The organism is Pseudomonas sp. BNK-7 (assembly GCF_048072025.1).
Lineage (GTDB): Bacteria > Pseudomonadota > Gammaproteobacteria > Pseudomonadales > Pseudomonadaceae > Aquipseudomonas > Aquipseudomonas danubii.
Genome location: NZ_CP182252.1, coordinates 5687381 through 5745051, shown reverse-complemented (window position 1 = coordinate 5745051; position 57671 = coordinate 5687381). Strand labels below are relative to the sequence as shown.

General features: G+C 64.3%; 40 protein-coding genes (2 of these 40 running past the window's edge). 18 read left to right on the top strand and 22 right to left on the bottom strand.

All coding sequences use genetic code 11. The features are described 5' to 3' along the window. The 5 genes from ACMGF8_RS25880 to pvdM form a co-directional block, all read right to left on the bottom strand. Nucleotides 1-495, bottom strand: partial view of a cyclic peptide export ABC transporter gene (locus ACMGF8_RS25880; RefSeq protein ID WP_060840283.1) — the 5' end (the start) only. The gene continues 1161 nt to the left of window position 1, outside the view; 495 of the gene's 1656 nt are visible here — the first part of the coding sequence; it begins with the start codon at nucleotides 493-495; its stop codon lies off the left edge, out of view. A gap of 324 nt (nucleotides 496-819) precedes the next feature. Then, on the bottom strand, nucleotides 820-1839 hold the full coding sequence (locus ACMGF8_RS25875; protein ID WP_060840282.1) for a GNAT family N-acetyltransferase: 1020 nt from the start codon (nucleotides 1837-1839) through the stop codon (nucleotides 820-822). A gap of 32 nt (nucleotides 1840-1871) precedes the next feature. Then, the gene (locus ACMGF8_RS25870; RefSeq protein WP_060840281.1) at nucleotides 1872-2762 is read right to left on the bottom strand and encodes a formylglycine-generating enzyme family protein; all 891 of its coding nucleotides are present in this window, start codon (nucleotides 2760-2762) and stop codon (nucleotides 1872-1874) included. Between the two features lie 47 nt (nucleotides 2763-2809). Then, on the bottom strand, nucleotides 2810-4096 hold the full coding sequence (locus ACMGF8_RS25865) for an aminotransferase class V-fold PLP-dependent enzyme (protein WP_416757701.1): 1287 nt from the start codon (nucleotides 4094-4096) through the stop codon (nucleotides 2810-2812). Between the two features lie 32 nt (nucleotides 4097-4128). Continuing rightward, the gene (gene pvdM, locus ACMGF8_RS25860; RefSeq protein ID WP_416757699.1) at nucleotides 4129-5478 is read right to left on the bottom strand and encodes a pyoverdine-tailoring dipeptidase-like protein PvdM; all 1350 of its coding nucleotides are present in this window, start codon (nucleotides 5476-5478) and stop codon (nucleotides 4129-4131) included. Between the two features lie 173 nt (nucleotides 5479-5651). On the opposite strand from pvdM, the gene ACMGF8_RS25855 reads away from it, so the two are divergent. Beyond that, nucleotides 5652-7280, top strand: coding sequence for a PvdJ/PvdD/PvdP-like protein (locus ACMGF8_RS25855; RefSeq protein ID WP_102861756.1), 1629 nt, complete (start codon nucleotides 5652-5654; stop codon nucleotides 7278-7280). Nucleotides 7281-7332: 52 nt separating this feature from the next. On the opposite strand, the gene ACMGF8_RS25850 is transcribed toward ACMGF8_RS25855, so the two are convergent. The 5 genes from ACMGF8_RS25850 to ACMGF8_RS25830 all read right to left on the bottom strand — a co-directional run bounded on the left by ACMGF8_RS25850 (nucleotide 7333) and on the right by ACMGF8_RS25830 (nucleotide 12760). Beyond that, the gene (locus ACMGF8_RS25850; protein ID WP_115580559.1) at nucleotides 7333-7770 is read right to left on the bottom strand and encodes an SMI1/KNR4 family protein; all 438 of its coding nucleotides are present in this window, start codon (nucleotides 7768-7770) and stop codon (nucleotides 7333-7335) included. 28 nt (nucleotides 7771-7798) lie between these two features. Next, on the bottom strand, nucleotides 7799-8098 hold the full coding sequence (locus ACMGF8_RS25845; RefSeq protein WP_102861754.1) for a DUF3349 domain-containing protein: 300 nt from the start codon (nucleotides 8096-8098) through the stop codon (nucleotides 7799-7801). Nucleotides 8099-8214: 116 nt separating this feature from the next. Then, on the bottom strand, nucleotides 8215-9606 hold the full coding sequence (locus ACMGF8_RS25840; protein WP_102861753.1) for an efflux transporter outer membrane subunit: 1392 nt from the start codon (nucleotides 9604-9606) through the stop codon (nucleotides 8215-8217). Between the two features lie 7 nt (nucleotides 9607-9613). Next, on the bottom strand, nucleotides 9614-11587 hold the full coding sequence (locus tag ACMGF8_RS25835) for a MacB family efflux pump subunit (RefSeq protein ID WP_416757696.1): 1974 nt from the start codon (nucleotides 11585-11587) through the stop codon (nucleotides 9614-9616). Further along, a complete protein-coding gene (locus ACMGF8_RS25830) occupies nucleotides 11588-12760 on the bottom strand; it encodes an efflux RND transporter periplasmic adaptor subunit (protein ID WP_102861751.1) in 1173 nt (390 codons plus the stop codon). 322 nt (nucleotides 12761-13082) lie between these two features. On the opposite strand from ACMGF8_RS25830, the gene ACMGF8_RS25825 reads away from it, so the two are divergent. From ACMGF8_RS25825 to ACMGF8_RS25810, 4 genes are all read left to right on the top strand, one after another. After that, nucleotides 13083-13565, top strand: a complete 483-nt coding sequence (locus ACMGF8_RS25825) for a sigma-70 family RNA polymerase sigma factor (RefSeq protein ID WP_277989225.1) — start codon at nucleotides 13083-13085, stop codon at nucleotides 13563-13565. Nucleotides 13566-13762: 197 nt separating this feature from the next. Next, nucleotides 13763-15100 carry a lysine N(6)-hydroxylase/L-ornithine N(5)-oxygenase family protein gene (locus ACMGF8_RS25820; protein WP_416757692.1) on the top strand — a complete coding sequence of 446 codons (1338 nt, stop codon included), beginning with the start codon at nucleotides 13763-13765 and terminating at the stop codon, nucleotides 15098-15100. Nucleotides 15101-15378: 278 nt separating this feature from the next. Next, on the top strand, nucleotides 15379-16095 hold the full coding sequence (locus ACMGF8_RS25815; RefSeq protein ID WP_102880155.1) for an MgtC/SapB family protein: 717 nt from the start codon (nucleotides 15379-15381) through the stop codon (nucleotides 16093-16095). Nucleotides 16096-16430: 335 nt separating this feature from the next. Next, nucleotides 16431-16886 carry a response regulator gene (locus ACMGF8_RS25810; protein ID WP_102861747.1) on the top strand — a complete coding sequence of 152 codons (456 nt, stop codon included), beginning with the start codon at nucleotides 16431-16433 and terminating at the stop codon, nucleotides 16884-16886. Nucleotides 16887-16978: 92 nt separating this feature from the next. Here the strand turns inward: ACMGF8_RS25810 and ACMGF8_RS25805 are convergent, their stop codons facing one another. Next, a complete protein-coding gene (locus ACMGF8_RS25805) occupies nucleotides 16979-17887 on the bottom strand; it encodes a LysR family transcriptional regulator (protein ID WP_102861746.1) in 909 nt (302 codons plus the stop codon). Between the two features lie 97 nt (nucleotides 17888-17984). Between ACMGF8_RS25805 and ACMGF8_RS25800 the strand changes: the two genes are divergently transcribed. The 3 genes from ACMGF8_RS25800 to ACMGF8_RS25790 all read left to right on the top strand — a co-directional run bounded on the left by ACMGF8_RS25800 (nucleotide 17985) and on the right by ACMGF8_RS25790 (nucleotide 21208). Next, on the top strand, nucleotides 17985-18860 hold the full coding sequence (locus tag ACMGF8_RS25800) for a pirin family protein (RefSeq protein WP_416757690.1): 876 nt from the start codon (nucleotides 17985-17987) through the stop codon (nucleotides 18858-18860). Nucleotides 18861-19004: 144 nt separating this feature from the next. Then, nucleotides 19005-19631 (top strand): isochorismate family cysteine hydrolase YcaC, encoded by a 627-nt coding sequence (gene ycaC / locus ACMGF8_RS25795; RefSeq protein ID WP_102861744.1) that lies wholly within the window; start codon nucleotides 19005-19007, stop codon nucleotides 19629-19631. A gap of 134 nt (nucleotides 19632-19765) precedes the next feature. Next, nucleotides 19766-21208 carry a mechanosensitive ion channel domain-containing protein gene (locus ACMGF8_RS25790; RefSeq protein WP_416757687.1) on the top strand — a complete coding sequence of 481 codons (1443 nt, stop codon included), beginning with the start codon at nucleotides 19766-19768 and terminating at the stop codon, nucleotides 21206-21208. 19 nt (nucleotides 21209-21227) lie between these two features. On the opposite strand, the gene ACMGF8_RS25785 is transcribed toward ACMGF8_RS25790, so the two are convergent. Next, on the bottom strand, nucleotides 21228-21992 hold the full coding sequence (locus tag ACMGF8_RS25785; RefSeq protein WP_102861742.1) for an AraC family transcriptional regulator: 765 nt from the start codon (nucleotides 21990-21992) through the stop codon (nucleotides 21228-21230). Between the two features lie 100 nt (nucleotides 21993-22092). Between ACMGF8_RS25785 and ACMGF8_RS25780 the strand changes: the two genes are divergently transcribed. From ACMGF8_RS25780 to ACMGF8_RS25770, 3 genes are all read left to right on the top strand, one after another. Then, nucleotides 22093-23223 (top strand): MFS transporter, encoded by a 1131-nt coding sequence (locus ACMGF8_RS25780; protein WP_102861741.1) that lies wholly within the window; start codon nucleotides 22093-22095, stop codon nucleotides 23221-23223. 148 nt (nucleotides 23224-23371) lie between these two features. Beyond that, entirely contained in the window at nucleotides 23372-24445 is a 1074-nt protein-coding gene (locus ACMGF8_RS25775; protein WP_102861803.1) for an NAD(P)-dependent alcohol dehydrogenase, read from the top strand. A gap of 90 nt (nucleotides 24446-24535) precedes the next feature. After that, complete coding sequence (locus tag ACMGF8_RS25770) at nucleotides 24536-25447, top strand: universal stress protein (protein WP_115580555.1); 912 nt, start codon at nucleotides 24536-24538, stop codon at nucleotides 25445-25447. A 32-nt stretch (nucleotides 25448-25479) separates the two neighbouring features. Here ACMGF8_RS25770 and ACMGF8_RS25765 read toward each other — a convergent pair whose 3' ends face one another. Together ACMGF8_RS25765 and ACMGF8_RS25760 are read right to left on the bottom strand one after the other, a co-directional pair. Next, the gene (locus tag ACMGF8_RS25765; RefSeq protein WP_102861739.1) at nucleotides 25480-26217 is read right to left on the bottom strand and encodes a Crp/Fnr family transcriptional regulator; all 738 of its coding nucleotides are present in this window, start codon (nucleotides 26215-26217) and stop codon (nucleotides 25480-25482) included. A gap of 68 nt (nucleotides 26218-26285) precedes the next feature. Further along, nucleotides 26286-34976, bottom strand: coding sequence for a GH36-type glycosyl hydrolase domain-containing protein (locus ACMGF8_RS25760; RefSeq protein WP_416757683.1), 8691 nt, complete (start codon nucleotides 34974-34976; stop codon nucleotides 26286-26288). Between the two features lie 1124 nt (nucleotides 34977-36100). On the opposite strand from ACMGF8_RS25760, the gene ACMGF8_RS25755 reads away from it, so the two are divergent. Beyond that, nucleotides 36101-36487, top strand: a complete 387-nt coding sequence (locus ACMGF8_RS25755) for a DUF6124 family protein (protein WP_102861736.1) — start codon at nucleotides 36101-36103, stop codon at nucleotides 36485-36487. A 195-nt stretch (nucleotides 36488-36682) separates the two neighbouring features. On the opposite strand, the gene ACMGF8_RS25750 is transcribed toward ACMGF8_RS25755, so the two are convergent. The 5 genes from ACMGF8_RS25750 to ACMGF8_RS25730 form a co-directional block, all read right to left on the bottom strand. Next, entirely contained in the window at nucleotides 36683-37690 is a 1008-nt protein-coding gene (locus tag ACMGF8_RS25750; RefSeq protein WP_416757681.1) for a T6SS immunity protein Tli4 family protein, read from the bottom strand. 169 nt (nucleotides 37691-37859) lie between these two features. Further along, nucleotides 37860-39011: a T6SS immunity protein Tli4 family protein gene (locus tag ACMGF8_RS25745; protein WP_416757679.1), complete on the bottom strand. Its 1152-nt coding sequence runs from the start codon at nucleotides 39009-39011 to the stop codon at nucleotides 37860-37862. Beyond that, nucleotides 39008-40723 carry an esterase/lipase family protein gene (locus tag ACMGF8_RS25740; RefSeq protein ID WP_305950115.1) on the bottom strand — a complete coding sequence of 572 codons (1716 nt, stop codon included), beginning with the start codon at nucleotides 40721-40723 and terminating at the stop codon, nucleotides 39008-39010. The genes ACMGF8_RS25745 and ACMGF8_RS25740 overlap by 4 nt, the downstream gene beginning before the upstream one ends. Then, on the bottom strand, nucleotides 40720-43251 hold the full coding sequence (locus ACMGF8_RS25735) for a type VI secretion system Vgr family protein (RefSeq protein ID WP_416757677.1): 2532 nt from the start codon (nucleotides 43249-43251) through the stop codon (nucleotides 40720-40722). Before ACMGF8_RS25735 ends, ACMGF8_RS25740 begins: the two co-directional genes overlap by 4 nt. Nucleotides 43252-43447: 196 nt before the next feature. Beyond that, entirely contained in the window at nucleotides 43448-43966 is a 519-nt protein-coding gene (locus tag ACMGF8_RS25730) for an Hcp family type VI secretion system effector (protein WP_025129830.1), read from the bottom strand. 499 nt (nucleotides 43967-44465) lie between these two features. Here ACMGF8_RS25730 and ACMGF8_RS25725 point away from each other — a divergent pair, with 499 nt between their 5' ends. The 4 genes from ACMGF8_RS25725 (at nucleotide 44466) to ACMGF8_RS25710 (ending at nucleotide 49352) form a co-directional block, all read left to right on the top strand. After that, a complete protein-coding gene (locus ACMGF8_RS25725) occupies nucleotides 44466-44852 on the top strand; it encodes a DUF2946 domain-containing protein (protein WP_416757674.1) in 387 nt (128 codons plus the stop codon). 115 nt (nucleotides 44853-44967) lie between these two features. Beyond that, nucleotides 44968-47136 (top strand): TonB-dependent receptor, encoded by a 2169-nt coding sequence (locus ACMGF8_RS25720; RefSeq protein ID WP_102864961.1) that lies wholly within the window; start codon nucleotides 44968-44970, stop codon nucleotides 47134-47136. A 53-nt stretch (nucleotides 47137-47189) separates the two neighbouring features. Further along, a complete protein-coding gene (locus ACMGF8_RS25715) occupies nucleotides 47190-48674 on the top strand; it encodes a PepSY-associated TM helix domain-containing protein (protein ID WP_115580552.1) in 1485 nt (494 codons plus the stop codon). A gap of 147 nt (nucleotides 48675-48821) precedes the next feature. Then, a complete protein-coding gene (locus tag ACMGF8_RS25710) occupies nucleotides 48822-49352 on the top strand; it encodes a DUF3087 domain-containing protein (RefSeq protein WP_102881875.1) in 531 nt (176 codons plus the stop codon). Nucleotides 49353-49379: 27 nt separating this feature from the next. Here the strand turns inward: ACMGF8_RS25710 and ACMGF8_RS25705 are convergent, their stop codons facing one another. Beyond that, nucleotides 49380-52010 (bottom strand): hypothetical protein, encoded by a 2631-nt coding sequence (locus tag ACMGF8_RS25705; RefSeq protein WP_416757671.1) that lies wholly within the window; start codon nucleotides 52008-52010, stop codon nucleotides 49380-49382. 298 nt (nucleotides 52011-52308) lie between these two features. Between ACMGF8_RS25705 and ACMGF8_RS25700 the strand changes: the two genes are divergently transcribed. Beyond that, entirely contained in the window at nucleotides 52309-53091 is a 783-nt protein-coding gene (locus tag ACMGF8_RS25700) for a sulfite exporter TauE/SafE family protein (RefSeq protein WP_102864605.1), read from the top strand. Between the two features lie 121 nt (nucleotides 53092-53212). Next, complete coding sequence (locus ACMGF8_RS25695; RefSeq protein ID WP_115582423.1) at nucleotides 53213-55660, top strand: hybrid sensor histidine kinase/response regulator; 2448 nt, start codon at nucleotides 53213-53215, stop codon at nucleotides 55658-55660. A gap of 16 nt (nucleotides 55661-55676) precedes the next feature. Here the strand turns inward: ACMGF8_RS25695 and pcsA are convergent, their stop codons facing one another. Beyond that, entirely contained in the window at nucleotides 55677-56399 is a 723-nt protein-coding gene (pcsA, locus tag ACMGF8_RS25690; RefSeq protein ID WP_250330023.1) for a phosphatidylcholine synthase, read from the bottom strand. Between the two features lie 309 nt (nucleotides 56400-56708). Next, nucleotides 56709-57671 carry the 3' portion of a class C beta-lactamase gene (ampC, locus tag ACMGF8_RS25685; protein WP_416760377.1) on the bottom strand. 186 nt of this gene lie beyond the right edge of the window, so 963 of the gene's 1149 nt are visible here — the last part of the coding sequence; the start codon falls outside the window, past its right edge; its stop codon occupies nucleotides 56709-56711.

Genomic DNA, 57671 nt, shown 5'->3' with positions numbered 1-57671 from the left:
CACCAGCATCAGCAGGAACATCGGCCATGAGAGCAGGGCCAGGTAACCCAGGCAGCCCAGGGTCACGGTCAGGGAAATGGCCAGTGGCGCAAAGGCGAAGGCGAAGTCGCTGATGGTGTCGATGTCGTGGGTCAGTACCGGGATCAGGCGATGGCTGCGATAGCGTTCGATCTGCTCGATGGGCGCGCTGAGGACTTTTTCCCCCAGGTCTTTGCGCAGCTTGCTGATGATGTGCTGGCCGACGTAGTTGCTGCCGATGTCCGACAGAATCGAACACAGCAGCGCCAGCAGGCACAGCCCGGCGAAGGTCAGGACCACGCCGCGACTGAGGCCGTCGGCGCCGTTCAGGGCCTGGTTGATGGTCGCCAGCAGGACGGTGATGCTCAGGCCGCCGATGATGCCCAGCACGATCGAGACGGCCACGGTGGGCCAGAAAGGTTTGAGCAGGCCCAGCAGGTCACGGATGGCGCTGCGGCTACGCGGAGGGCTGTTCATGATGACTCCTGGTTCAAGCACGGATAAGGGCGGGTGAGAGGCGGTTTGCGTTGGGGCATGGGGGCCGGGGTGCAGCCGTCGGGTTCATCTGGTGCGCTTCCTCTGAAATGGATCGACATACGGGCAAGGGTCCGGGGTGCACAGCGCGACGCGGCGTGCAGTGCGCTGCAATGCCGGGCTTGAGGAGGCTGTCGCGTTCGGGACGGGGCTTGACTCAAGACCGTTGCAGAGAAGACGAAGTGGCACTGGGGGGATTTAGCGCAGGCCCGGCGTCGCGCCGTGCGCCGGTCGCTGCCGGGAGGCTGCAGCGACCGCTGGATCAGCTCAAAGTGGCCGATCGAAGAAGAACTCGCGTTCCAGGCGCAGCAGAGCGGCTTTCTTGTGGGCCAGTTGGATGTCCTTCAAGTGACCGAAGCCCTGGGACTTGAGGAAGTCGATCTGCCGGTCATGGTCGATGCGCGGTTCGCCAAGGATGCGCTGGGTACGTGGATCATCCAGGAACATGTAGTGCATCAGCGAATTGAACCAGCCCTTGAGCTTGCCGATGCCCTGGTGCTTGTTCTCGCCCACCACCACGTGCCAGCCGCGGTCGTGGTCCTGCACGTCGTAGTAGGGGGCGATGCGGTCTTCCTTGCACCAGTAGACTTCGAAGTAGGCGAAGGGCTCGTCGTCGTAGCAGCCGATCAGCGGATGGACCCGCGGGTCGGCGAGCATGTCTTGCAGATAGGCGGCGTGCTCGTCGAGGCTGCCGGCCTGCTCCCAGAAGAACGCCACCTGTTCCAGGTTCATCCAGCGATTGAAGGCTTGCAGGTCACGGTCCGGATCGATGGTGCGCAGGCTGAACTCGGTGTTGAGCCCCGGCAGACGACGGCGGTACACCTCGCCCTGGGGCAGTGGCGGGCGTTGCGGGTGACGTTTCTCGCCGCTGAACTGGTAGAAGGGCGCGGTGTGGGCGCTGGCCGGAGCGCTGAGCCAGGGCAGCGGGTGCTGCCAGAAGGTACTGCGTCGGCACTGTAGCTCCACCTGGTGGGCATCGACGGCGAGCAAGGTGTCAAAGACCCCCTGGCGGATGGCTGACACGGCAAAGTCGCGGCTGGCACGCAGGCGAACCCGCACCTGGGCGGACTTTTTCTTGTAGCAGAAATGTCCGCCCAACAAGGCCAGCAGCGCGCTGGCCGGGTAGTTGGGGGCAATCTCGCCGGCGATCTCGATCAGTTCGCCATCGCTGCGAAAGGTCAGTGCCGCGAAGCCCTCGGTGTGCAGGCTGCCCTGGTTCTCTTCGGCGTCATGCACGCTGGCGGTGGAACCGTCGCTCAGCGACAGGGTGAACAAAGCTGCTTTCATGGTGTGTCTCCGTCAGTCGATGAGGGGAAGGGTCAAAGGTCGCGGGCAACCCGGAACCCCAGCCAGTCACCACGATCGGTGGGATAGATGTTGTTGCGGTTGCCTGAGCGGGAAAAAATCGGCGCTTCGGTCCAGTCGTTGCCGCGCATCTGCAGGACGCTGCAGTTGGGCTCGGTCCAGGCGCTGCCGTCGGTGGGGGCGCCGACATAGCTGTCATGCCAGCAGTCGGGGGTGAACTCGTAGACATTGCCGTGCATGTCGTAGACGCCAAAGGCGTTAGGGGGGAAGGAGCCGGCGGGCGAAGTGAAGCTGAAGCCGTCTTCCGGGCCGTAGGTGTTGGCGTGCTTGGCAATGCTGTATTCCTTGCCCTCGTCGAAAGGGAAGGGGAAGGGGCCGGTGCTGCCGGCGCGGGCCGCGTATTCGCGCATGGCTTCGCTGACGATGTAGTAGTGCTGGCCGGTGCGCTTGGACAGCCAGGCGGTGTAGGCCTGGGCTTCGTTGAAGTCCATGCACACCGCCGGTTGGCGCGGGCCGACTGGGTAGCGGGGTTTGCCGGCCTTGCATTCGCGACCGGGGCGCGTGTCGCCGTCGGGCATCTGGTAGCCGGTTTCCTTCAGGTAGGTGGCCCATTCGCCGGCCAGGACCTGGAAGCGTCCGATGGCGAATGGCTTGGCGAAGGTCACTTCATGCATCGGACCTTCGTCCTCCTGGCGGCCGACCTCGTCAGCGGGGGTACCCATGGTGAAGGTGCCGGCGGGCAGCACCACCATTTCCGGACAGTCCTTGCAGTCCTTGAACACCTTGCCCGGCTGGGGCGAGGCGGCGGCCTGGGCGGCGGTCGGCAGCAACAGGCTCAGCAGCAAGGCCAGGGAGAGGCTGGCCAGGGGCGGGCGGAGGGCGGTGCTCAGTGAATGCTGTTTCATCATGACTCTCTTTTTAAAAGTGACGCAGGGCGCAAGGAGGAGCGGTTTCAGACCTTTTTGCGCAGCAGGTCCACGAAGCGATCGATCTGTTGTTCGTCGTTGAGCAGGCCAGGCGCGGTACGGATCACCGGACCGACGTCCCGGTCCACGGCATCGACCACCACCCGATTGGCCATCAGGTAGGCGGCGAACTGGTCGCAGTCCTGATTCTTGATCCGGAAGAAGGTGAAGCCCGCTGACAGCTCGGGGCTCAGGGGGGTGACCAGCTCCACTTGGGGCAGCTCCTGCAGACGTTGCTTGAGGTAGCTGTTGAGGGCGTGGATGCGCGCCTGGACCTTGGCCTTGCCCAGCTGCAAGTGCAGCTTGAAGGCTTCATCCAGGGCCCAGCGGTGTTCAAAGGCGTGGTAGCCGCCGGGGGTCATGCTGGTAGCGAAATTGTTGTCCTCGGAAAAGGTCGGCACGCTGGGGGTAACGTCCTTGAGCTCTTCGGAACGGGCGCAGATGATCCCGGTGCCGCGAGGGCCGAACATCCACTTGTGAGTGCCGGAAATGAAGTAGTCGCAGTGCATGTCGGGGAAGTCCAGGTTGTCCACGCCAAACCCGTGGACCCCATCCACCACATAGATGATTCGGTCTTTGTCGTCGCGGTTGCGGTTGAACTCATCCACCAACTGGCCGATCTCGCCGATCGGCAGCTTCACGCCACTGCCCGACTGCACCCAGGTCATGCCCAGGACTCGGGTATTGGGGCGGATGCTGCGCTTGATCGAGCCCAGGATTTCATCCTTGGACACCCGGTGCGGGTCCTTGAACAGGCTGATCTTGCGCACCTGGGTGCCTTGTTTGGCCACGCGGAAATTCAGGCTGTATTCGGTGGCGTAGTGTTCGTGGACCGTGGTCAGGATCTCTTGATCGGGCCGCACGTGAAGGCCGCCGTAAATCATCGCCAGGCCTTCGCTGGTGCTGCCGGTGAGGGCGATCTGGCCGGGCTTGGCTTGCAGGTAGCGGCCCGCCCATCGACGCACCTCGGCCTCGCGTTTCCAGGGTTCCTGCAGGTCCCAGTCCATGGCCAGCCCCGGGTTGCGGTCGATATTGGCGCGATGCCGTTCGATGGCTTCACGCACGGGCCTTGGGTGCGAGGTCACCAGGAAGTTGGAAAAGTGAATGGAGTCCGGGTCCTGGTCGAACAGCAGGCGCAGTTGCGCCCATGGGTCCTTGGGCGCAGGGGACGGGGCGCTAGTGCTGGTGCCGGACGCGGCCAGGGCGCCGGCGCCCAGAGGCAGGCCGGCGGCGAGGATGCCGGCCTGTTTGAGAAATGTACGGCGATCGGTCATGAGCTCATTTCACTGGTTGGCAAAAGGGGGGATCAGCGATGGGCCAGGGGCTTGGCGGATTTCTGCACCTGCTCCCAGACCCGCAGGAAGTTGCCGCCCCAGAGCTTGGCGATATCCGCTTCGCTGTAGCCGCGCTGCAGCAGTTCGGCGGTGACGTTGCGGCCCTCGCTGACATCCTTCCAGCCGTCCAGGCCGCCCCCGTCGTTGAAGTCCGAACTGATGCCGACGTGGTCGATGCCGATCTTCTTCACGGCGTAGTCGATGGCGTCGCCGAAGTCCTTGAGGGTGGCCTTGGGTTCTGCTTCGACAATGCTGTACAGCTCGCCGGCGTATTCGCCGAAACGCTGTTCGGGCCACACGGTGATGATGGCGTCGCCGGGCATCAGGGCCATTTCCAGCCCGGTCAAGGGTTGCAGGTCGAAACGCGCGCGCAGGGCGTTGAGCTTGTCCCGGGTCGCTTGGCTCAGGGGACGGATGTAGGTGGGGAAACCGACGATCTGCACCACGCCGCCGCTGTCCTTGATCAGCTGCATTTCCCTGTCGCTGAGGTTGCGCGGGATATCCACCAGGGCCCGGGGCGCCGAGTGCGAAGCGACGAAGGGCGCGCGGCTGAGTTGGCTGACCTGCTCCAGGGCCTTGGTCGACATCTGCGAGACGTCGATGATCACCCCCAGGTCGTTGAGTCGGTGCACGGCCTGCCGGCCCAGGTCGGACAGGCCGCCGAGGGCGTCCGGGGTGTCGTTGAAGAACGGCAGTGGACGCGAGGAGTCGGACCAGGCGTTGTTGCCCACGTAGCTGAAACCGAACATGCGCATGCCCCGGGCCGCCCAGTGATCGAGCTGGTCGAGATCGGTGCCCAGGGGGTAGGCGTTGAGCATGCTGAGGAACACCGCGAACTTGCCTTCGCCGTTGAGGCGGCGGAAGTCGTCCGGGGTATAGGCAATGCCCACCTGGTTGGGGAAGTCGCGGACCATGCCGGTGAGGATCTTGTAGCGCGCTTCCTGCTCGTTGCGCGCGGCGTCGACAAAGCCCGCCGTGGGACGATGAGGGGCATTTGCGCCGTTCCAGATTTCCGGCCAGCCGAAAATCGTCAGGGCTGCGCCGGACAGGCGCCCGCGTCCGGCCTTGGCCAGGTCGAACTGGCCGCTGCCGTCCTTGTCGGCCTCGTTGCCGGCACTGCCGAAATCCAGGGGCACGGTAATGTGGCTGTCGAAGGAGAGGATGCGCTCCTGCAATTCTTCGGCCTGCTTCATCACCTTGACCGGGTAGCCCGGGTTGTTCCTGAACCAGTAGTCCCAGGCCAGGAAGCCGGCGCCGGCGCCAATCGCCAGGGCCAGCGGCAGGCCGATGTAAAGAGCCTTCTTCGAACGTGGTTTTGTCATTGCCATCTCAGTCGGTTTCGCCGTCAAGGTGCAGGCACGGGGGCCTTTGCTATCTGGGAAGAACGAGCCAGTGACGAAGAAATTTAAGTCCCCTGCGCGGGCGGTAAATTTCCGTGGGCAATAAACGTTCTAGCTTGGATAAAGCCTGCATCAGGGCTGACACAGGTAGGGCAATGACGATTTCTCGACGAGGGTTCATGGCGGGCTTGGCGCTGACTGGCGCTGCCGTGCCGGCGGCGTTTTATGTGCATCGCGAATTGACGCGTGAGGAATTCCCGATCACCCCGGGCGAGGCCACGGTGGAGCTGGCGGATACCGCCGGGCAACGCTTGGCGGACCAGTTGCGGGGCATCTGGAGCATTCGCTTTGAAGGCGCCGATGCCGGGCTCGATGGCCTGGGGCGCCAGGACTTGGAAGTGTTTCTCGACATCGCCCAGCGCGGGCGTGGCCTGCGCGGCTACCTGGATACCGCCGAGGGCCTGCGCGGCGCCGCCGAGCCGCGCTACCGGATCGTTGCCGACCTGGTGAGCCCACAGCCGGGTGAGATGTACTGGCGATTGATTCCTGCCACGGCGGTGGACGGTGCCGCCACTTATGAGTTCAAGATGAGCCTGGATGAAGTCTGGGCCGATTTCGCCAACGCCGGCAGCGGCACCCTGAGCGGCCGTGTCGAGCGCCTGGACCGGCCCCTGGCGCTGCCCGCCTTGGACAACCGCTTTGTCGCCACCAAGCAGATGTTTCCCGAGGCTCGCCAGCGTATTGGCCTGAACCCGACGCTGCTGGCCTGGCTGGTGTCGCCCGAGCATCGGTTGTTCCACCAGCTGTGGCACGCGACCCGGGACAAGTGGCACCGGCTTTCCGAAGAGAAGCGTGACGCCCTGCGCGGCATCGGCTGGCAGCCCGGTCCTCGGGGGCAGGAGCGCGATGCGCGCGGTCCGAAGAAGGATCGCAACGGCTCGGGTATCGATTTCTTCTTCATGCATCGGCACATGCTGGGCACGGCGCGTTCCATGCAGGACTTGCCGTCCTGGCAGCATTTCCCCCTGCCGCAGCCGGAACTGCTGCGTGATCGCCTGGGTTTCGCCCGCTATTTCGACAACCATGACGGCGGTTCCCTGCCGCCGGCGTGGCTGGCCGATGACGATGACGACTACAGCCAGTGGGTCAGCGACATCAAGGCCGGCGAGACCTACCACAGCAACTTCCAGGTCTGGGAGTCGCAGTACCGCAACCCGCGCTACCTGGCGAACCTGACCCTGGGTCAGTTCGGCTCGGAAATCGAGCTGGGCCTGCACGACTGGCTGCACATGCGCTGGGCCTCGGTGCCGCGTGATCCTTCCAGCGGTGCACCGGTGCCCATGGCCCGCGATCCGGCGGACTTTTCCCCGCGCTGGTACCAGCCGGAAAACGACTTTCTCGGCGATCCGTTCTCCTCCCATGTCAGCCCGGTGTTCTGGCGTTTTCATGGCTGGATCGACGACCGCCTGGAGGACTGGTTCCGCGCCCACGAACGTTTCCATCCCGGCGAGCTCAAGCGTCTGGAAGTCAATGGCGTGCCCTGGTTCGCCCCGGGGCGCTGGGTCGAGGCCGGCGATCCCTGGCTGGGGCCGGTGACCCACGGTTGCAGCACCATCCCTGGATTGCAGACCGGCAAGACCGTGGAGATGGACCCGGAAACCATGAAGCTGGCCCTGCGCATCACCTTTATCGAGGATGAAAAGCAGTTGGCCGATCTGCTACGCAAGGTGCCTCGCCGGCCCTGGTATGCGCGGCATTTGAAGGTCAGGCAGCGACTGCTGTAGCGGCGCCGGACTGATCGTGAACTTCGAGTCTGGAGGTCGTTGCTAGGGGTGTTCAGATCGAAAGGGCCACTTCGGCCAGGAAGCTGAACAGTTCTGGGTATCCGGTCTGCTGCCATGCTTGGGTTTCATGATCAAAAAAGCACACCTCTGCCAGGCATTGGGTGTTTTCAATCCGGAATCCGTAGAAGTCGCCGCAGCCGTTCTCTGAAAACAACAGATGACACTTGCCAATCAGTGGGTGTTGTCGATTGATTCTGGCCAGGTTGAAATCGCTGTCTCTGTCCAGTGAGTAGACGATTCCCAAGGCAAAGTAGCCGCCCCCATGCTTCAGCAGGAACTGGCGGTACTCGACAGGAAGTCGCAGCGCCAGGTCATTTTGAGCCTCGGTGATGTCCTCCTCGGTGGCGGCGCTGTCCGAAGGGAGCTCAAACCAGATCGGATGGAGGTTCTTCTTGGCATTCAGCAGTTGTTCAAATTCACTGAAGTTCATTGTCCTGGTCTTCTTGAGGGGCGATGCATCAGCTGTCGGCCAGTGTTTCAGACGCTCCGTGATGGTTCAGGCGCTGAGTTAGCGATGCTATCTCCTGGGCTTTCGGTTTCTTGCTGGTCACGGCCTCGTAGATCTCGTTGAGGACCAGATCCGGGTCCTTGTGGGTGAGCTGTGAGATGACATTCGCCAGGTTTCGATCTGACAGATGTTCATATAGCGCTGCCAGAAGAGGGCGGTAATCGGTTGGGCTGACTCCGTTCGGGAATGCTCTTTTCAGCATCGACAGTACGTCTGCCAGGGAGGCGTCCAGCTCGGTTCCGATGGGCATGGTGGGGGTGTTGCTCGCGTCTGTTGGTGGTCGCAGATTCTAGGTCATCAGGGCCCCGGCCGTCGTTGCGACGATGGCCAGTGGTGATACCGCTGGCCATGCGAGCTTTTGCTGATTCATTGATTCCAGCCGCCACCCAGGGCCTTGTACAGGGCAATGCTGGACTGCAGCCGTGACAGCCGCAGTTGCACGTTCTGATCCTGGGCGGCGTACAGGGTGCGCTGGGTTTCCAGAACGGTCAGCAGGTCTTCGGCGCCGGCCTGGTAGCGGCTCTGGGCGATCTCGAAGGCCCGTTGCGCCTGGTTCAATTCCTCGCTCTGCCACTGGCGTTGCTGGTCCAGGCCGCGAATGCTGTTGAGGGCCTTCTCCACATCGGCAAAACCATTGATGATCGCCCCGCGATAGCTTTCCAGCAGTTCTTCTTGGCGGGCCGTGGCCTTGTCCCGTTCGGCGCTCAGGCGCCCGGCGTTGAAGATCGGTGCCACGAGCCCGGCGCCGAGGTTGTAGAAGGGACTGCGCAGCAGGTCCGGGGCGTGGCTGGCACCGGAGCCGAGGCTGGCGCTCAGGGTCACGCTGGGCAACATGGCCGCCCGCGCCACTTTGACGTCGGCCTGGGCCGCGGCCAGTTTGGCCTCGGCGCTGGCAATGTCCGGACGCCGGCTCAGCAGGTCGCTGGGGACGCCGGCATTGATGCTCGGCCATTGCAGTTGGGTGAAGTCCTGGTGGCCCAGGTTGAGCGCCTGCACCGGTTGCCCGAGCAGGGCGGCGAGGGTGATCCGGGCTTCTTCGGCCTGTTGCTGCGCCAGGGGCAACTGGCGTTGCTGGGCGGCGACCAGGCTGCGTTGCTGGGCCAGTTCCAGGGCCGTGGCCGAGCCCGAGTCGTAGCGGGTCTGCACCAGCTTGAGCACGTTCAGGGCGTTGTCCAGGTTCAGCTGGGCGATCCGGCTTTGTTCGCTCAGCGCCAGGGCCTGGGTGTAGCTGTTGGCGACGCCGCTGAGCAGGGTCAGTTCCACGGTGGCCCGGTCGAACTCGCTGGCCTTGACCCCCAGCAGGGCGCTGTCGCGGGAGGCGTGGCGGCCGCCCCAGAAGTCGATCTCGTAGCTGGCGCTGAGGCTGGCATCGAAATAGTCCACGGCCTGGTTGTCGCTGGTGGCGTCCAACTTGCTGTAGCCCTTGCCGCGCAGCAGTTTCTGCCGGTTGGCGTTGAGCCCGCCCTTGAGCTCGGGTAGCAGTGGCGCGCCGGCGATCACGGCGCTGGCCTGGGCCTGGCGCACCCGGGCCACCGCTGCGGCCAGATCGAAGCTGCCATCGCGGGCCTGGGCGATCAGGCGGTCCAGGTCCGGGCTGGCGAACTGGCTCCACCATTGCCGGTTGTCGGCCTGGGCGGCGGGGGTGTTGGCTGTTTGCCAGGTGGCGGGGGCTTGCAGGCCGCTGTCCGGGCGCGGTGCGGGGCTGCTGCAGGCGGCCAGCAGGATGCAGGCGGCCAGAAGGCTCAGGGGTGTTTTCATCGTTCGATCATTCACTGGTAAGGGCCGTGACCGGGTCGAGCCGGGCAGCTTTGCGGGCCGGCATGAAGCCGAAGATGACGCCGGTGACCAGGGCGCAGCCGAAGGCGCCGAGGACGGCGACCAGGGAGAAGGCGATCGCCACTTCACTGAGGATCAGTACGCCACCGATCAGCAGGGCCAGGGCGATGCCGGTCAGGCCGCCGACCACCGAGAGCATCACCGCTTCGGTGAGGAACTGGCGCAGGATGTCGCGCTGGCGAGCGCCGGTGGCCATGCGGATGCCGATCTCTCGGGTGCGTTCGCGCACGGTCATGAGCATGATGTTCATCACCCCGATACCGCCCACCAGCAGCGAGATCGCGGCAATGGCGCCGAGCATCAAGGACAGGGTGTTCTGGGTGCGGGCCTCGGCCTGGATCATCGCCGCGTTGTTGGTCAGCTCATAGTCGCGCTGGCCGTTGTGCAGGCGCAGCATCAGTTGGTCGATGGCTTGCTCGGCTTCCTCGACCTTGCTGGCGTCCGCCGCGGCGATGGCCACGTACTCCGGATTGCGACTGCCAAACAGGCGGGTGCTGGCGGCGGAGTAGGGCACGGCGATGCGATCGTCGCTGTCCTGGTCGCCGGAACTGGCGCCTTTGCCCATCAGTACGCCGACCACCTGGAAGGGGGCGTTTTCGATCAGGATGTACTGGCCGATGGGGTTGGCGACGTCCTTGAGCAGTTTTTCCCGGACCTTCTTGCCGATCACCGCGACCGCGGCGCCGGCTCGTTCGTCGGCCTCGGTGAAGTAGCTGCCTTCGACCACCGGCCAGTTGAAGATGTGCGGGAAGTTGGTGTCGTTGCCCCCTACGTAGCTCATGTGATCGGCATTGCCGAAACGCACCACGGCTTCCGAGCCGTTGACCGGCATGATGCGCTTGACCTGGGGCAGGGTGGCCACGGCCGCGACGTCGTCGAGGCTGATGATGCCTTGCGGCGCGCGCGGGTTGGGCGAGTGTCCGCTGAGGTAAAGGATGTTCGAACCGAAGGCCCCCATCTGCGCCATCACCTGGCGCTTGCTGCCTTCGCCCACGGCCAGCATCACCACCACCGAAGCGACGCCAATGACGATCCCCAGCAGGGTCAGGGCCGTGCGGAAGCGGTTGATCCACATCACCCGCCAGGCGGCCTGCACCGCTTCCAGCAGTTCACCCTTCCAGGCGCCGGTGGCTTCGCTGCCGTCGGCCAGGCGCTGGCGCAGGTCCACCGCCTGCAGGGCGCCGGCGTTGGCGCTGGTCTGTACCGATGGGTCGTGGTGGGCGGTGTCGCTGATGATTTCGCCGTCGCGGATTTCGATGATGCGCTTGGCCCGGGCCGCCACTTCACGGTCGTGGGTGATGAGGATCACCACGTGGCCCTGGCTGGCCAGTTCGTCCAGCAGGGCCATGACTTCGGCGCCGCTGTGGCTGTCCAGGGCGCCGGTGGGTTCGTCGGCGAGGATGATGTGGCCGCCGTTCATCAGGGCGCGGGCGATGGACACCCGTTGCTGCTGACCGCCGGACAGTTGATGCGGGCGGTTGCCGCTGCGACTGGCCAGGCCCAGGCGCTCCAGCAGGGCGGCGGCGTGGGCGTGGCGTTCGGCGGTCGGGGTGCCGGCGTAGATGGCCGGCATCTCGACGTTTTCCTGGGCCGAGGCCGAGGGGATCAGGTGGTAGCCCTGGAACACGAAGCCAAAGGCTTCGCGGCGCAGCCAGGCCAGTTCGTCGCTGTCGAGCTGGGCGACGTTCTCCCCGGCGAACAGGTACTCGCCGGACGTCGGACGGTCCAGGCAGCCGAGGATGTTCATCAGGGTCGACTTGCCGGAGCCGGAGGCGCCAACGATGGCGACGAATTCCCCGGCGTGGATCGACAGGTCGATGCCGCGCAGGACATCGACTTGCGGGCTGTCGCCGCCGCCGTAGGATTTGCGGATGTCTCTGAGGTCGATCAGCGGAGTCTGCATTCAACCCCCGCTGCTGTTGGCCGGGCCGATCAGCAGGTGATCACCTTCGTTCAAGCCGTCGAGGATCTGGATGCGCAGGCGGTCACTGATACCGACCCGGACTTTGCGCTCGTCGATCGAACCGTTCTTGGCCACCACCCGGGCAGTCTGCAGGTCCGGCTCAGTGCTGCCCTGCAGAGCGGCGATGGGGGCGGTGAGGACATTTTTTGCCTGGTTGGCGACGAAGAACACCTGGGTGGTCATTTCCGCCATCAGCGCGTTGTCGGCGTTGTCCACGTCCAGCAGTACGGTATAGAGCACCACCCGGCCGCTGCCGCTCTTGCTGGTGCTGGTGGGGCTGCCGCTGCCCTGGCTGGTTTCGTTCAGCGGCTTGGGCGGAATGGGCAGGATCTGCCGCACGGTGCTGGTCCAGCGCCGGTTGCCACCGCTCAGGGTGGTGAAGTAGGCCTGCATGCCGGGTTTGACGTGGCCGATATCGGCTTCCGAGACTTCGGCCCAGACGGTCATGGGCGAGAGTTTGGCGATGCGCAGGATCAGCGGTGTTTGCTGCTGGGCGTTGAGGGTCTGGCCTTCGCGAGCGTCCACCGCGACCACGGTGCCGGACATGGGGGCGTAGATGCGCGTATAGCCCAGTTCCGCCTGGTCGCTGCGCAAGCTGGCCTGGGCCTGGCGGATCTGCGCCTTGTACATGTCGATGCGTGCCTGGGTGGCCTTGAGTTCGGCCTGGGCGGTCTGTACGTCCTCTTCGCGAGTGGCGCCGCCGGCCGCCAGGTTCTGCTGGCGCTGGTATTTCTGCCGGGCCAGCTGGTTCTGGGCGTACTGCTCCTGCAACTGGGCCTGCAGGTTCTCAATGGCGAAACGGCTGGCGTCGAGCTTGGCCTGTTGGGTGGCGGGGTCGATCTCCACCAGCAATTGGCCTTCCTTGACTGTGTCGCCGGCCTCGACGTGGATCTTGCGGATCTGCCCGGAGGCCTGGGCGCCGACGTCGACATAGCGTCGGGGCTGCAGGGTGCCCAGGGCGGTGACGCTGCTTTCGATATCGCCACGGCTGACTTGCACCGTCGCGAACTGATCGCGCCCAGGGGGAATGAAGGTCCAGGCAGTGATGGCTACAACGGGAATCAAGCAGAGTGCGGCAAGCAGGGCGCGTCGGGTATGTCGGGGACGTTTCATGCAGGGTTCCGGCCAGGGGAAATCGGCCCGTCATCCAGCCGTTGCTGCTTCACGAGGCAAGGCCGGGCGCTGCCGTCGGGGCGGCAGATACGGGGAGCTGTCAGGTAAACGAGAAGCGCGCGGGGGAATTTAACTCCCGACACATGGGGTTACAGCTGCTTGAACACGAAATATCTACGGATCGCTGCAGCAGTACTTTAAATCTATATGAGAATTACTATAAATTACGTCGCTCCTAAACTGCCATCATTGAATGACTGGATCAGTCCCCTTGCCACGGATCTTGTTCAAGGACAGAAATCACCCACCTGGGTCGGGAGTCATGTTGGAAAGTTACTACCGCGAGCTGATGGGCTTCCTCAACGCCAGGCTTGGCAACCGCCAGGCCGCCGAGGACGTTGCCCATGACGCCTTTGTGCGGGTGCTGGAGCGCCCCAGCGCTCCTCCCATCGAGCAGCCGCGGGCCTTCCTTTATCGCACGGCGCTGAATCTGGTGATCGATGACCATCGGCGTAACCAGCTGCGTCAATCCGAACCCCTGGAAGCACTCGACCAGCAAGAGCACTGCTTCAGTCCGTCACCGCAGGCGAGCCTGGATCAGGGGCAGCGCCTGGAGATGCTCCAGCGAGCCTTGGCGGAACTGCCCCGGCTGTGCCGCGAGAGTTTTCTGCTGCGCAAGCTTGAAGGTCTGTCCCATGTGCAGATTGCCGAGCATCTGGGCATTTCCCGCAGCCTGGTGGAAAAACACATCGTCAATGCCATGAAGCATTGCCGGGTGCGCCTGCGTCAGTGGGAAGCTCAGTGACCAGCGGCGCATGCTGGCGGCACTGAGCCTGGTGTAGTGGCGGCTGACTTTTGTTTGCCGGACAGCCGGGGCAGTGGGTTAAATTTTTTTTCATCGTCCTCGTTCCTACTCAACAGACGACCTGTTGGCCCTCAGGGGCCGGCCAGGTCACCGGCGTAATTCCCCGCGTTGAGGGGCTTCTCCAGAGGACACTGGACATGACACAGGCAATGGCATCGGCCATCGTTCACGATTTGATTGGTATCGGTTTTGGTCCCTCGAACCTGGCGCTGGCCATTGCGCTGGAGGAGCGCGGCCAGGTTCAGGGTCCTCTGGACGTGCTGTTTCTCGACAAACAGGCCGATTATCGCTGGCACGGCAATACCCTGGTGACCCAGAGTGAACTGCAGATTTCCTTCCTCAAGGACCTAGTCACCCTGCGCAACCCCACCAGCCCTTACTCGTTCGTCAACTACCTCAAGCACCATGGACGCCTGGTGGACTTCATCAACCTCGGGACCTTTTATCCGTGCCGCATGGAGTTCAACGACTATCTGCGCTGGGTCGCCGCTCAATTCAAGGACCAGAGCCGCTACGGCGAAGAGGTCCTGGCCATTGAGCCGCTGTTGCACAACCAGCAAGTCGAGGCGCTGCGGGTCATCTCGCGCAATGCCCAGGGGGAAGAGTTCATCCGCAGCACCCGCTCGGTGGTGGTCAGCGCTGGTGGAACGCCGCGGATTCCCGAGACTTTCAAGGCGCTCAAGGGCGACCCTCGGGTCTTCCATCATTCTCAGTACCTGGAGCGCATGGCAGAACAACCTTGTATCGCCGGCAAGAAGATGAAAATCGCCATCATTGGTGGCGGCCAGAGTGCAGCGGAGGCCTTCATTGACCTCAATGACAGCTTCCCGTCGGTGCAGGTGGACATGATGATCCGTGGCTCGGCACTCAAACCGGCCGACGACAGTCCCTTTGTCAACGAAGTGTTCTCGCCCGAGTTCACCGACCTAGTGTTCCAGCAAGCCAGTAGCGAACGTGAGCGCCTGGTCAACGAGTACCACAACACCAACTATTCGGTGGTGGACATCGACCTGATCGAACGCATCTACGGGATCTTCTACCGCCAGAAAGTCTCGGGGATCGCCCGTCACGCATTCCGCACCCTGACCCTGGTGGAAAAAGCCGTGGCTACCGATCAAGGCATCGAGTTGGTGCTGCGCAACAATGCCACCGGCGCCTGCACCACTGAGCACTACGACGCGGTAGTGCTGGCCACCGGTTATGAGCGCCAGATGCATCGTCAACTGCTGGCGCCTCTGCAGGAATACCTGGGCGACTTCGAAGTGGACCGCAACTATCGGGTGATCACCGACGAGCGCTGCAAGGCCGGTATCTACATGCAGGGCTTCAGCCAGGCCAGCCATGGCTTGAGCGACACCTTGCTGTCGGTACTGCCGATTCGTGCCCAGGAGATCGCCGATTCGCTGTACGAACATGGCAAGACCCGCGGTCATAGCCGCTCGGTCCGCGACCTGCTGCTGGCTACCGCCAGCTGACCGGCGCCACGGCCGCTCTTGCGTGGCCTGCGCGGACGGGCGCCAAGACAATCTTGCAGAGCTCTTCGCCGGCAAGCCGGCTCCTGCCGTTCGGGGTTATCCCGGGTGTTTTTTGCAGGAGCCGGCTTGCCGGCGAAGGCGTTCCTGAACCTTGGCTTGAGAACTGTTCGATTCCTCTGGCCGCGTCGTGGTGGCCAGCGGCAAGTTTCGGGGTTGCGGCGTACTGCTTGTAACTTGCTGCTTGTAGCTTGCCGCTAGTCGCCAAGAGGATTTTCGATATGCAGGCCTTGCACAACATCAACCTGGACTCGCTGATCGATACCCTGGTCAGCCTCAGCGCGGCTTTTATCCTTGGCGGCCTGATCGGCTTTGAACGCCAGTACCGGCAGCGCACCGCGGGCTTGCGCACCAACGTGCTGGTGGCGGTGGGCGCGGCGATTTTCGTCGACATGGCCAACCGCCTGGGCGGTGCCGACGGCGCGGTGCGGGTGGTGGCCTACGTGGTGTCGGGCATCGGCTTTCTCGGCGCCGGGGTGATCATGCGCGAGGAGGGCAACGTCCGCGGGCTGAACACCGCCGCCACCCTTTGGGCTTCGGCGGCGGTGGGCGCCTGTGCCGGTGCCGATCTGGTTCTCGAAGCCCTGCTGGGCACCCTGTTCGTGCTGGCCGCCAATACCCTGTTGCGGCCCATCGTCAACAACATCAACCGCCAGCCACTGGACGTGATCTCCGCCGAGGTCACCAACATCGTCTACGTCATTGCCCAGCGTTCGAACCAGAAGGCCGTGTTCGCCTTGCTGGAAGCCGAGTTGACGCGCAGCAATTACCCGGCCAGCGATGTCGATGTGCATGCTTTTGGCAACGATGAAGTGGAGATCGAGGCGACTCTGGCCAGCACCTCGGTGGACGGTGAAGAACTGGATGCGCTGGTGGCGCGGCTGTCCACCTCGGCCCTGGTGCAGCAGGCGTTCTGGAGCCCGAGCACCACCGAGTGATAGGGGCTTGATGATGGCTGGCGTGTTGTCTTTTGCTGTTCTCAGAGACCGGCAGTGGGTTCTGGGAAAAGCCTTACAAAACAACAAGACCTTTCAGTCTCGTACCCCTCTGCTAAAAAAACCGGGCGGCGATTAAGGTAGTGAGCGACTTAGAAAGAGCTAGCGGTTGGGCTTGTGCAGTAGCTGACTTGTCCGAAAAAACTACGGCAAGAGCATGCTGGGCGTGGTTTTCAGATTAATCCTAGAGAAAACCCTCCGACACTTCCCTAGCCTTCTACCGATCTAGGAGGAAGGCCGGCAGTCGCCGGTCGTAGTCTCAAAAGCAGGATCCAGAAATGTCCAATAGAGCGCTGCGCATACTGATTGCCGATGATCAACATTTTCATCGCATGCAGATCGAACGAACCTTGAATCAACTGAATTACTACCGCATTGCACCCGTGCACACATTGGAGGAACTGCTTTCGCTGGTGGAGTACGCCTGTGATCCGTTCGATCTGCTGATCATCAACGGCAGCCTGGCCACCCACAGCGGTTTCGATCTGCTGGACTTCTGCCTGGACAACCCCCAGCTCGGCCACGCCCTGATCTATGACAGCCAGCGCTTTCCACCCATCCCCAGCAGCCTGCGGCACCGGATCCAGGCCAGCCGCGCCGAGTTGCCGGACAGCGAGGCGATCCGGCGTTTGATGCAGCAGATCGATCCGCCCGTGTTCCGGACCTCCAGGTCGGGCGGCATTCAGTGGCTGCCGGAACTGCAGCACGGCGGCTGGCGCGCCAGTGCCAATTGATTCAATCGCGCTCTATGCAGAACGGCATCCCCAGGGATGCCGTTTTACGTTGCGCTGCGGACAAGGCGCCGCCGATGGAGCCGGCGTCGGGGTCAGGCCATGTCGCTGTGGCTGAACTCCTCGCCGAGAAAGTCGATCAGGCTGCGTACCGAAGGCAGCAGGCCGCGGCGTGACGGGAAGATGGCGTGGACGATCCCGCAGCGCGGCGCCCAGCCGGGCACCAGTTCCAGCAGGCGCCCGGCGTCCAGGTCCTCGCGGACCACCACCTTGGGCAGGTGGGCGATGCCGACGCCCGCCAGCACCGCGTGGCGCAGGGCCAGCAAGTCGTCGGTGACCATCCGCGGCCGATGGCGGATCAAGGCTTCGGCGCCGTCGGGCCCCAGCAACTGCCATTGGTAATCGCGTTGCGCCGCTCCCCAGTGCAGGCTCGGCAGGCCACTCAGATCTGCCGGTGTAGCCGGGCTCGACAGGCGCTGGAGAAAGTCCGGATGGCCCACCAGGCTCTGGGTGCTGTTGCCCAGTACCTTCATCACCAGATCGGTGTTTTCCAGGGGCGGGAAGCGCACCCGCAGGGCAATGTCGAAGCCCTCGTGGATCAGGTCGACCCGGCGGTTGGTGCTTTCGATGAACAGCTCGACCAGGGGGTACTTGAGCATGAAACGGGTGAGCATCGGCCCGACCCAGGAGTTGAGCAGGGCCGTGGGGCAGGCCACGCGCACCAGGCCTTGAGGTTCGGAGCGATTGCGTTCGATGACTTCCGCCGCGCCCTCGGCTTCCACCCGCATGGCCAGGCAGCGTTGGTAATACTCCTGGCCGATCTCGGTCAGCGAACAGTGGCGGCTGGTGCGCTGGATCAGGCGCACGCCGAGGCGCTCCTCCAGCTGGGCAATCCGTCGGCTGAGCTTGGACTTGGGCATGTCCAGGGCGCGCCCGGCGGCGGCGAATCCTCGGTGCTCCACCACTTGGGTGAAGTAGTAGAGGGTATTCAGGTCTTCCAAGATCGTTCTCCAAATAGAACGCTAAGGGCGATTTTTGCAGTCTAGCGCGGCAAAGGTGTGAGTTTTAAGGTGTGTCCATCAGATAGTTCTGGAGGACGACATGAAAAACATCATCGGCATCTACACCAGCCCCCGGCCTCACTGGGTCGGTGACGGCTTCCCGGTCCGCACCCTGTTTTCCTACGACAACCTGGGTCAGCACATCAGCCCGTTCCTGCTGCTGGATCACGCCGGCCCCGCCCAGTTCAGCCCCACCAACACCCGCCGTGGGGTCGGTGAACATCCCCATCGCGGCTTCGAGACAGTGACCATCGTCTACGACGGCGAAGTGGAGCACCGTGATTCCACCGGCAGCGGCGGCAAGATCGGTCCGGGCGACGTGCAGTGGATGACCGCCGCTTCGGGGATTCTCCATGAGGAGTACCACTCCGCCGATTTCGCCCGGCGTGGCGGCAATCTGGAAATGGTCCAGCTGTGGGTCAACCTGCCGGTGAAGGACAAGCTCGCAGCTCCCGGTTACCAGACCCTCGTTGCGGCGGACATCCAGCAGCTCCCGCTGCCCGGCCATGCCGGCAGCCTGCGCCTGATTGCCGGTGAGTTCGCCGGCCAGCGCGGCCCGGCGCGGACCTTCACCCCCATTGACGTCTGGGACATGCGCCTGCTGGCCGGCAAGCACCTGGAGCTGCCCCTGCACCCGGGGCGCAACACCGCCTTGGTGGTGCTGCGTGGCACGCTGCAGGTCAATGGCCAGGAGCGGGTCGCGCAAGGACAGTTGGCACTGTTGGAACGCGAGGGCGACCTGATCAGCCTGCAAGCCGACAGCGACGCGATTGTGCTGTTGCTCAGCGGCGAGCCCATCGACGAACCCATCGTCGGGCACGGCCCGTTCGTGATGAACAGCGAAGAGGAAATTCATCAGGCCTTCGTCGACTTTCAATCGGGACGCTTCGGCCAGATGGACGCCACCGGTCACTGACCGGCAGCGCTGGCGCGGCGCGCATGGCCGACTAGGCTCTGCGAGTCGCGCGCTATCCCCAATGTCCGCCCTCACGCTGCAGGTGCGGCCATGGGTTTAACCCCAGCCGGGTTATCCGGCATCGATCATTAGCGAGGACTCACCATGACTAACGCCTACAAACGTCTCGACAAGGAAAATGCCGCCGTTCTGCTGGTTGATCACCAGGCCGGCCTGCTGTCGCTGGTCCGCGATATCGAGCCTGATCGCTTCAAGAACAACGTGCTGGCCCTGGCCGACCTGGCCAAGTACTTCAAGCTGCCGACCATCCTCACCACCAGTTTCGAAACCGGACCCAACGGCCCGCTGGTGCCAGAGCTCAAGGCGCTGTTTCCCGACGCGCCGTACATTGCCCGTCCCGGCCAGATCAACGCCTGGGACAACGAAGACTTCGTCAAGGCGATCAAGGCCACCGGCAAGAAGCAACTGATCATTGCCGGGGTGGTCACCGAAGTCTGTGTGGCGTTCCCGGCGCTCTCGGCCCTGGAAGAAGGCTTTGAAGTCTTTGTGGTCACCGATGCCTCCGGCACCTTCAATGCGCTGACCCGGGACTCGGCCTGGAACCGCATGTCCAACGCCGGCGCGCAGTTGATGACCTGGTTCGGCCTGGCGTGCGAGCTGCATCGTGACTGGCGCAACGATGTCGAAGGCCTGGGCACTCTGTTTTCCAACCACATCCCCGACTACCGCAACCTGATGACCAGCTACAACACCCTGACCCAGGGCCAGTAAAGCCCCGGCAACGGCGGGCATCGCGCCCGCCGTTGCGTGGCATGGCCGCATCACCGGTTTTTGTCTTTTCCAGCTATACCTGCCCCAGCGTCTTTCGTGCGATCTTGCCGCCACTGTCCTGCTGGAGTTGCTCGATGTTTGCCCCATTCGCCGATCACCTGCTGTTGGCCGCGATGACGCTGTTGCTGCTGGACCTTGCCCTGTGGCACCTGATCGGTACCCAGGGCGATCGCTGGAAGCTGGCGGTGCGGGTGCTGATGTTCTGCCTGTACAGCCTGATGCTGTTCAACCAGGGCCTGAGCCCCATGCAGACGGCGCCCTGGCCGGACGATGTGCCGTTGCACCTGGCGGCCACCGGTTTACAGATCGGCTGGTGGCTGTTCGGCGCCCGGACCCTGACGGTGTTGCTGGGCACCCTGATGATGCAGCGGGTCGGTCACACCGGGCGGCTGTTGCAGGACTTGATGGGCGCGGTGATCTTCCTGATCGCCATCATCGCCGCCCTGGCCTATGTGCTGGACCTGCCGGTCAAGGGCGTACTGGCCACCTCCGGGGCGCTGGCGATCATCGTCGGCCTGGCCCTGCAAAGCACCCTCAGCGACCTGTTTTCCGGCCTGGTCCTCAATACCACCAAGCCCTATCAGATCGATGACTGGATCGCCATCGACGGCACCGAAGGCCGGGTAGTGGACATCGATTGGCGGGCGACCCGGCTGCAGACCTCCCAGGGCAGCATGGTGGTGATCCCCAACTCCCTGGCGTCCAAGGCCAAGATCACCAACTTCAGCCGCCCCAGCGATATCTATGGTTTATCCATCAGCGTGCAGGTCAGCCCCCACGCTCGCCCACAGAAGGTCATCGAGGCCCTGGAACGGGCCATGCTCGGCTGCCGTTTCCTGCTCGGCACCCCGGCCCCCAGCGTGGCCCTGAAAAGCTCCGGCAGCAGCGGCGCGGAATACGAGATCAGCGGCTTCGTCGCCACCATGGGGCAGAAGCGCGAAGTGCGAAACCAGCTGTTCGACCTGGCATTCCGTCATTTGCAGGCCAGCGGCATCAGCCTGCTGTCCAGCGACGAGCCGGTGCAGAACCAGGCGCTGTCCCGACCTCGGGCGCTGCTGGACGCCTCCAGTATCTTTTCCACCCTGCGCCAGGAAGAGAAGGACACCTTCAGCCAGAACATGCAGTTGCAGACCTTCCGTGCCGGCGAAACCATCCTGCCGGCGGGGGCGGTCAGCGATCACCTGTTCATCATCGAGTCCGGCGTGGTGTCGGTGACCATGCAGCGTGACGGCAAGCCCCTCGAAGCCGGGCGCATGGGCCCGGGTGAAGTGATCGGCGAGGCGGGCGTGGTGGCCGAGCAGGCGACGCTCGCGGAGTTTTCGGCCAAGACCTTCTGCAGCCTGTACCGCATCGACAACGAGTTCCTCAAACCCTGCCTGGATGCCCGTCACGACATCGGCGACGCCATGAAGACCCTGCTGGACTTCCGCCAGCACATTGCCCAGAGCCTGGCCCAGTCGCCACCCAAGCCTGTGGCCAAGAAGGGCTTTCTGCAGTGGTTGCGCAGCCGCACCTGAGGTGCCCCGTTGCGGTTCCTCATTTGAAGTAGGCCCGGGGCGTGGTGCCGGTCATGGCCTTGAAGAAGGCGATAAAGATGCTGTCACTGGCAAAGCCCAGTTCAAAGGCCGTGTAGCCGATGCTACGGCCGGTGGCCAGCAACTCGATGGCGCGCATCAGCCGCCATTGCTGGCGCCATTGCTGGTAACCCAGGCCGGTCTCGCGCTGAAAGATGCGGCCGATGGTGCGGCTGCTGGCGCCGACCCGGGTGGCCAGCACCTTTAGCTCCGGTGGCAGGCGCTGCAAGTCTTCCAGCAGCGGCTGCAGGCGCTTGTCCCAGGGCAGCGGCAAGGACAGCGGCTGGTGCAGCGCAGCGCCGATTTCCTCCAGGCACAGGCCCAGCAGGTGCGGGTAGCGGCCCTGGCTCCAGTCGCAATCGAACGCCGCCAGGGCCATGGGCTCCAGCACGGCGCGCAGCAGGGGACTGACATCGATCACCGCCACGTCCGCCGGCAGGCGCGGACTGAGTTCGACACTGAAATACAGCGAGCGGTAATCCACGCTCTGTTGCATCTGCGCCCGGTGCTGCACCCCACCGGGAATCCAGGCCGCCCGCGAGGGCGGCAGCAGGCACAGGCGGTCGGCGAGGGTGATCCGGGTGCAGCCCTGGCGGGTGTACAGCAGTTGCCCGCGACGGTGCCGGTGCAGGCCGGAGTCATGATCGCCGAGGGTGGCGGCAACGCCGATCACCGGTGCGCTGAAGGGGTCCGGGTCGAAGCGTGCCTGGGGATCGAGCCATGCCATCTTTGTCCGATTTCCGCTGTTTATTGGCCGGGTTGCGATAATACGCCAGCCGCGCCTGCCTAGAATCGCCGGCATGTTTTTTTTGCCGAGCACCCACCTGATGAATCCCCGTTCCCTGTTGCCCCTGGCCATGGCCCTGCTGATGTTCCCGCAGATCGCCCAGACCCTCTTTAGCCCGGCCCTGACCGATATCGGTCGGGCCTTTGGCGTCCCGGCGCAGCAGGCGGCCCAGAGCCTGTCGGTGTTTATCCTGGGGTTCGCGCCGGGGGTGGTGCTCTGGGGACGCCTGAGCGATCGCTGGGGGCGGCGCCCGGCCTTGCTTGGCGGGCTGGCGCTGTATGCCCTGGCGCTGGTCCTGGAGTTGCAGGCCCGCAGCTTTGCCCAGCTGTTGCTGTGCCAGGGTCTGGCGGCCCTGGGCGTGGCTGCCGGTTCGGTGGTGACCCAGACCCTGCTGCGGGACCTGTTCCAGGGCCGCGAACTGATCCGGGTGTTCTCGCTGATGGGCATGGTGCTGGCGGCCAGTCCCGCTATCGGCCTGTTCGCGGGAGCGGCCCTGAGCCGTGCTTTTGGCTATCAGGGCGCACTGACGGGGTTGCTGGTGCTGGCCCTGGCGTTGTTCGGCTGGTGCGCCCGGGCCTTGCCGGAAACCCGTCCGCCTGCGCAGCCCCTGGCGCCCCTGGCCGGCACCTTGTGGCAGATGCTGCGGGACCCCGCGATCTGGCGCTCGGCGCTGCTGGTGGCGGTGTTCAACCTGGCCTTGCTCAGCTATTACAGCCTCGGGCCCTTTGTGTTCCGTAGCCTGGGGCAGGGCGCGCAATGGTTCGGTTACAGCGGCGCGTTGCTGGCCTTGGGCTCCGGCCTGGGTGCCTGGCTCAACCGCCGGCTGTTGGGCCGGGGCTGGCACAGCGAGCGGCTACTGGTATTGGCAGCCCTGGCGGTGTTGGCCGGGGGCGGCGGGGTCCTGGCCTTGCAGCACAGCCTGTGGCTGGTGCTGCCGATGCTCGGGGTGGTGCTGGGCTTTGGCCTGGCGATTCCGAACATTCTCGGCTCGGCCCTGGCGGCCTACAGCGACCGGCTGGGCAGCGCCGGGGCCTGGTTCGGCTTGTTCTATTACCTGCTGATCGGCGCCGGCCTGCTGCTGGTGGGTTGGGGGCAGGCCCTGGGCCCGAGCCTTTGCCTGTGCGGCGCGGCGGCCTTGTTGCTGTGCTTGGGTGCGCGCCGCCGCACATGAAAGCCGGGTTTGCGACACGCGGTCGCCGCACCGTCCCTGAAGGGTCCATTGTTTGACCATGATCAAGCCGTTGCCCGGCGCATCCGCGCAGCCTGTAGGCAGATCTGTGCAACGGCGCAGCCCCTTCCCGGAAATGGAGATCGGCAACATGGCCAAGATGAAAGCCGCGGTATTCGTCGAAAAGAACCGCATCGTCCTGGAAGACAAGGACATCCCCGAAATCGGTCCGCTGGACGCCCTGGTGCGCATCACCACCACCACGATCTGCGGCACCGACGTGCACATCCTGCGCGGCGAGTACCCGGTGGCCAAGGGCTTGACCATCGGCCACGAACCGGTGGGCGTGATCGAGCGCCTGGGTTCCCAGGTCCGCGGTTTTCATGAGGGCCAGCGGGTGATCGCCGGGGCCATCACTCCCAGCGGCCAGAGCTACGCCTGCCTCTGTGGTTGCGGCTCCCAGGATGGGCCTGACACCCGCCATGGCTTTCGCGCCACGGGCGGCTGGAAGTTCGGCAATACCATCGACGGCTGTCAGGCCGAGTACGTGCGGGTGCCGGACGCCCTGGCCAACCTGTGCCCGATTCCCGACGGTCTGAGTGACGAAGAAGTACTGATGTGCCCGGACATCATGTCCACCGGCTTCTCCGGCGCCGAGCGCGCCGAGGTGAACATCGGCGACAGCGTGGCGGTGTTCGCCCTGGGGCCCATCGGCCTGTGCGCGGTGGCCGGGGCCCGGCTCAAGGGCGCCACCACCATCATCGGCGTCGACACCGTGGCCGCGCGCATGAGCGTGGCGCGCGGGTTGGGGGCGACCCATGTGGTGGACTTCAAGCAGGGCGACGTGGTCAAGCAGATCATGGAGCTGACCGACGGCCGCGGGGTCGATGTGTCGATCGAGGCCCTGGGCACCCAGGGCACTTTCGAATCGGCGCTGCGGGTGCTGCGCCCGGGCGGCAAGCTGTCGAGCCTGGGGGTCTATTCCTCCGACCTGCGCATCCCGCTGGATGCCTACGCCGCCGGTCTCGGCGACCTGAGCATCCTCAGCACCCTGTGCCCCGGTGGCAAGGAGCGCATGCGCCGCTTGATGGAGGTGGTTGCCAGTGGCCAGGTGGACCTCAAGCCCCTGGTTACCCACCGCTTCAAGCTCGATGACATCGAAGCCGCCTACGAGCTGTTCGCCAGCCAGCGCGACGGGGTGATGAAGATTGCCGTGACGCCATGATCCGAGCACCGGGTGGCCTTGATGCATATCAAGGCGCCCGGGGTCGTCTGCCTCGACACTCAGGCCCATCAACGTCCAAGGAGGTCAACCATGAGCCAGTACCAGCGTCTGTTGCTGATTGCCGATCCCCAACAGCATCAGTCTCCCGCGGCGCGCCGCGCTGCCGCCCTGGCCAAGGCCAGCGGAGCAGCCTTGCATGCCCTGGTGTTCGTCGAACCGCCGGCGCGCACCTACCTGTGGGAAGAGCACCTGGAAGAAAGTGAACGCCAGGCCTACCTGCAACGCCATGAGCGCTGGCTGCAGGTGGAAGCCGAGTGGATGCGCGAGCAGGGGGTGGAAGTCACCACCCAGGTGATCTGGAGCACCCAGGTTCTCAAGGACATGCTGGACTACATCAACGAATTCCAGCCCGATCTGCTGATCAAGGACGTGACCCTGGAATCGGCCCTCAAGCGGGTCTTCGTCACCCCCCTGGACTGCCACCTGCTGCGTGAAGCCCCGGTGCCGGTGCACCTGGTCAACGACGCCCCGCACAAACTGCCCCGGCGTATCGTCGCCGCCGTCGACCCGGCCCAGTCCGACACCCAGATCAGCGGCCTCAACGGCCTGATCATCCAGACCGCCAACGCCCTGGCCCTGCAATGCGATGCGCAACTTCACCTGCTGTATGCCTACGACCTGATGCCGATGCTTGATGGCGTCGCGCCGGTGGCGTCCACCGCCTGGAGCGTCAACTGCCTGGACGAGTTGCGCGACTCCCTGCACAAGGAGTTCGAGCGCCTGGGCGATCAATACAACGTGCCCCAGGAGTTTCGCCATTTCATCATGGGGCCGCCGGTGCCGGGCATCGCCCAGTTCGTCGATGAGTACCTGGTGGACGTGGTGGTCATGGGCACCGTGCACCGCACCGGTTTTGGCCGGCTGATCGGCAGCACCACCGAGCGCGCCCTGTACTCGATGCCGGGCAGCATCCTGGCGGTGAAGGCGCTGAGCCCGAACTGAAACCCCTGCTCTGACCCTGCCAGCGGCGAGCCTCAGCCCGGCTCGTCGCGCTGGCTGCCCGGCAAGTACGGCAGCAGCCGCGCGGTCTCCTTGCGCACCACCGCGTAGCACTCGCAGCTGTGCTGTTCCAGGCGTGGCCGGTCGAGGACGTTGATGCGTCCCCGGCTGTACTCGATGATGCCCTGGCGCTGCAGTTTGCCGGCGGCCTCGGTGACCCCTTCACGGCGCACCCCGAGCATGTTGGCGATCAACTCCTGGGTCATCACCAACTGGTTGCCCGGCAGGCGGTCCAGGGACAGCAGCAGCCAGCGGCACAGTTGCTGGTCGATGGAGTGGTGGCGGTTGCACACCGCAGTCTGGGCCATCTGGGTGATCAGCGACTGGGTGTAGCGCAGCATCAGCAGGAGCATCTCGCCGTGGCGGTTGAACTCGTCCTTGAGGCGCTGCCCGGGCAGGCGCAAGGCATGCCCGGCGCTTTGCACGATGGCCCGGCTGGTGGTGCTCTCGCCGCCCATGACCAGGGACACGCCCACCAGTCCTTCGTTGCCCACCACGGCGATTTCCGCCGAGGCGCCGTTCTCCATCAGGTACAGCAGCGACACCACCGCGTCGGTGGGGAAATACACGTGGCGCGGGATATCCCCGGACTCGTAGAGCACCTGGCCCAGGGCCAGGGGCACCGGCTTGAGGTGGGGCAGCAGGCGCTCTTGCACCTGGGCCGGCAGTGCGTTGAGCAAGTGATTGGGCCCGAGCCCAAGGTTGTCGAACATCTCAGAACCACCGGATGGCAAGGCGTCAGCGCTCACTCAGGGTAGTCCAGGGCGTTGCCCGGTGTCTGTCATGGCGCCGACTCGGTGATGGCCGCTGTCGGGGAATGCCCGGTCTGCGGCGGTGGGACACTGACGGGCCAGGTGAGTAACACCCGGCGTGTGGTGCCGTCGTCCAGCAGCGGGATGGCCAGCTCCGGCAGGGGGCGTCCGTCCAGGCTCAGGCTGAGGCTGGCGCCTGGAGTCTGCTGCACCTCGATGTGGTAGACCGTCGCGCCAAACCGGTAGTCCAGGCTGTAGCCCGGCCAGTGGGCCGGGATCACCGGTTCGATGTACAGCTGCTCGCCTTCGCGGCGCAGCCCCAGCAACGACTCGACGATCAGCCGGTACATCCAGCCCGCCGAGCCGGTGTACCAGCTCCAGCCGCCGCGTCCGGTGTGGGGCGCCACGCCATAGACGTCGGCGGCCATCACATAGGGTTCGACTCGGTAGGTGGCCACCTGCTCGGCGCTGCGTCGGCTCACCGGGTTGATCATGTGCAGCAGCTCCCAGGCCCGGGCGCTGTCCCCCAGACGGGCGAAGGCCATGCTGGCCCAGATCGCCGCGTGGGTGTACTGGCCGCCGTTCTCCCGCACCCCGGGCACATAGCCCTTGATGTAGCCCGGGTCCAGGGGGCTGTGGGCGAACGGCGGGTCCAGCAGCAGCACCACGCCGCTGTCGCGGCGCACCAAATGCCGGTCCAGGGACTCCATGGCCTGATGCTGGCGGACGTCACTGGCGGCAGCGGAGAGCACCGACCAGCTCTGGGCGATGGAGTCGATGCGGCATTCCTGGTTGTCGGCGGAGCCCAGGATCTGGCCGTCGTCGAACCAGGCCCGGCGATACCACTGCCCGTCCCAGGCCTGGCTGTCGAGGGCTGTGCGCAAGGCCAGGGCCTGCTCGCGACAGGCCTGGGCGAAGGCCGGATCGTCGTGCTGTTCGGCGGTGACGGCGAACCGCTGCAGCACCTCGTGGCTGAAGAACCCCAGCCACACGCTTTCCCCCAGGCCCCGCTCGCCGACCCGGTTCATGCCGTCATTCCAGTCCCCGGTGCCCATCAGCGGCAAGCCGTGGACGCCGCGCCGGCTGCCGTGCTCGATGGCCCGTTGGCAGTGGCGGTAGAGGCTTTCCCGCAGTCCGCTGGCCTGGGGCAGGTCGTAGTAGGACTCTTCCCCGGGATTGAGCTGGCGACCTTCCAGGTAACCCACTTCAACCTCCAGCACACTGCGGTCGCCGGTGATCTGCACATAGCGGCTGGTGGCCAGGGGCAGCCAGAGGAAGTCATCGGAACAGCCGGTGCGCACCCCGCGATTCTGTGGTGGGTGCCACCAGTGCTGGACGTCGCCCTCGGGGTACTGGTGGGCGGCGCAGAGCAGCAGGTGCTCGCGGGCCAGGGTCGGCTCGGCGTGGATCATGGCCATGCTGTCCTGCAACTGGTCGCGAAAACCGATGGCGCCACCGGACTGGTAGAAACCGCTGCGCGCCCAGAAGCGGCAGGCGATGGTCTGGTACATCAGCCAGCCGTTGGCCATGACATCGATGGCCGGGTCCGGGGTATGCACCTGCAGTGTGCCCAGGCTGTGCTGCCAGTGCTGGTGCACGGCGGCCAGTTCGCTCTGCGCCATCTGCGTGCCGCGGTATTGCAGGACCCGTCGGGTTGCGGCCTTGGCGTCCACCTCGGCCCCCAGGCGGAACAGTACTTCCTGGCTCTGGCCGTCCGCCAGCTCCAGCGCCACCTGCATCGCCGCGCACGGATCGAAACCGGCGCCGGAACGTCCGGACAGGCGCCCCCGAGTCAATGCGGCCGGCGCCGCGAGGCTGCCGTTGCGGCCAATGAACTCGCTGCGGTCGCCGGTGAAACTGCGCACCGCCGAGTCGGTGTCGAGAAACGCCACATGCCCGGAAAACTCCATGTTGTAGGGGTTGCGGGCGAACAGCGCGCCACTGACCGGATCGCTTTCAGTGACCACATGCATGGCCGAGCGACCGCGCAATTCCCCCAGCACCCATTCCACGTAGCAGGTCACTGTGAGGCGCCGTGGCCGGCCGCTGCGGTTGCGGATCTTCAACCGCGAGAACTTGATCGGCGCCTGCAGCGCCACATAGATCGTCAGCTCGCTGTGGATGCCGTTCTCCTCATGTTCGAACACGCTGTAGCCGAAGCCATGGCGGGTGCGATAGCTGCCGTTGCCGGGGCAGGGCTGGGGAGTGGGCGACCAGACCTGGCCGCTGTCTTCGTCACGCAGGTACAGGGCTTCGCCGCTGGGGTCGCTGACCGGGTCGTCGTGCCAGGGGCTGAGGCGGTACTCGTGGGCGTTTTCGCGCCAGCTGTAGGCGCCGCCGCTTTCCGATATCACCGTGCCGAACAGCGGGTTGGCGAGCACATTGGCCCAGGGCGCCGGGGTCGGTTGCCCGGGGTTGAGGGTGATCAGGTATTCGCGGCCGTCGCTGCTGAAGCCGCCGTAGGGCGTTTCCAGGATCAGTTCCGGCAGCGGGGCTGGCGGGGCACTGCTGGCCGTTTGTGGCAGGCGCACCAGGGGCGCTTCCAGGCGCGGCAGCGACGGATCGGCGCGACGCCGGTGGACCTGCTCGGCGAGGCTGCCGCGGCTGTCGCTGATCACCAGGCGCGCCACCGCCAGCATCAGCACCCGGTCTTCGCCCGACAATTGCTGGGCCGGACGCACGAAGATGCCCCCGGGACGGTCGATCAGGCTGGCTTCGCTGCCGGAGGTCACCAGGCCCATGATCAGGTCCTGGAGCTGCTGGCGGTAGCCGACCTGATCCTCGTTCCAGATCACCAGGTCCACCGCCAGGCCTTTCTGCCGCCAATAGGCGTGGGCCTTGATCAGTTGCTGCACCAGGGTGATGTTGGCCAGATCGCCCACTTGCAAAAGGACGATCGGCAGGTCCCCGGAAATGCCCTGGCCCCAGAGCCCGGACTGGCTGCGGCGGTTGGCCAGCAGCAGGCTGCTGTCGGCCCGCAGGCTGGCGTTGGCATAGAGCAGCGAGGCGGCCATCTGTTGGAACAGCCGGGCTTCGGCCAGTGAGGCGTTGAGCTGGCGCAACAGCACCTGGCTGTGGGTCCAGGCCAGGTCGAAGACCCGGTCCGCCAGGTGCCGGTCACGGTATTTGTGGATCAGTTGCAGGCAGTGTTCGCGGCTCTCGGCGACCCCGGTCACCAGGTCGATGGTGGCGCTCTGGCCGGGGTCGAGGGTGATCCGGCAGCGGATCGCCACGATCGGGTCGAGCACCGGTCCGGCGCTGCCCGAGAGTCGTTCGACCTGCGGGTCCAGGGCCAGGGGCGAGGCCAGATCCCGGCCGCGGCCGATAAAGCGTGCGCGATCGGTTTCATAGGAGATGGCGTCGATGTCCACGCCGTGGGCCGCCAGCAGGTGGCACAGCCACGGCACTGGCTGCTCCTGGGCCCGTGGCCGGCGGCTGCAGACGATAGCCTGCAGGCTGGGCAGCAGTTCGGTTTCGATGAACAGGTTGCTGAAGGCCGGGTGGGCCGCATCGCTCTGGGCCGGGGCCAGGACCACCTCGGCGTAGCTGGTGAGCTCGATGCTGCGGCGCCCCCGGGCCCGGTTGCACAGGTGCAGGCGGCGCAGTTCGATGGGGTCCTCGGGGGACACGACGATTTCCAGGTGGCTGTCGAAGTCCCGTTCACGTACCCGGAATTCGGCCCGGGCATCGGTGAAGATCGCCTCGAAATGCTCTGGGCGGCGGCGGGTTGGCTGGTAGGCCGCGGACCAGAAGTCGCTGCTGGCCACGTCCCGCAGGTAGCAGAACTGCCCCCAGTGATCGCGGGTCGGGTCTTCGTGCCAGCGGGTCACCGCCAGTTCGTTGCAGCGGCTGTAGCCACCACCGGCACTGCTGAGCATCAGGTGGTAGTGACCGTTGGACAGCAGTTGCACGGCCGGGCGCTTGCGGTCCGGGTCGGCGAATACCCGCAGTTTGTTTTCATGGGCCCGGGCCGCTTCGTCGGCTTCCGGAGCACCGGCGGCGTGCAGGTACTGGGCGGCGGTTTTCGGCACCCGTTCCTGCAGCAGCAGGGCGATGGCCTGGAACTGCGGATCGGATTCGAAGCGCCGTTGCATGGGTTGATCCAGCAGCAACCAGGCCAGGGCCAGCAGGCTCATGCCCTGGTGGTGAGCCATGAACGACTGCACCACGGCATGGTCCTGGCCCCGGGGCAGGCGCGACTCGGTGTAGTCCACGGCTTCATAGAGGCCGAAGCGTCCACCCAGCCCCAGCTGTGCCAGGCGCTGCAGGTTCTGGCAGGCGGCCTGGGGCGCCACCATCAGCGCCAGGACACTGGCGTAGGGCGCCACCACCCGTTCCGCGCCGAGGCCACGCTTGAGCCCCAGGCCCGGCACGCCGAACGCCCGGTACTGGTAGTTGAACTGACTGTCGAGGGTGTTGTAGCCCGACTCGGACACGCCCCAGGGCAGGCCCAGTTGCTGGCCGTGCTCGATCTGCAGGGCCACCGCGGCGCGGCAGGTCTGGTCCAGCAGGGTGCCCTGGTAGCTGGGCATCACCAGCATCGGCATCAGGTATTCGAACATCGAACCGGTCCAGGACAGCAGCACCGGGGTGCCGGCGCTGCTGGTGAGCAAGCGGCCCAGGGCGAACCAGCTTTCCTGGGGCAACTGTCCCTGGGCGATGGCGACAAAGTGGGTCAGGCGCACTTCCGAGGCCAAGAGGTCGTAGTAACCGGCATCCAGGCGGTGTTCATCGGCGTTGTAGCCGATCACCAGCAAGTGACGACGGGTGTCGTAGAGAAAGCCGAAGCCCATCTGCGCCATGCTGGCTACCGCTTCCAGCAATCGACTGAGGCAACTGATGCGCTCCAGGGCCAGCTCCTGCACGGCGGCGATCCGCTCATGGTGCATCGGCAACCAATACCCGGCGTCCAACTGGGCCAACTGGCGCCAGCTCAGGGTGCCGAAGCGGCGGCCATCGGCCATGGGCGGCAGGCAGCGCCATTGCAGTTCGTCATGCAGGTCACGGCATTGCGCGGCCAGTGCCTGGCGCCAGAAGTCCACATCGTCCGTTGTGCCGGCCTGCGCCTGCTCGACGCTGTCGGCAATCCGTTGCAGCAGCCCCAGCAAGGCATCCGGAGCCACATCGGCATGCAGGCTCAGGTGCTCATGCACGGCGCGGGTTTCCAGGCGCCAGCGCAGCACTGGGGCGGTGTCCTGGTCGGCCGCCGTGAGGGCGTCCTGGAACACATCGAGGCTGTCCAGCAGGCCGTTGGCGATCTGCAGCAGCGCCGGAGGGCTATCCACCAGGGCCTGCAGGCCGGGGCGCAGGGTCAGCAGCATGCCTACCAGGTTGCCGCTGTCCACGGTGGACACATAGCGCGGCGGCAAGGGTTGCAGGCTCTGGGTGTCGTACCAGTTGTAGAAGTGCCCGCGATAGCGTTCCAGCCGGCCCATGCTGGCCAGCATCTGCTCCAGGCGTTGCATCAGTCGGCGGCTGCTCAGGTAGCCGAAGTCGTGGGCCGCCAGATGGGCCAGCAGGGCCAGCCCGAGGTTGGTCGGCGAGGTGCGATGGGCGATGCGCTGCTGGGGCTGTTCCTGCAGATTGTCCGGAGCCAGCCAGTTGTCATCGGGGCCGACGTACTGGTCGAAAAAGCCCCAGGTGCGGCGGGCCAGGCTCTGCAGGAAACGCCGTTGGCCGCTGGAAGGCTCGAACGCCACCTGGCTTGCCGGGCGGCTGAGCCACCAGGCCAGGGCCGGGCCGGCCAGCCAGGCCAGGAGCAAGGGCGCGGCCATCAGCAGTTGCGGCCGCGGCCACAGCAGCCCTGTCAGCAGCAGGGCCAGCAACGGGCCGATCCACATCCGCCGGTACAGCTGCAGCAGGTTGTCATCCGGGCCGCGCTCGGCTTCCCGGGACGGTTGCCACTGCAGGCGATGAGCTTTGCTGATGCCCATGCGCCACAACGCGCGGGCCATGGCGTCCAGGCTGTAGGCGACCTCATAGGGCAGCCAGGCCAGGGGCAGCAGGGCCCGGGACAGGTGCTGGCCGGCGCTGCCCAGGGCAGCGGTCAGTTGTTGCAGCAACGGCACTTCCGGGGTGTTGTGCACCAGCTCGCGCAAGGCGGCGGACAGGGGCAGCACCAGCAGCACAATCAGCACCGCCAGGGTCCAGGCCAGGGGCTGGGTGGAGCCCAGCCAGCCCCACAGCAGCATGCTCAGCAAGGCCAGGGGTTCGAGGCTGCGGCGCAGGTTGTCGAGGATTTTCCAGCGTGCCAGCGGGCTCAGGCGATTGCTTTCCAGGCCGCCGGCGGCCTTGGGCGACCAGGGCAGGAGCCAGGGCAGCAGTTGCCAGTCGCCGCGAATCCAGCGCTGGCGGCGCTTGACGTCGGCGCTGTAGCGCGCCGGGTATTCCTCGAACAGCTGCACATCACTGAGCAGCCCGGAGCGGGCGTAGCAGCCCTCGATCAGGTCGTGGCTGAGAATCCGGTTGTCGGCAAAGCGCCCGCCCAGGGTCTGCTCGAAGGTGTCCAGGGCATAGATGCCCTTGCCGACGAAGGAGCCTTCCTGGAACAGGTCCTGATAGACGTCCGACACCGCGCGGGTATAGGGATCGATCCCGGCATCGCTGGCGAACAGCCGGGAATAGGCGCTGCGCGCGGTGCTCGACAGGCTGATGCCGACCCGCGGCTGGAGAATCCCGTAGCCGCTGACGATGCGCCCGCTGAGCGGGTCGGTCTGTGGGTGGTTCAGCGGGTGGTCCATGGCACCCACGCATTGCTGGGCCACGTCCCGGGGCAGTTGGGTGTCGCTGTCCAGGGTGATGACATAGGTGATCTCGGGCAGGGCCTGGATATCGCCGACGATCAGCGAGAAGCGTTCCTGGCCACGGCCGCGCAGCAGGGCGTTGAGGTCTTCGAGCTTGCCGCGCTTGCGCTCGTGGCCCATCCAGCAATGTTCGGCGGCGTTCCACAGCCGTGGCCGGTGCAGCAGGTAGAAGCGATCCACCGCCTCTTCGGGGTACTTCAGGTTCAGTGCCTCAATGCCTTGTCGGGCCAGCGCCAGCAGGGCGGTGTCGCCGTCCTGGGTTTCGCTGGGGGCGTCGAGAAAGTCGCTGAGCAGGGCGAAGTACAGCTGGGCATCGCGGTTGGCCAGAAAGCGCACTTCCAGGCCTTCCACCAGCTCTTCGACATCCGCCGCGTTGCCGAACAGGCAGGGCACCGCCACCAGGGTCCGGGCCCGGGGCGCAATGCCTTCGCTGTAGTCCAGGCGCGGCAGAATGCCCGGGGCCACGGTCAGGGTCACCAGGCCGTTGATCAGGCCAATGGCCAGGCGGCTGGCCAGCAGCAACGCCGGCACCGCCCACAGTGCCAGCCAGTAATGGCCGGGGCTGGCTTCCTGATACAGGGCATCGAGAAACGGCCAGGCGAACAGCGCCGAGAGCAGCATCACGGGCCCCAGGAAAAAGCCTAGGGGCGCCTGGGTCAGCAGGCGCCGGCCGCGTTCGGCCAGGGGGACTCGGGCGCCGATCTGTTGTTCCAGGGTGCGGCGTCCGGCGCCGATCAGGTAATGCCCGACATGGCCGGCCACGGCTTCCGGGGCCTCGGCGCAGTAGTGGGCCCGGGCCAGTTCGATGCACTGGCGGGCCACCTGTTCTTCACTCAGGGGGCAGTGGCGGGCCAGGCGTTCGAGCACATGCCGGTAATGGTCGCGGGTGGCGAAATCCATGCGCCGGTAGACCTGGGCCGGGTCGTCCTGAAGCACCTGTTCGACCCGGCTCATCAGCTCGACGAACTCGCGCCAGTTGCTGGCCGAGAGCAGGCGCAGGCTGGAAATACTGTTGCTGATGGACACCTGATCGGCGGCTTGCTGTTGGGCGTCGAGCTGTACCAGGCGCTCGATGTTCAGCCCGGTTTCCCCCAGCAGTTGCTCGATCCAGGCCAGGGGCAGCACCAGGGCGGCGTTCTGGCCCTGCAGGCGCCGCGCCAGTTCGGCGACGAAGGCGGCACTCATGGGCGGTGCCGAGCGCGCCATGTCGGCCACCGCCAGCACCACGCTCTTGGCGTCCTGCTCGGCGGTTTCCATCAGGCGGTCGGCCCAGTCGTTGGCCAGATTGCGCTCGCTCCAGTTGGCCATGACTCGGAAGGCCACGCGCCGCAGGTTCTCGATCAAGGCCAGGCGCAGCATGATCGGAATCGCCCACAGCTCGCCGAGCTTGAGCGGGGTGACGCTTTGGTAGCTGTCGACGAAACGCCCCAGGCTTTCGCTGTCGACCCGGCCGTCGCCGTGGGAAATGGTTTCCAGGGCGATGTCGTAGACCCGTGGCAGACCCGCCGACTGGCCGTTGGCCAGGCGCGGCAATTGCCGGCTGTAGCCCCGGGGCAGGTGAGTGCGGGTGATGCGGATCTGTTCTTCCAGCAGGTAGTAGTTGTCCAGCAGCCATTCGGCGGCGGGGGTGGCCCGGGGCGAGCTGCCGGTGGCGGCGGTCAGGCTTTTGCAGCAACTGGCCAGGGCGCTGGCGTTGTCCGACAGGCGTGCCAGCAGCCAGTCGGGGTTGCGGCTGTGGCTCAGGCGGTGCTGGTGCGCCAGCAGGGTGCCGTGGCTGGCCATCTGTTCACTGCTGAACAATTCCGAGCGCAGCGGCGCTTCGTATTCGACGCTGTTGCGCGAGGCCTTCCATTGGCCGTATCTGGCGGCGGGCAGACGGCAGAACCTCAGGAATGTGTGGGTCCAATGACTGTCCATGTTTTCCTTGGCATAACAGAGCCGTCCCTCGGCACGGGGTGCGAGGGAGGGCCGGGAGCGGGGCGTGCGGTCAAATCGATGCACCGTCGCGACGAACGTTTCAGGCAAAAAGCTGCAACCTTGACGGTGGCGGGAGTGGGGGAGGGTGTCTGTGCGTTGGGGCACATAGGCGGGTGATCATGCATTGCTGCTGGGTGGCTTGACGTGGCTAGGGAGCTTGATCCCGCTCGGGCGCGTAGTGGTCGTGGAACCTGAGGGTGCGGTCTTGTTGGTGGGCATATCCGTTGCTGCGGGTGCGGCGGATATTGGTTCCGCTCTTACAGCGGCTCACTTTTGAAGAGCGCAAAAGTAAGCAAAACGCTCTGCCCCTCCACTCGGTGCCTCGCCTAGGCTCGGCATGCCCTCACTCCGGCATTGATCCGTGGGCCGCCGCCACCGGCCATCCATGGCCGGGTGGCGGCTAACCCGGCGTCCTGCCGGGTTACCCACGGCTCAATGCCTGCGTTCGGCCATCGTGGTTAACGGGGCGTTCAGATCAAGATCAAAATCAAGAGCCAGACGGCGGCCTTGCGGCCGGCCTGGAGCGGGAATGGGGGGCACCTTCCCTTGTAGGAGCTGCCGAAGGCTGCGAACGGGCGAGCATCGCCCGGCCAGTCGGCGCGGTATATCAGGCACATCGCAGATACGAAAACAGGGCGACAGGACTGTTTTCGGCCTGGTCGCTGACAAACCAATCCGTGGGAACAAACACCCTCACCACTGAGCCGTGGCTGTTTCAGAGAGTGCTGAAAGCTGGTTGGAACTACGCCCATTCGCTTTCTTTTGTAAGGCAAATCCGAGAAACTGCCGGCCGCTTGAATGCGCCTGATGGGCGGGCTAGGGTGCCGGAGCCATCGCCAAATCGATGGCTCGGATGTGCAAGTCCGAACTCTGCAAAGGCGCACAAACGATCAGCACTGATTGGTCGTTTTCATGTCCGCTGCGTTATGGCGGCCGTGCGTGGGAGATCTTCGGATCTGCCGGGTGTCCTTGCAGACTCGGTCTTGCACACCTGCGTACGGCTGCCACCTTATTCGTGTGCAAGCGAACGGTGTTGGCTCCTTTTATCTGCAAGGAGTTAGACCATGAAAAAGCTCGTCCCCGATCCCCCCACGTCCTATCGCGATCCCGAACTCAAGGCCGCCAACGCCACCTTGCGCGTGGCTCTGGCTCGACAACCGCAGGACCCCGCGCTGTTCCAGCGCAACACCCAAGCCAAACCTGTTTCTGCCGATTCGCTGTTCAGCGTGCGCCCAGGCGTCAGTGCTGAAGAGGCGTTGGTGCATGTGTCGTTGTTGCTCAAATGCGCCGAGGAGGTCTGCGATGAAATCACCCAGCAGGGCAGCGGCATCGAGCGCGGGCTGATCTGGTCCATGGTGCATTCCGTGGAGATGGCCCGGGCGGTGGTGGAGGCGTTGCTGGACGCTAGCCCGCGAGGTGTCTGCTCATGCTCGGACGAGCCGAGCTCGTAAAGCCTGAGTCCCTGGTCTTCTTGAACTTAGAGTGTGGTGGCCGTCGGCGAAGTGGCGACACGGATGGGGAGACATACCCGTTGCTGCGGTAACGCCGGCTTAGGATTTCGCTGCTAAGGCCAGCCCTTTCAGGGTCTTTGCTCAAGGCTGCTTCTGCAGTATTGCAGCCTTGAGCATCCGGTCATTGCCATCGCTTTAAGGCGTCGATACCCGACGCAGGCGAATCGAATCGATGATGGCATCCCACAGTTCCAGTGCGGCTTTATCGGACTTGAAAGCGGGAGCCGGTGGCTTGCCATCGTCATCGTCATCAGCTTCCTCCACGCTCAGTTCTACCTTGAGATGGGGCTCGTTGATCGACTCGTCCTTGCCTTGGGCTTCCCAGAGGAAGGTGTAGGTACGTTGCCCCTTTGCGCTACCTGCCAGCAGGTACTCATCGGCGGGAATGGCACCGCCACGCTCTCTTTTGCGCAGGGTCTCGATGCCTGCAACCATCTTCAGCGCGCCCATCAAAAAGCCACTCACTCGATCCAGTAACCGATCACGTTCGGCTCCGGTGCTGGATCTGAATGCCAAAAAGGTTCTCGGGTGTTCCGGGAAGGTCACGCCAATTCCGAAGTCTTCACTTTGATAGCTATCACCCGCGATATAAGCCCGGTCGATACAGAATCCTGGTTCGGTGGGGATTTCGTTGGGGGCGCGAGAGCGTAGGTTGCGGGCCAGAGAGGTAGCGATTTCAATGCCGCGAAGTTCTCTGTCTGGAGACATTTCAACTCTCCAAGAATATGGTTGCCATGTCGGTTTAGAAAGAACGTAGGTACTCAAGTAATAAGTCTCTATGCTGGCGTCGGAAGCCCAGGACAACAATCCAGATGAGCCTCCACCAAGATCTAGCCGACGAAGAAACATGCTGCCCTTCGTATCATGCTGTTGCCCTTTTAGCTCCTTCTCCCGTTGATCAATTCTGGTAGCCAAGGTTGCTGCAGTATCGTCGAGCGCTTTGATGCTGCTGCCCCATAGGCCATACCCTGCTTTGACCTTTGCCTGGGGCGGTAAATCAATCAAAAAACGTCCGTAGCAATGAGTGATCCATCCACTCTTGTCCATGGCCGGGCTCCGAGAAGAAAAAATCGATGCGCAGCTGATAACGCTAGTCATGGCGATAAGACCAAGGGTCGTTAGTAGGCAATGAGTGCGCTTCATAAACCCTCCTTGGCATCCAGCTGGCAGTCAGCCAGTTGAGTGATCTTGATCACGTCAGATAATGCAGCCCATTGGCGAGTGTGCTGTGGTAGCGCTTTTGGTGTGCAACCCTTGCGTTCAAGGCTCCGTCGCTCTAGCACCTGCAACATTTCTCTCTTCCTTGAGAAACTCACAAATCATCCATCCAGTTATCTTTAGGCTTCAGCTCAGCGAGGAACTCTCCCAGGGCGTAGTCATCATCTACCGCTGGGCTGTTGGCCATCTGTTGCGGACTTTTAGGCGGGGAGGGCGTGCCAGCATGGTTGTCGCGTCCAGTAGCCGATACCGGGCGCAGGCGAATCGAATCGATGATGGCGTCCCACAGTTCCAGTGCTGCTTTATCGGACTTGAAAGCGGGAGCCGGTGGCTTGCCATCGTCATCGTCATCAGCTTCCTCCACGCTCAGTTCTACCTTGAGATGGGGCTCGTTGATCGACTCGTCCTTGCCCTGAGCTTCCCAGAGGAAGGTGTAGGTGCGCTGGCCCTTTGCGCTACCTGCCAGCAGGTACTCATCGGCGGGAATGGAACCGCCACGCTCTCTTTTGCGCAGGGTCTCGATGCCTGCAACCATCTTTGCCGCACCCATCAGAAAGCCACTTACTCGATCCAGTAACCGATCACGTTCGGCTCCAGTGCTGGATCTGAATGCCAAAAAGGTTCTCGGGTGTTCCGGGAAGGTCACGCCAATTCCGAAGCCTTCACTTTGAAAGCTGTCACCCGCGATGTAGGCACGGTCGATACAGAATCCTGGTTCGGCGGGGATTTCGTTGGGGGCACGAGAGCGTAGGTTGCGAGCCAAAGAGGTAGCGATTTCAATGCCGCGTCGCTCTCTATCAACTGATATTTCTCCTTTTCGGTAGTATGTCCGCCCTTCTGGTTTAGACACTAAGTAAGTATCTAACCGATACATTTCTGTGCTGGCATCTGAGCTCCAAGAGAGTAGCCCTGTAGCTCCTTCGCCAAGATCTACTCGGCGAAGAAACATGCTGCTCTGTATCTTTTTATGTTTTTGATTCTTCAGCTCAATCTCGCGCTGATCGATCTTGGCCGCTAAGGAGGTGGGAGTATCTTCAAGCCCCTTAATTTTTATTCCCCATAAGTTATATCCGGCATTGATCTTTGCCTGTGGCGGCAGATCGATCAGAAAGCGTCCGTAGCAGTAGGTGATCCATCCACTTTTATCCATGGTGGGGCTCCGAGAAGATGAGAACGAAGTACAGCTGGTCACACTGGTTAAAGCGACCAGGCCAAGAACGGTAAACAAGCTACGAATGAGCGTCATAAGCCCCCCTTGTCGTCAGGGTGCCAGTCAGCCAACTGAGCGATCTTGATCACGCCATAAAGCGCGGCCCATTGGGCTCGTTTGTCGTTGTAGCTTTCTTGGTGTTCGTAGCCCTTTTCGGTGTTGTACTGTCCCGCGCCTTTGCTGCCCTGGCGGAAGCTGGCCTTGATACCCGCCTTCTTGTGGGCCTGACCGGAGTCGGTTGGCACCGTGCCGTCGCCACCACTGCCAGACTGGTCCTCCTCTTTGTTTGTCCAGTTTTCGAGCGTTGGCACAATGGCTGGCAAGCCACGGCGAAACCAACTGCTGTAGCTGCCAGTCTCGTCATCCTTGAGCGCGGAGCCTGGCGCTTCCAGAGGGGTGGGGTCGCCTTGCCAAATCATGTTTCGCCAGCTGTGACGATCATCATCTGCCGCATAGTGGGCATAGGTTTCAGGGTGGTAGCTTGCTGCAGTTAGTTCACGATGGAACACAGCAACCGCATCAATCCGCTTTCTGAATTCATGTCGAGGGCTTTTTTCAGTATTGGTACTAGTCTCATCCGACATATCCAAATACTGAGTGTTCTGCTCCGGCACCAACCCATACCAGGCGGTGCTCTTATAGATTTCCTCGTAGGGGTCCTGGTTCTGCGGATAGGCCCTGGGTTTCCCCTCCATATCCTTGATGACCTGCCCCTGGGCATCGCACAGGAACAACCAGGGGCGACCTTCCCGATACTCGTTGCTAGGCGTCAGTTCCAGCGCCCCTGGGGCATTGGCCACCACTGCGGTCACTTCGCCTGCGTTGTAGCCAAGGATGATGCTGGCAATACCTTCATAGCCGCAGCGCATGTGGTGGTAGATGGCCGATGAACCGATTGACGGTTGCACGCCGTGGACCACGCCAAGCACTCGTTTGTAACCGTGCAATTGGGTCAGGGAGCGTGCAACCAGCCCACCCATTGAGTGGGTGACCAGGATGACCTTCATCTGATCCGCCTGCTCAGGGCTGACGCTTGCGTGTTCGCGGTAGTGGGCGAGGACGGTGTTCTCGATGTAGTCACGTACATCCAGGGCGGACTGCCGGTTGGATTGCAGCCAGTTGTAACCGGCGCACCAGACGTCGAATTGATACTTGCCCGCCTGTTGCAGTTCATCTTCGCTGATGGGCGTCGCCTGCCCCAGTTCTTCGCCATAGGCTGCGGGTTCATGCAGGCTTTCATCGCTCCACCATTGCTGGATCTGTTGTCGGCTGACGATGTTGTCCAAGCGGCCCTCCATCAGGGCCATGAACGGGTTGTAGGCGCTGCGCATCACCGTCCCCCAGCCACGAATGCGCGCTGCCTCTTTGCTCAGGCCGGATGAGCACGTATCAATCGAGCCTCGATCATCCACCTCGACGTTTTCCGGCATTAGCAGTATCTGTCGATCCTTGGGGCCGCGGCCCCACCAGACAGCCAAGGCTGCGAGAGCGGGGAAGATATCAGTGGGCCAAAAACTGGCATTCGGTGGACTCCAGACCTTGCTCTGGTCCTCCTTGTTACGCAGGTTGCTGCCCATGATGCCTGGAATGAAGATCACCGGAATCGGCGCGGCCTGCCTCGCCAGCAGGACTTTTTCACGCTGGTCCTCGGTGCGGGTCAGTTGGGTCTTGTAGACCGGTCGCCCCAGATTGTCGCGCGAGCGAGGAATGATGACGTCCTCAGTGTTATCGGCTACTTGGCTACTCATGCAGTGGACTCCCTGTCGTCGTTGGGACTACTTCCCTTGGCCAGAATGCGCATCTGGACTTGATCCATGGCCAGGTCCTGCTGCCTGGGCAGCCGGCCTTGTCCATCAGTCGTGAGGGTGGTGACTCCTCCGTCGCCGCGCCGCAGTTCCACGGTGGTGTTGGCCAGGGGGTCAAGGGTGATTTCATCGCGCAGCACATAGGCGTCATTGAATGGGGTCGATTCCCATGAGTTGAACGTGGTCGAGGCATGTGCGGGACCGATAGAGGAGTGCTTGGCCGCCTTGACCGTAAAATTCCCCGGCATGCCCAGCTCGATATTGCCGCCCTTGAGCGTCAGGTAGGCCCCGCCGCACATCAGGGTGATGTGTTCCTTGGCAGACACCAGCACGTGCTGCTGGCCCGCGCTGACTTCCACGCTCTGATCCGCTTCCAGGCGAATGCTGTTCTGTTGCGCCTGCAGCAACATCGGCCCCTGGTGGGTGATGTGGCGCATCTCGCCGCTCTGGGCGAACAGGCCCAGGTCGGTGCCGGCATTGACTACAAACTTCTGCCCCGAGGTGAGCTGCTGATTCTGCTGGGCGACGCTGTCGATATGCTCGCCCGCCGCCAGGGTGACGCTCTGGGGAGACACCGCGGCGATGCCCGCCTGGCCACTCAGGGCGATGGCCGGGTTGCCGCCGTTGCTCTGCTGCGACTCGTCGTTGGCGCCATGCCCCAGGTCGCGCACCGCTTCGCTGAGGGTTTGCTGTGGTTGGGTGTCGTGTCCGACGCCTTGATGGTCTTGCGCATAGTCGCCCAGCCCCTTGGCCAGTTGCAGCGCGGCTTCCAGCACCTGGATGGCCACGCCACGCTGCAGTTGCCCGGCATTGGCCTGCAGTTGCGCTTCGGTGCTGAGCAGCAGCCCTTTGGCCGCGCGCAAGGCGCCGTGCTCGTCGGTGCGCAGTTCAAAGCCTTCGCCACGGGGTGCGCCACCTTCAGGCCGGGGATGGGTCAGGTACCCCAGGTGCAAGGCGCTGCTGCCGTGGTCGCTCATCAAGGCCGCACTGATTTGCTGGGTGGTGTCATCGATGCGCAGTTCGTTGGCCCGGCTGCCCTTGTGTTCCTTGCTCTTGAGGGTGTTGAGCGTCTTGTGATCCGGCAGGCGGTAGGGCGGCCTATGGCTGGCCCTGTAGGTGCGTCCGGTAATGATCGGCTGGTCACAGTCGCCATCCAGATAATCGACTATGACTTCCTGGCCAATACGCGGGATTGCCATATGGCCCCACTGCGCCCCCGCCCAGTTCTGCGAGACCCGCACCCAGCAGGAGCTGAAGCCGTTGTGCTTGCCCTCGCGGTCCCAAGGGAACTGAATTTTTACCCGGCCATATTCATCAGTGTGGATCTCCTCGCCTTCCGGGCCCACCACCGTGGCTATCTGCGGCCCGTCAATGACCGGCTTGGGCAGTGGCCTCGGGCGCCACTCGCAGTCCTCGGCAATGATCTGGGCGCTGAAGTCGTAACTCACGCCCATCTCGGCACCGGCAGCCTCTTCTTGCTGGCTGGCGTGCTGTATCCCTTTGTGGATGATGCGCACCGAGCGCCACCAGCGGTTGAAGTCGCCCCGCGGGTACCCGGTCAGTTGGAAGGAAAACCCCGGAATCAGCCGCGGATCATCCCCTTCCACCGTCGCCACCCGGGCATCGCGACGATGGCCCAGCAGGCTGTTTTGGGTGAAGGGTTGGCCGACGGTGCTGCTCTTGTAGCGGCCCGGGTAATCGTAGCGCTCATAGTGCTGGGCCTGATGCTCAAGGTCATCGCCGAGCATGCGCTGCTGCTGGTCGAAGGCCGGGCGCTTGAAGCTGTAGTCACGCTGCGTCTGCTCGGCGGTACGCACGTTTTCCGTGTAGCTGAAGGCGTACAGCACCGGTTGCGGGGCATCCCCGGCCGGCTGGGTGCTGTAAAGCAACGGCCCGCCCGGGATGCGCTCCTGGACGTACAACTTGTCACCCTGGACCAGGGTGTGGGCGTTGGCATCGTGCTTGAAGAAATAGAACAGGCCTTCCTCGGTGGACAGGCGGTCGAACAGATAGAGGTCGGTGTCTCCGGCCTGGACGCAGTATTCACGCGGCGCATGCGGGGTGTGGATGTAGGGCTGGTAATCAAGAACGCCGTGCTCGTCCAACACCGACTTGAGGATCTCGGGCACCGTCTTCTGCTGAAAAATACGCCAGTCGGAGCTCAGGGCCAGGCGGGCCAGTTGCGGCTCCACCAGCAGGCGGTAACGGGTGCGGCGAAAGCCGGTTTTACCCTGGGTGAAGCTGCTGACCAAGCCATGCACATGCCGCACCTGCAGGCCGCCTTGCCAGATCGTCAGCAAGGCCGGCTGGTCGAGGATCTGGCCAAAATCGATGGCACCGTTGTCGCTGGCCAGTTCGAGCGTCAGGCGAAAAGGCTCGGACAAGGCTTCTTCCAGGGTGAACTCGACGACCTCGAACGCTACCTGTGCGGTCAGCACGGAAAACGTGAACTGCAAATCCCTTTGACGCATGACACACATCTCCACTTCGTGAAGTGCTCATCCCCCCTGACAGCACGAGCGATCAGGGAGTGTGCAGTCGGTGCTCGGTTTTCCCGAGACTCGTCCTATCCAACGGATGACCGGTGTGCCTCCTCAGGCGTGCCTGGGAGCGCAAAGCCCATCGGTCGGTGCGGCTGACCGATGGGGTGGCAAGGTGCCGCTGGGTTTAGCCGGCGACCGGGGTACGCCAGTCATCGGAGCCCGAAGTACCGGACACTTCATGGGTCCAGGTGATCTTGCGGTAGGTGAACTCGACGTCCTCCAGGTGGGTGAAGTGCGCGTTCGACGGGTCCTGGCAGTTGTGCATGTAGTCCTTGATGTCGACGATGATCGCGTCTTCCAGGGTGGTGGTGAAGTAATGCTCCTGGGTGCCGGCGGCGGAGGTGCGGAACCACTGGATTTCGATCTTGCTCAGACGCTCACCGGAGGTCAGGGCCGCGAGCAGCAGCGGTGAAGCCTTGTCGAAGACCTTGGTGATCTTCACCGGTTTGTGTACCCGCTGGCCGGTGGGCTGACCGGACTGCGGATCGCGGGGGATGATCACTTCATGGCTGAAGCCCTGGACCATGACTTGATCTTCGTGACCTTCCTGGTAGGTGTTGCCAACGGAGTCAGCGGTGAAGGCACCGGCGGTGATCAGACCTTGTTTGGTACCGGTGACGGACATGTACGCTGGGGTTGCCATTGTTGCTCTCCTTGCTTGGATATACGGAAAACCCGGAGGCCTGAATGGCCGGCCGGGCTCCTGGGACATCTCAAGACTCATGCCAACTTGCCAATACCCCTTGCCAATCAATCACTTGATGGAAATCCAAGGTTCAACAGGCTGTTTCCAGCCTGAATTCCTATAGAAAGTGCGCAAGAAGTTGCGCAGTACTGCGCAACTTCTTGCGCACTCCTCTGTAGAGCCCTGAGCGTCATGCTTACAGCGATGTGCCCACAGGCTTACTCACATTCGAGTGCGCAACTTCTTGCGCATCAAGGCTAAAAGCCATCATGGGCATGGGCAGCATTGTTCCGCCCAGGCACGGGCTCACCTGGCGACTTTAGTTCTGGTCCGATCCTTCGCTCTTCGCGAGTCGGCTATAAAGCTCGCCACAACCTCACCGCAGGCGGGCCCATGAGTTTTGCTCGCCATGCATAGGTGATTTTCCAGTGCGTTTTTCACTGTTAACCTTGCCGCCATGACCCATTCTTCCGCACATCGCCCTCACATTGCCTGGACGCTGTATTTCTGCGTGCTGTTCAACGTGTTCGTCTGCGGTCTGGGTCATGGACAGATGGCTGCACTGGAAATCACCGGCGTGGGTGGGCAGTTCTGTCACGCCCTGGGCGAATCTGCATCGACTCTGGATGACAGCTCCAGCGACAAGACTGGCCCCAGCACCATGGGGGCTTTTGTCTGCCCCCTGTGCTCGGCGGTGAGCCTGGGCCTGGGGCTGCTGTTCTGTCTGGTCTGGCTGCTGCTGGTACGGCACTCGGCGCGGGTCAAGGTCGAGCGGGGCAGCAAGGCGCCGCCGCGTTACTCCTGGCCGTCACTCAATCCTCGGGCTCCCCCACTGAGCGCCTAGCGCTGCTTCGCGATTGCCCTGGCGTCGCGTGCTTTTCATCTCCCGGTACTTAAGTCTGCGGTCGCGATGGCGACGGCAGCCGGGGTGTTTGATGATTTTTTTCGAGTCCGAGTCCATGAAGTTCCTGTATCGCTCCCCCAGTTGTGCGGCGCTGTGCTGTGCCCTGTCGTTCAATGCCCTGGCCGAGGGCACGCTGCAATTGCCGCAGACGCGCATCAGCGCCGATGAAGTGCAAGCCACTGGTCTGCAACTGGATACCCAGACCACCACCGGCTCGCGCCTGGGCCTGACCCCGCGGGAAACCCCGGCGTCGGTCAATGTGGTCAACCGCCAGCAGATTGAGCAGCGCGGCGCCGCCAACACCCAGGACATACTGGCCAGCGTGCCGGGGATGAACGCGGCGTCATCGCCGGGCATTCCGGGTTTCGTTTCCTATCGCGGTTTCTCCGGGCCGCAGATCACTCAGTTGTTCAACGGCATCAGCGTGCAGTACGACTCCATCGCCGCCCGTCCCGTGGACAGCTGGATCTACGACCGGGTCGAGGCGGTCGGCGGGCCGTCGAGCTTTCTCTATGGCACTGGCGCGGTGGGCGGTTCCATCAACTACATCACCAAGCTGCCTTCGCGCACCGAGTCGTTCAATGAAGGGCGGGTCAGCTATGGCTCCTTCGACAGCCGAGAAACCTCCTTGGGTTTCAACCATGCGCTGAACGACGGCGCCGGGCCGCGCCACTACGCGCGTTTCGATGTCAGCCACACCACCAGCAACGGTTATGTCGACCGCGAGCAGCGCGATGCCTGGACCACGGCGTTTTCCCTGTTGACGGATTTCAACGACCAGCTGTCCCACACCCTGGCCTACGAGTACCAGAACGAAAGCGTCGACAGCCCTTACTGGGGCACGCCGGCGTTGAGCCCGCTGGGGGGCAAGATGGAGGTGGACAAGAGCCGGCGCTTCGAGAACTACAACGTCAGCGATGGTCGTTATGAACAGCGGGTGCAATGGCTGCGTTCGATCATCGACTATCAGGTCAATGACCGCACTTCCGTGCGCAACACCCTGTACCACTACAACGCCGATCGCGAATACCGCAACCTGGAAAACTACGCCTATAACAGTGACAACAGCCAGGTGGTGCGCTCTGGCATCCTGCTCCAGCGCCACGCCCAGGAACTCAACGGCAACCGTTTCGAACTGCTGCATCACAACAGTCTGTTCGGCCTCGACAGCCAGTGGTCGGCGGGTATCGATTACAGCCACAACGTGATGAGCAACTACCCGCGCTCGGTGTCGGGCTCGCTGCCTGGGGTCGATCCGGACGCTTTCGATCCGGGCAGCTTCTGGGACCTGCCGGGCATGCAGCGCGGCTTCGAGAAGAACCGCCGCAACCAGGTGGATACCTGGGCCCTGTTCCTGGAAAACCGCCTGCAACTGACCGATCGCCTGTCCCTGCTCAGCGGCCTGCGCCACGATCAGATCGACCTGCAAGTGACCAATTACCGCGCCGTCACCGAGGCCAATCCGGCGTTCTTCCAGCGTAAATACCGGCCCACCACCGGGCGCCTGGGGCTGGTCTATGAGTTGACCCCGGCGGCCAACGTCTACGTGCAATACAGCACCGCTGCCGATCCACCGGCAGGCATCCTGACCACCGCCAGCTACGGTCAGGTGCGCGACTTCGACCTCAGTACCGGCAATCAGTGGGAGATCGGCAGCAAGTTCGATTTCCTCGACGGCCGCGGCTCGGCGACCCTGGCCGCCTACCGCATCGAACGCAAGAACCTGTCCACCGCCGATCCGAGCAACCCCGGCAGCAGCCAGCCGGTGGGCCAGCAATCGTCCCGCGGGGTGGAGCTGGCGGGCTCGTTGCGGGTCACGCCCAAGCTGTTGGCCGAAGGCAACTTCGCTTATGTCGACGCCCAGTACGACGAGTTCTATGAAAACGTCGGCGGCCGGCCGGTGTCGCGCAAGGGCAACAGCCCCACCAATACCCCGGACAAGGTAGGCAACCTGTGGCTGAGCTACGACATTGCCCCGTCCTGGCAGGTGGGCGGCGATGCGCGCTACGTGTCGTCGATGTATGCCAATGCGGCCAACACCCGCTATGCGCCGGCCTACACGATCTTCGGCGCCTTTGTCGGCTACCAGCTCAATGCCGATACGCGGATCACCGGCCGGGTGCGCAACCTGACCGATCAGGTCTACGCCCGTACCACGGGGCAAACCCAGCTGTACCTGGGGGCGCCGCGGACCTTCGAGCTGGCGCTGCAAACGCGCTTTTAACCTGAGACAGCGGGGCGCCCGATGGCGCCCCGCGCATTTGCGAGCAGCCTGTGATGAAGCGTTACCTGTACCTCTGGCACCGCTGGCTGGGCATCGTTGCCTGCCTGTTCATGGCCCTGTGGTTTATCTCCGGGGTGGTGATGCTGTATGTCGGCTACCCCAAACTGACCCCCGCCGAACACTGGTCACGCTTGCCTGTGTTGCAACTGGGCGATGCACCCATTGACCTGAAGCAGGTGCTGCACGCTGCCGATCCCGAACTGGCGCCGTCAAGCATTCGCTTGACCACGGTGGCCGGCGCCCCGCGCTATATCCTCGAATACCCAGGACCGCGCAAGGTAGCGATCGAGGCCGATAGCGGCCTGCAAGCGCTGCCCACTGACCGGGTCGAGGCCCTGGCCGCGGCCCGGCAGTTTGCCCCCGGTGTGGCGGTGCGTGATCGCGGGACAGTGAATGGCGACATGTGGAGTCAATCCCGGGCCCTGGACGCCGACCGACCCTTGCTGCGGGTGGCCACCGCCGATGCCGAACGACGTCTGCTGTATGTCTCCGGCACGACGGGCGAGGTGGTGCGCGATGCCACTGCCACCGAGCGTGGCTGGAACTGGATCGGTGCCTGGCTGCACTGGCTGTACCCGCTGCGGGGCATCGGCATCGATGGCGCCTGGGGGCCGATCGTCACTTACCTGTCCCTGGCCGCGACCCTGATGGCCGTGCTCGGCCTGGCGGTGGGCGTGCTGCGCTGGCGCTTCAAACGCACCTATCGCAATGGTTCGCACTCGCCGTACCAGGGCTTTGCCCGCTGGCATCATGTGGGCGGCATGCTGTTCGGCGTGCTGCTGATTACCTGGATCTTCAGCGGCCTGATGTCGATGAACCCGTGGAAAATCTTCAGCAGCTCCCAGCCCCTGTCGGTGGCGGCCTATCAAGGCGCACCGCTGCACGCTGCGGCCTTTCCCCTGAGCGCGGCCCAGGCCCTGCAGCGCTTTGCCGATGACGGCCTGCAGGCCCGGGAGCTGGAGTGGCGGATGATCGGCGGCAAGGGTTATGTGATCGGCTACGACGGTGCCGGACGCACGCGGATTCTGGCCATGGACGATCAGCAGGTGCTGCGCCAGTTCAACCCCGACACCTTGCGCCAGGCGGCCTGGGCCATTCGCCCCGAGCGGCCGATGGTTGTCCAGCAATTGGCTGCCTACGATTTCTATTACTACGCCCGCGAGCCCCACAGCATGATGGGCCACTTGCAGCAGCGCCTGCCGGTGCTGCGGGTGCGCTTCGACGACCCGGCCCAGACCTGGCTGCACCTGGACCTGCACACCGGCGCCATCGTCGGGCAACTGGACCAGCCGCGCCGCGCCTCGCGCTGGCTGTTCGGCCTGCTGCACAGCTGGGACTGGCTGCCGCTGCTGGCCAACCGCCCCTTGTGGGACCTGTGGATGATCCTGTTCAGCGCCGCAGGCTTGCTGATCAGCGTCAGCGGTGTGGTGCTGGGCTGGCGCCGTCTGGGGCGTTCATTACGTGGGCGTCGGCGTTGAGGCGGGGGAGGGCGCAATACCGCGACCTGGATCAGGGTTATGCAGTATTTCTGCCCTGCGCCGACGATTTAAGCCACCGCTCCCGGTCCCAGCGGTGATAATGCCCGCCTGCTCAATTCCCTACTGCTTCCGGAGCCCATCGCCCCCATGTTCGTCATCACCCCGCAGGACCCTGAACTCTATCGCCGGCAAACCCGCCGCAGCACCCTGATCATCGCCCTGGTGTTCATCGCCCTGGCCATGCTGTTTTCCAGCGCTGCGGTGGCGGTGTTCGGCCAGCCCGGCGGCGATAACCTGGTGTGGAATGCCGGCGGCGTGTTCACCGGGCTGGTGATCAGCGCCGTGCTGTTGCGCACGGTGTTCTGGACCCAGCCGTGGATGGCCTCGGCGGTCTATGGCTGGCGCCTCAAGCGCAGCCTGATGCGGGTGACCAATGTCATGCATCATGTCACCGCCGGGGTGGCGGCGGGCGATCCGGCGGCCCTCAAGCTGCTGCGTTTCTATCACCTGGGGTTGACCCAGATGCATCAGCTGGACGCCAACTCCAGTGCCCACGGACAGATGCTGGGTGAAGTGGAGCGCCATCTGGCGTTGCTGGCCGAGCAGGGCATCGACCCGCAGCAGGAGCGCCTGGAGGCGCAGTGGCTGGAAGCGGTCAAGGTGCACCAGCCGCGCTGAGGTTCAGGTTGATCCGCTGGCCCTTCCTCAAGGCTGCGGATCATCCAGGTAGCGCCACAAGGCCTCGGCCATTTCGTTGGACTGGCCACTGCGGCCAAACAGCTGCTGGCCGATATGCAGCCCCAGCTGGCGATAACTCTCGAACTGCGCCTCGTCGAAGAACTGATCCACCGTGCTCTGGTTGGGAAAGCCCGGGTTGGCCCGGGCGTAGTTGACGACGTCCGGTGTCAGCCCGGCGATCAGCCGCGGCTTGAGCACCAGGATCCGGCAGTGGGGCGTGGCCGCGATGTCCGCCTGGGTGTCGGGGCTATGGGCGTAGACGTTCAGCAGCAAGGCGCACTTGTGACTGTCGGCGCTCGGTGGCTGGCGAAACTCTTCCAGACTGCCGAACAGCCCCTTGAGTTGGGGATGGGCCAGTACCCCCGGGTCTTCGCGGATCTCCAGGGCCTGGTCGATGCGCGCCAGGCGCACCAGATTGGCCAGGTCGTCGAACTGGTAATCCGGGTCGCAGCCGCTGTCGCAGGTGACGATCAGTTCCACCCCGCGCCCCTCACGCAGCAACTCGTAGGTGGCGGTGTTCTCGAAATGCCCGCCGTCGGACAGGTACTGGTAGTCGCGTCGATGTCCATGAAACCGCGAGGTCAGCTCATAGAACAGGTAGGCCTGGGTGCCGAAGTAGGTCCAGGGCTTCAGGTCACGGGGCTTCCAGTGCTGTTGCCCGGGATCGAGGAAGTGGCTGGGCCACCAGATGCCCAGGCGTATGTTGGCCAGCCCCAGGATCAGCGACATGCCCAGGCTGTTGGCTCGCCCCAGGCCGGTGCTGAAGGCGGCGCCGGAGACGCCGATCCACTGGCCCAGGCTCAGGGGGCTCATGATTTCCGAGGCCGGGCCCTGGCTCAGGTCACGGCGGTAGGGCTTGCCATCGAGGGTGTAGCGTTCCGCCGGACCGTCGCTGGCGTCGCTGCCTTCGGTTGAGGGGGCCCAGTTCGGCGCGATGCACAAAGGCTTGCCCTTGCGGTCGCGCTGCACCAGTTGCTCGGCGGGGTCCACCGTCAGGTTCATGGTGACGTTGATCAGGTGCACCGGCCCGGCACTGGGGGTGGCGTAGTACTGCTGCAGCGACAGGTCGTCGCTGGACATCGGCTCGGCCACGCTGAGGTAGGTGCGGCGCTGCTGTGGCGGGCCGTTGAAGCGCCGGCCATTGGACGCGCCGAGGTAGGCGCGGGTCAGCCGGGCGCTGTAGAAGGCCTGGAGCGACGAGGTGTTGAGAAAGCCGATGAAGCGCCCGCTGACGCAGACCAGCAAGGCGGTCACCAGGCTCAGGGCCAGCAGGCGCCAGGCAGCGGCAGCGCTGTAGCTGATGGCGCCAGCGTCATGGGCGACCCATTGCACCAGCAACGCCCAGCACAGGCACAGCAGGCTCATCAGCAGGCATCCGGCAACCAGCGCCAGGACATCCAGGGGCAATTTGCGCATCCAGCCGGGCAGCGGCTTTTCATCCTTGAGCAGCACCAGGCGGCGCACCAGCCACATCAGCAGCGCCAGCAGCAGGGGCGTGGCCAGGGCCTGATAGTCCAGCAGGTAGCGATACAAGGCTTCGGCAGCGGTCACCAGCAGGGCCAGGAAAGCCAGAATGGCCACTGCCGCCATGGCTCGCCCCAGGGCGCGGGTGATCTGCACCCGGTAGTTGCGCACGCAGTTGTTGCAGGTGCTGTCCTTGGCCGGGTCTCGGTGATCCGCCAGCCGGCGGACCAGCCGGTGGGTGATCAGCAGCGCGTTGCTGCCGACCAGGGCGGCCCCAAGGGCCAGGGTGCCCACCACCTGCCATTGGGCCACGTCATAGGCCAGGGCGCCGCCGATCCACAGGCCGGTGACGATCGCCAGCATGAAGCGCAAGGCCGGGTTGCCAAGGTTTGGCGGCTGGTCCAGATCGCCTTGGGGGATCACCAGCCAGTACGCCACGGCGCAAGGCAGGGCGAACAGCAGGGCGGCCATCAGCGGCCACAGCAGCAGGCTGGCCTGACTCAGCACCTGGAACAGGGTCAGCAGGCTGAGCATCAACAGGATCGGCATGCCGATCATGGCGTGCAGCGACAGCCAGTTGCGCCAGGTCATGGCCAGGGCATAGAGCATGTCGCCGGAGCCGGTGGGCGTCAGGTAGCGGCCGTTTTCCCGCAGCCAGGCACCCGGGCCCTGGCCCACGGGCTGCTGGGCGTAGTCGACGCCGGTGCTGATACGTCCCGGCGGCTCGAAGCGCAGCGCCTGGTAGGCATCGCGGGCGGCCTGGCCCACCGGGTCCTGGGGATCGGGCTCACGCAGGCGTCCGGGAAGGAACAGGCTGGAGAAGAAGCTGCCGATATAGCCGCCGCCACTGACCGTGGACAGGTAGTCGATGCGTGACAGCAGACTGTGCTCGGTGGCGGTTTCAGGCGCGGGCTGGAGTGGGGCCGTGGAGGCCGTCGCCGGTGCCGGCGCCCGGGCCATGGCTTGCAGAACGCCGAGGCAGAAGGTGGCGCTGCGGATGCCGCCCCCGGACAACGCCAGGCCCCAGTTGCCACGCTGCGGCGTGCTGGGTCCGGGGGCTTGCTGGTGCAGGTTCAGGCGTCTGAAACGGATGCGCTGTTGCTCGATCTGGTAGAGGGTCGAGTCGGGTGTCATGGGCCTTCCTTGGAAAACGAAAGGGGCGGGACCTGAGTGAGCTCAGGATCGCTTGCCCCGGCGAGCGCCCAGCAGAATACCGGATGCGCAGGTTGCGGTGTATGTCACCGGCGGTTCAGGGAGGGCTGGATGGGCATGTGGCGGATGCAAGGGCGGCGGGCACTCGATGCGTCTGACGCATGGAAAAAAATGGCCCTGGTTATAACGTTAGATTTTATTCATATAAATGGACATAAGCTTTAGCCGCTATGCTGCCGCCAGTTTTTTACCTGGCCGTGTGATTTGTAGGGTTTTATTGATGGATGTGGGGAATTTCGGTTTTGTCATCGCAGGCCTGGTAGTGGGATTCATCGTGGGCATGACGGGGGTGGGCGGCGGCTCGCTGATGACCCCGATCCTGCTCTGGTTCGGCATCAACCCGGCCACCGCCGTGGGCACTGACTTGCTGTACGCCGCCATCACCAAGTCCGGTGGGGTGCTGGTGCATCAGAAGAACCGCAATATCGACTGGCGCATCACCGGCTGGCTGACCCTGGGCAGCGTGCCGGCGGTACTGGCGACCCTAGGGTTCTTGAACAACCTGGACTCCGATCCCCAAGCCTTGAACTCGGTGATCAAGCAAGGGCTGGGCTTCGTCCTGTTGCTCACGGCCCTGGCCATCGTCTTCAAGAAGAAGCTCATGGCCTTCGCCCAGCGCCACGGCAGCGACTATCAGCCAAGCCCCCGCGGTCTCAACGGCCTGACCGTGGTCACCGGGCTGATCCTCGGCACCATGGTCGCGCTGACCTCCATCGGCGCCGGCGCCCTGGGCACTGTGGCGCTGTTCATCCTCTATCCGTTCCTGGCCACCAAGCGCCTGGTGGGCACCGAAATCGCCCACGCCGTGCCCCTGACCCTGGTGGCCGGCCTGGGTCATGCCAGCATGGGCAACATGGACTGGCACCTGCTGGGGTTCCTGTTGATGGGCTCACTGCCGGGGATCTGGATCGGCAGCCACATGACCGGGCGGATCTCCGACGAGATCCTGCGCCCATGCCTGGCGGTCATGCTGTTCTCCATCGGCTACAAGCTGGCCTTCTGAGGCCCCCAGCCGGGCCATGCTCGCCGTCACCTGCTAACTTCCGTGGATTCCAGGGGTCAGTTATCCTGCGCAGGCCCTTGATGGGCGGCGCAGCCCCTTTTCCCCTTGTGTGATGCAGTCCATGACTATTTCCTCTGCTGATGGTGCCGCCCCCCAGACCTGGCGCGGCGGCGAGACCGGTGCCGCCATCCGCCAGTTCGACTGGTCGCAGACCTCGGTGGGCCCTCGGGAGCACTGGCCCAGCCTGCTGCACAGCACCTTGAGCCTGGTGCTCGAATCCCCTGAGAGCCTGTACCTGCTATGGGGTCCGCAGAAGCAGTTCTTCTTCAATGATGCCTATCGTCCGGTACTGGGGCCGCGCCTGGCCCATGCCCTGGGGCAGACCATCGAGACGCTCTGGGCCGATGCCTGGCCGGATGTGCAACCCATGGTCGAGCAGGCGTTCCGCGGCCAGTCCTGCCGTCATGAAGACCTGCCGGTGAACATGCAGCGCTATCCCGGAGAGGAACTGACCTGGTGGTCGTTTTCCATGAGCCCGATATTCGACGAGCGCCAGGAGCAGGTGCTGGGGGTGCTGTGTCACACCGTGGAAACCACCGCGCGGGTGCGCCTGGGGCTGCACGCCCGGCTCACCGAGTCGCGCCTGCGCGAGACCCGCGAGCTCAATACCCGGGTGCTGGCCAGCAGCAATGACTGCATCAAGGTGCTGGACCTCGATGGTCAGTTGTCGTTCATGAGCGAGGGTGGCCTGCGGGTCATGGAGGTCAGCGACTTCAATGCCATTGCCGGCTGCCCCTGGCCGGACTTCTGGCAGGGCCAGGGCAACCTTGACGCCCAGGCCGCCATCGCCGCTGCCCAGGCCGGGGAATCGGCGCGGTTCCAGGGCGCCGCCAACACCCTGGCCGGCAACGCCAAGTGGTGGGATGTGCAGGTCACGCCGATGCTCGATGAGGCCGGTCAGCCGGAGAAGATCCTCTGCATCTCCCGGGACATCACCGCCACCCGCGAGGCCGAGGAGCAGTTGCGCCGCCTCAACGAGTCCCTGGAACAGCGGGTCCAGGCGCGCACCCAGGAGCGCGACCGGATCTGGCAACTGTCCACCGACCTGATGCTGGTGGCGGATTTCAACGGGCGCATCGTTGCCGTGAACCCGGCCTGGACCCGACTGCTGGGCTGGCAGCGGCACGAACTCGAAGGCAGCAGCTTCTACGATTTCATCCACCCCCAGGACAGTGTGGCGGCGGTCAACGCCTGCACCGAACTGGCGCTGGGTCAGAGTTTTTCACGGGTGGAAAACCGCTTTCGGCACAAGGACGGCAGCTATCGCTGGGTGTCCTGGAGTGCCGTGCCCGACCCCCAGCACCTGCATGCCGTGGGGCGTGACATTCAGGCCGAGCGTGAAGCCGCGCAGGCGCTGCGCAAGACCGAAGACATCTTGCGCCAGGCACAGAAGATGGAGGCGGTGGGGCAACTGACGGGTGGGGTCGCCCACGACTTCAATAACCTGCTGACGGTGATCCGCTCGTCCACCGACCTGCTGCGGCGCAACCTCAGCGAGGAGCGCCGGCAGCTGTACATCGATGCGATTTCCGACACCGTGGACCGCGCCAGCAAGCTCACCGCCCAGCTCCTGGCCTATGCCCGCCAGCAGAACCTGCGCCCGGAAACCTTCGACGTCGGCGTCAGCGTGCAACTGCTGGCACAGATGATCAATCCGCTGATCGGCGCCTGCATCGAACTGCGTATCGAACTGCCGCAGCAAGCGTGCTGCATCCATGCCGACGCCGGCCAGTTCGATACCGCGCTGATCAACATGGCGGTCAATGCCCGGGACGCCATGCAGGGCGAGGGCCTGCTGGTGATTGCCGTGGAGCGGGTGGCGCAGATTCCCGCCAGCGCCAGCCAGGGCGCCCAGAACGGCGACTTTGTCGCGGTGTCCCTGACCGACACCGGTGCCGGCATCGACCCGCAGCAGATCGAGCGGATCTTCGAGCCCTTCTTCACCACCAAGGAGGTGGGCAAGGGCACTGGGCTGGGCCTGTCCCAGGTGTTCGGTTTTGCCAAGCAGTCTGGCGGTGGCCTGGTGGTCCACAGTCAGCCGGGGCAGGGCACGCGCTTTACCTTGTACCTGCCGCGCTCTGAAGCTGTGGTCAGCCCGGTAGCGGCCCCTTGCCCGGGGCCGCTGCAGGTGGATGGCCAGGGGGCCACGCTGCTGGTGGTCGAAGACAATCCCGAAGTGGGCGTGCTGCTGGCCCAGGCCTTGAACGAGCTGGGCTACCAGACCGAATGGGCCACCAGCGCTATCGAGGCACTGCGTCGCCTGAGCCAGGAGCCGGGGGTGTTCCAGGCGGTGTTTTCCGATGTGGTGATGCCCGGCATGAGCGGCATCGAGCTGGCCACCCGCATCCGCAGCGATTACCCCGGGCTGCCGGTGATCCTCACCAGCGGCTACAGCCCGGCCCTGGCCCAGGGCCAGACCCGGGAGTTCGTGTTCCTGCAGAAACCCTACTCGGTGGCGGCCCTGGCCCAGGCCTTGAGTGCCGCGATCGGCAACGACCCGCCGCTGTGATGCAGGCCGCCGCCGTCTATGGCTGGTGGCTGCCCTTCATCCACTCCTGGGCCGAGCGCCACAGGCAGATCCCCAGGAAATAGGCTGAAGCCGCCAGCCACAGGCCCATGATCGACGGGCTGTGCAAGGGGTGGCTGAGGATCAGCAGCGCGCCACTGAGCAGCCAGACGAAGGTCACGATGATGTTCAGCCCCATCCACTTGCGTACCCGGAACGGATGCAGGAACTGCACCCGAGTGGCGGTCAGCAGGGCCAGGGCGAAGATGCTCAGCAAGCTCAGCCAGGGGCCGGGCTCGATCAGGTAGAAGCACAGGGCGACCACGTTCCAGGCGGCGGGAAAACCCTGGAAGTAGTTGTCGTGGCTCTTCATGTTGACGTTGCAGAAGCACAGCAGCGACGACAGCAGGATCAGCGAGGTGGCCAGCAGTGCGCTGTACTCCGGCAGAGGAATGTAGCGGTAGATGAACAACGCCGGGATGAACACGTAGGTCAGGTAGTCGATCACCAGATCCAGCACCGAACCGTCGATGTTGGGCAGCACCGAGCTGGTCTTGACCTTGCGCGCCAGGGAGCCGTCGACGCCATCCACCAGCAGCGCCACCCCCAGCCACAGCAGGCAGGCCTTGGGCTGGTTTTCAAACAGTGCCAGGGTGGCGAGCAGGGCGCTGACCACTCCGGTGGCGGTGAAGCCATGGGCGCCCCAGGCTTTGATTCTGGCGATTTGCAGGGTCGATATCACGGGGCATTTCTCCGGCGGCTGTGGTTCCCGGACACCCCGCGGTGTGCAAGCGGCGGCGTGGGTCCAGGTTGCAGTTATCGACCGGAAAGCCTGGCAGAAGGTTCAGCCTCACCCCTGAATCAGGCTCGATCCGGGCCCTGCGGTCCTTGTCGCCCTCCAGGGAACCGAGCTGGCTGAGGTCAAGGGTCGAAGGGGATTTCCTGAGTCTAGGCGCCATGGCCCAGGCAACAAGAAAAACGCCACCTGGCGTTGAAGGCCGGTGGCGTTTTTTATCGGGCGCCCCAGGGGACACGCTGTTGTACAGCTCGGTTACTTTGCCGCCTCCAGGGCGCTGAGCAGCGCATGGGCGGCCTTGATCCGTTCCTCGTTGGGGTAGTTCTTGTTGGCCAGCAGGACAATGCCAATCTGTTGGCTCGGGACAAACAGCACGTAGGCGCCGAAGCCGCTGGTGGAACCGGTCTTGTTGTACAAGGCGTCGGCCTTGGGCGGTTGGGCCGGAGTCAGCCACTGCACCGGATGCGGTTCGAGGGCCATTGGCGTCGAGTTGCCTGCCAGCAGCCGTGCCAGGGGCACCGGGTAGGCGTAGCGCTCCCAGCCCAGGCCCTGGGTCATGTCGCCGACCCGGTAATAGCCGCTCTGGGTGCTGGCGATGGCTTTTTGCAGGGTGTCGTCCAACGGCTGGGGTTGCAGGTTGTCGGCAATGAACTGCAGCAGGTCCGGGGCACTGGTCTTGACCCCGTAGGCCTCGGCGTCCAGGGGACCTGGGCTGACCCGGATCGGCTTGTTCTGCTTGTCATAGCCCTGGGCGTAGTGCACCTGCTGGTCCTTGGGCACCTTGATGTAGCTGTGCTTGAGCCCCAGTTTGGGGAACAGGCTCTTTTCCAGCAGTTGATCATAGGGCTGGCCCAGGCTGCGGGCGGCGAGGTAGCCGAGCAGGCCGATGCTGGGGTTGGAGTACAGGCGCTGGGTGCCCGGGCTGAAGGTGGGCTTCCAGGTGTTGTAGTAATCCAGGATCTTGTCTTCGCCCTGGACCTCATCGGGGAACTGCAGCGGCAGGCCACCGGCACTGTAGGTGCCCAACTGCAACAGGCTGATGCCGTCGAAGGCACTGCCGCTCAGGGCCGGCCAGTACTGGCTGGCGTGGTCCTCGAGGGCCAGCTTGCCGCTGGCCTGGGCGTAGCCGGCCAGGGTCGCGCTGAAGGTCTTGCTCACCGAACCCACTTCGAACAGGGTGTCGTTGTCCACCGGCTGTTGATTGTCCTTGGAGGCAAG

What these genes read in the sequence shown, in the direction of transcription:
- ACMGF8_RS25875 (WP_060840282.1), bottom strand. Translation starts at nt 1,839, where the DNA reads ATGAAAGCAGCTTTGTTCACCCTGTCGCTGAGCGACGGTTCCACCGCC.
- ACMGF8_RS25870 (WP_060840281.1), bottom strand. Translation starts at nt 2,762, where the DNA reads ATGAAACAGCATTCACTGAGCACCGCCCTCCGCCCGCCCCTGGCCAGC.
- ACMGF8_RS25865 (WP_416757701.1), bottom strand. Translation starts at nt 4,096, where the DNA reads ATGACCGATCGCCGTACATTTCTCAAACAGGCCGGCATCCTCGCCGCC.
- pvdM (WP_416757699.1), bottom strand. Translation starts at nt 5,478, where the DNA reads ATGACAAAACCACGTTCGAAGAAGGCTCTTTACATCGGCCTGCCGCTG.
- ACMGF8_RS25855 (WP_102861756.1), top strand. Translation starts at nt 5,652, where the DNA reads ATGACGATTTCTCGACGAGGGTTCATGGCGGGCTTGGCGCTGACTGGC.
- ACMGF8_RS25850 (WP_115580559.1), bottom strand. Translation starts at nt 7,770, where the DNA reads ATGAACTTCAGTGAATTTGAACAACTGCTGAATGCCAAGAAGAACCTC.
- ACMGF8_RS25845 (WP_102861754.1), bottom strand. Translation starts at nt 8,098, where the DNA reads ATGCCCATCGGAACCGAGCTGGACGCCTCCCTGGCAGACGTACTGTCG.
- ACMGF8_RS25840 (WP_102861753.1), bottom strand. Translation starts at nt 9,606, where the DNA reads ATGAAAACACCCCTGAGCCTTCTGGCCGCCTGCATCCTGCTGGCCGCC.
- ACMGF8_RS25835 (WP_416757696.1), bottom strand. Translation starts at nt 11,587, where the DNA reads ATGCAGACTCCGCTGATCGACCTCAGAGACATCCGCAAATCCTACGGC.
- ACMGF8_RS25830 (WP_102861751.1), bottom strand. Translation starts at nt 12,760, where the DNA reads ATGAAACGTCCCCGACATACCCGACGCGCCCTGCTTGCCGCACTCTGC.
- ACMGF8_RS25825 (WP_277989225.1), top strand. Translation starts at nt 13,083, where the DNA reads ATGTTGGAAAGTTACTACCGCGAGCTGATGGGCTTCCTCAACGCCAGG.
- ACMGF8_RS25820 (WP_416757692.1), top strand. Translation starts at nt 13,763, where the DNA reads ATGACACAGGCAATGGCATCGGCCATCGTTCACGATTTGATTGGTATC.
- ACMGF8_RS25815 (WP_102880155.1), top strand. Translation starts at nt 15,379, where the DNA reads ATGCAGGCCTTGCACAACATCAACCTGGACTCGCTGATCGATACCCTG.
- ACMGF8_RS25810 (WP_102861747.1), top strand. Translation starts at nt 16,431, where the DNA reads ATGTCCAATAGAGCGCTGCGCATACTGATTGCCGATGATCAACATTTT.
- ACMGF8_RS25800 (WP_416757690.1), top strand. Translation starts at nt 17,985, where the DNA reads ATGAAAAACATCATCGGCATCTACACCAGCCCCCGGCCTCACTGGGTC.
- ycaC (WP_102861744.1), top strand. Translation starts at nt 19,005, where the DNA reads ATGACTAACGCCTACAAACGTCTCGACAAGGAAAATGCCGCCGTTCTG.
- ACMGF8_RS25790 (WP_416757687.1), top strand. Translation starts at nt 19,766, where the DNA reads ATGTTTGCCCCATTCGCCGATCACCTGCTGTTGGCCGCGATGACGCTG.
- ACMGF8_RS25785 (WP_102861742.1), bottom strand. Translation starts at nt 21,992, where the DNA reads ATGGCATGGCTCGATCCCCAGGCACGCTTCGACCCGGACCCCTTCAGC.
- ACMGF8_RS25780 (WP_102861741.1), top strand. Translation starts at nt 22,093, where the DNA reads ATGAATCCCCGTTCCCTGTTGCCCCTGGCCATGGCCCTGCTGATGTTC.
- ACMGF8_RS25775 (WP_102861803.1), top strand. Translation starts at nt 23,372, where the DNA reads ATGGCCAAGATGAAAGCCGCGGTATTCGTCGAAAAGAACCGCATCGTC.
- ACMGF8_RS25770 (WP_115580555.1), top strand. Translation starts at nt 24,536, where the DNA reads ATGAGCCAGTACCAGCGTCTGTTGCTGATTGCCGATCCCCAACAGCAT.
- ACMGF8_RS25765 (WP_102861739.1), bottom strand. Translation starts at nt 26,217, where the DNA reads ATGTTCGACAACCTTGGGCTCGGGCCCAATCACTTGCTCAACGCACTG.
- ACMGF8_RS25760 (WP_416757683.1), bottom strand. Translation starts at nt 34,976, where the DNA reads ATGGACAGTCATTGGACCCACACATTCCTGAGGTTCTGCCGTCTGCCC.
- ACMGF8_RS25755 (WP_102861736.1), top strand. Translation starts at nt 36,101, where the DNA reads ATGAAAAAGCTCGTCCCCGATCCCCCCACGTCCTATCGCGATCCCGAA.
- ACMGF8_RS25750 (WP_416757681.1), bottom strand. Translation starts at nt 37,690, where the DNA reads ATGAAGCGCACTCATTGCCTACTAACGACCCTTGGTCTTATCGCCATG.
- ACMGF8_RS25745 (WP_416757679.1), bottom strand. Translation starts at nt 39,011, where the DNA reads ATGACGCTCATTCGTAGCTTGTTTACCGTTCTTGGCCTGGTCGCTTTA.
- ACMGF8_RS25740 (WP_305950115.1), bottom strand. Translation starts at nt 40,723, where the DNA reads ATGAGTAGCCAAGTAGCCGATAACACTGAGGACGTCATCATTCCTCGC.
- ACMGF8_RS25735 (WP_416757677.1), bottom strand. Translation starts at nt 43,251, where the DNA reads ATGCGTCAAAGGGATTTGCAGTTCACGTTTTCCGTGCTGACCGCACAG.
- ACMGF8_RS25730 (WP_025129830.1), bottom strand. Translation starts at nt 43,966, where the DNA reads ATGGCAACCCCAGCGTACATGTCCGTCACCGGTACCAAACAAGGTCTG.
- ACMGF8_RS25725 (WP_416757674.1), top strand. Translation starts at nt 44,466, where the DNA reads ATGACCCATTCTTCCGCACATCGCCCTCACATTGCCTGGACGCTGTAT.
- ACMGF8_RS25720 (WP_102864961.1), top strand. Translation starts at nt 44,968, where the DNA reads ATGAAGTTCCTGTATCGCTCCCCCAGTTGTGCGGCGCTGTGCTGTGCC.
- ACMGF8_RS25715 (WP_115580552.1), top strand. Translation starts at nt 47,190, where the DNA reads ATGAAGCGTTACCTGTACCTCTGGCACCGCTGGCTGGGCATCGTTGCC.
- ACMGF8_RS25710 (WP_102881875.1), top strand. Translation starts at nt 48,822, where the DNA reads ATGTTCGTCATCACCCCGCAGGACCCTGAACTCTATCGCCGGCAAACC.
- ACMGF8_RS25705 (WP_416757671.1), bottom strand. Translation starts at nt 52,010, where the DNA reads ATGACACCCGACTCGACCCTCTACCAGATCGAGCAACAGCGCATCCGT.
- ACMGF8_RS25700 (WP_102864605.1), top strand. Translation starts at nt 52,309, where the DNA reads ATGGATGTGGGGAATTTCGGTTTTGTCATCGCAGGCCTGGTAGTGGGA.
- ACMGF8_RS25695 (WP_115582423.1), top strand. Translation starts at nt 53,213, where the DNA reads ATGACTATTTCCTCTGCTGATGGTGCCGCCCCCCAGACCTGGCGCGGC.